This is a genomic window from Fibrobacter succinogenes, from assembly GCF_902779965.1.
GTDB lineage: Bacteria > Fibrobacterota > Fibrobacteria > Fibrobacterales > Fibrobacteraceae > Fibrobacter > Fibrobacter succinogenes_F.
Window position 1 is genome coordinate 1 of record NZ_CACZDK010000009.1, and the last position, 57671, is coordinate 57671.

The 57671-nt window shown below is 48.0% G+C and carries 54 protein-coding genes and 1 tRNA gene (1 of these 55 running past the window's edge); 17 read left to right on the forward strand and 38 right to left on the reverse strand.

Features of this window, described 5'->3' with window-relative positions:
• The first annotated feature begins 50 nt into the window (after positions 1–50).
• From HUF13_RS06045 to HUF13_RS06060, 3 genes are all read left to right on the forward strand, one after another.
• Positions 51–380, forward strand: coding sequence for an ORF6N domain-containing protein (locus HUF13_RS06045; protein ID WP_173474289.1), 330 nt, complete (start codon positions 51–53; stop codon positions 378–380).
• Positions 381–619: 239 nt separating this feature from the next.
• Positions 620–1177 (forward strand): pyridoxamine 5'-phosphate oxidase family protein, encoded by a 558-nt coding sequence (locus HUF13_RS06055; RefSeq protein ID WP_173474290.1) that lies wholly within the window; start codon positions 620–622, stop codon positions 1175–1177.
• Between the two features lie 55 nt (positions 1178–1232).
• Positions 1233–1973: a hypothetical protein gene (locus HUF13_RS06060; protein WP_173474291.1), complete on the forward strand. Its 741-nt coding sequence runs from the start codon at positions 1233–1235 to the stop codon at positions 1971–1973.
• Between the two features lie 42 nt (positions 1974–2015).
• Here the strand turns inward: HUF13_RS06060 and ribF are convergent, their stop codons facing one another.
• From ribF to HUF13_RS06100, 8 genes are all read right to left on the reverse strand, one after another.
• Positions 2016–2909: a riboflavin biosynthesis protein RibF gene (gene ribF / locus HUF13_RS06065; protein WP_074207971.1), complete on the reverse strand. Its 894-nt coding sequence runs from the start codon at positions 2907–2909 to the stop codon at positions 2016–2018.
• Positions 2910–2976: 67 nt separating this feature from the next.
• Positions 2977–3942, reverse strand: a complete 966-nt coding sequence (gene truB, locus HUF13_RS06070) for a tRNA pseudouridine(55) synthase TruB (RefSeq protein WP_173474292.1) — start codon at positions 3940–3942, stop codon at positions 2977–2979.
• The gene (gene rbfA, locus HUF13_RS06075; RefSeq protein ID WP_173387180.1) at positions 3943–4296 is read right to left on the reverse strand and encodes a 30S ribosome-binding factor RbfA; all 354 of its coding nucleotides are present in this window, start codon (positions 4294–4296) and stop codon (positions 3943–3945) included.
• A gap of 136 nt (positions 4297–4432) precedes the next feature.
• The gene (infB, locus tag HUF13_RS06080) at positions 4433–7552 is read right to left on the reverse strand and encodes a translation initiation factor IF-2 (RefSeq protein WP_304038872.1); all 3120 of its coding nucleotides are present in this window, start codon (positions 7550–7552) and stop codon (positions 4433–4435) included.
• Between the two features lie 81 nt (positions 7553–7633).
• A complete protein-coding gene (nusA, locus tag HUF13_RS06085) occupies positions 7634–8845 on the reverse strand; it encodes a transcription termination factor NusA (RefSeq protein ID WP_173474294.1) in 1212 nt (403 codons plus the stop codon).
• A 12-nt stretch (positions 8846–8857) separates the two neighbouring features.
• Positions 8858–9310, reverse strand: a complete 453-nt coding sequence (gene rimP / locus HUF13_RS06090) for a ribosome maturation factor RimP (RefSeq protein WP_074207968.1) — start codon at positions 9308–9310, stop codon at positions 8858–8860.
• Between the two features lie 193 nt (positions 9311–9503).
• A complete protein-coding gene (locus HUF13_RS06095) occupies positions 9504–11435 on the reverse strand; it encodes an FISUMP domain-containing protein (protein ID WP_173474295.1) in 1932 nt (643 codons plus the stop codon).
• 9 nt (positions 11436–11444) lie between these two features.
• Positions 11445–12374 (reverse strand): hypothetical protein, encoded by a 930-nt coding sequence (locus tag HUF13_RS06100; RefSeq protein WP_173474296.1) that lies wholly within the window; start codon positions 12372–12374, stop codon positions 11445–11447.
• A 198-nt stretch (positions 12375–12572) separates the two neighbouring features.
• Here HUF13_RS06100 and HUF13_RS06105 point away from each other — a divergent pair, with 198 nt between their 5' ends.
• Entirely contained in the window at positions 12573–12782 is a 210-nt protein-coding gene (locus tag HUF13_RS06105) for a hypothetical protein (RefSeq protein WP_173474297.1), read from the forward strand.
• A 113-nt stretch (positions 12783–12895) separates the two neighbouring features.
• On the opposite strand, the gene HUF13_RS06110 is transcribed toward HUF13_RS06105, so the two are convergent.
• From HUF13_RS06110 to HUF13_RS06130, 5 genes are read right to left on the reverse strand one after another with little or no spacing between them, the layout of a single operon-like run.
• Positions 12896–13609 carry an NUDIX domain-containing protein gene (locus tag HUF13_RS06110; protein WP_173474298.1) on the reverse strand — a complete coding sequence of 238 codons (714 nt, stop codon included), beginning with the start codon at positions 13607–13609 and terminating at the stop codon, positions 12896–12898.
• Positions 13606–14721, reverse strand: coding sequence for a hypothetical protein (locus tag HUF13_RS06115; RefSeq protein WP_173474299.1), 1116 nt, complete (start codon positions 14719–14721; stop codon positions 13606–13608). The genes HUF13_RS06110 and HUF13_RS06115 overlap by 4 nt, the downstream gene beginning before the upstream one ends.
• Before the next feature lie 10 nt (positions 14722–14731).
• A complete protein-coding gene (locus HUF13_RS06120; RefSeq protein ID WP_173474300.1) occupies positions 14732–15646 on the reverse strand; it encodes a peptidase M23 in 915 nt (304 codons plus the stop codon).
• On the reverse strand, positions 15646–16314 hold the full coding sequence (locus HUF13_RS06125; RefSeq protein ID WP_173474301.1) for an STAS domain-containing protein: 669 nt from the start codon (positions 16312–16314) through the stop codon (positions 15646–15648). The genes HUF13_RS06120 and HUF13_RS06125 overlap by 1 nt, the downstream gene beginning before the upstream one ends.
• 15 nt (positions 16315–16329) lie before the next feature.
• Positions 16330–17703 (reverse strand): hypothetical protein, encoded by a 1374-nt coding sequence (locus tag HUF13_RS06130; RefSeq protein WP_173474302.1) that lies wholly within the window; start codon positions 17701–17703, stop codon positions 16330–16332.
• A 51-nt stretch (positions 17704–17754) separates the two neighbouring features.
• Between HUF13_RS06130 and HUF13_RS06135 the strand changes: the two genes are divergently transcribed.
• Positions 17755–18684, forward strand: a complete 930-nt coding sequence (locus HUF13_RS06135) for a tyrosine-type recombinase/integrase (RefSeq protein WP_173474303.1) — start codon at positions 17755–17757, stop codon at positions 18682–18684.
• Between the two features lie 103 nt (positions 18685–18787).
• Here HUF13_RS06135 and HUF13_RS06140 read toward each other — a convergent pair whose 3' ends face one another.
• From HUF13_RS06140 to HUF13_RS06155, 4 genes are all read right to left on the reverse strand, one after another.
• A complete protein-coding gene (locus HUF13_RS06140) occupies positions 18788–19909 on the reverse strand; it encodes a hypothetical protein (protein ID WP_173474304.1) in 1122 nt (373 codons plus the stop codon).
• Positions 19910–19917: 8 nt separating this feature from the next.
• Positions 19918–21117: a hypothetical protein gene (locus HUF13_RS06145; protein WP_304038874.1), complete on the reverse strand. Its 1200-nt coding sequence runs from the start codon at positions 21115–21117 to the stop codon at positions 19918–19920.
• Positions 21118–21220: 103 nt separating this feature from the next.
• Positions 21221–21757 (reverse strand): DUF4416 family protein, encoded by a 537-nt coding sequence (locus HUF13_RS06150; RefSeq protein ID WP_173474306.1) that lies wholly within the window; start codon positions 21755–21757, stop codon positions 21221–21223.
• A gap of 3 nt (positions 21758–21760) precedes the next feature.
• Positions 21761–23050: a hypothetical protein gene (locus HUF13_RS06155; RefSeq protein ID WP_173474307.1), complete on the reverse strand. Its 1290-nt coding sequence runs from the start codon at positions 23048–23050 to the stop codon at positions 21761–21763.
• Between the two features lie 270 nt (positions 23051–23320).
• On the opposite strand from HUF13_RS06155, the gene HUF13_RS06160 reads away from it, so the two are divergent.
• A complete protein-coding gene (locus HUF13_RS06160; protein ID WP_304038876.1) occupies positions 23321–25576 on the forward strand; it encodes a DNA internalization-related competence protein ComEC/Rec2 in 2256 nt (751 codons plus the stop codon).
• Between the two features lie 274 nt (positions 25577–25850).
• On the opposite strand, the gene HUF13_RS06165 is transcribed toward HUF13_RS06160, so the two are convergent.
• From HUF13_RS06165 to hisC, 3 genes are read right to left on the reverse strand one after another with little or no spacing between them, the layout of a single operon-like run.
• Complete coding sequence (locus tag HUF13_RS06165) at positions 25851–26495, reverse strand: hypothetical protein (RefSeq protein WP_173474309.1); 645 nt, start codon at positions 26493–26495, stop codon at positions 25851–25853.
• A gap of 35 nt (positions 26496–26530) precedes the next feature.
• Positions 26531–27373: a histidinol-phosphatase gene (hisN, locus tag HUF13_RS06170; RefSeq protein ID WP_173474310.1), complete on the reverse strand. Its 843-nt coding sequence runs from the start codon at positions 27371–27373 to the stop codon at positions 26531–26533.
• A gap of 8 nt (positions 27374–27381) precedes the next feature.
• Complete coding sequence (hisC, locus tag HUF13_RS06175) at positions 27382–28479, reverse strand: histidinol-phosphate transaminase (RefSeq protein WP_304038878.1); 1098 nt, start codon at positions 28477–28479, stop codon at positions 27382–27384.
• A 54-nt stretch (positions 28480–28533) separates the two neighbouring features.
• Here hisC and HUF13_RS06180 point away from each other — a divergent pair, with 54 nt between their 5' ends.
• On the forward strand, positions 28534–29241 hold the full coding sequence (locus HUF13_RS06180; RefSeq protein ID WP_173474311.1) for a hypothetical protein: 708 nt from the start codon (positions 28534–28536) through the stop codon (positions 29239–29241).
• A 94-nt stretch (positions 29242–29335) separates the two neighbouring features.
• Here HUF13_RS06180 and HUF13_RS06185 read toward each other — a convergent pair whose 3' ends face one another.
• From HUF13_RS06185 to HUF13_RS06260, 16 genes are all read right to left on the reverse strand, one after another.
• A complete protein-coding gene (locus HUF13_RS06185; RefSeq protein WP_173474312.1) occupies positions 29336–31903 on the reverse strand; it encodes an ATP-dependent Clp protease ATP-binding subunit in 2568 nt (855 codons plus the stop codon).
• Between the two features lie 290 nt (positions 31904–32193).
• Positions 32194–33900 (reverse strand): ABC transporter ATP-binding protein, encoded by a 1707-nt coding sequence (locus HUF13_RS06190; RefSeq protein WP_173474313.1) that lies wholly within the window; start codon positions 33898–33900, stop codon positions 32194–32196.
• On the reverse strand, positions 33897–34166 hold the full coding sequence (locus HUF13_RS06195; protein WP_173474314.1) for a PqqD family protein: 270 nt from the start codon (positions 34164–34166) through the stop codon (positions 33897–33899). The genes HUF13_RS06190 and HUF13_RS06195 overlap by 4 nt, the downstream gene beginning before the upstream one ends.
• Complete coding sequence (locus HUF13_RS06200; protein WP_173474315.1) at positions 34163–34624, reverse strand: S24/S26 family peptidase; 462 nt, start codon at positions 34622–34624, stop codon at positions 34163–34165. The genes HUF13_RS06195 and HUF13_RS06200 overlap by 4 nt, the downstream gene beginning before the upstream one ends.
• The gene (locus HUF13_RS06205; RefSeq protein WP_173474316.1) at positions 34621–35544 is read right to left on the reverse strand and encodes a hypothetical protein; all 924 of its coding nucleotides are present in this window, start codon (positions 35542–35544) and stop codon (positions 34621–34623) included. Before HUF13_RS06205 ends, HUF13_RS06200 begins: the two co-directional genes overlap by 4 nt.
• The gene (locus HUF13_RS06210; RefSeq protein WP_173474317.1) at positions 35541–36701 is read right to left on the reverse strand and encodes a nucleotidyltransferase family protein; all 1161 of its coding nucleotides are present in this window, start codon (positions 36699–36701) and stop codon (positions 35541–35543) included. The genes HUF13_RS06205 and HUF13_RS06210 overlap by 4 nt, the downstream gene beginning before the upstream one ends.
• Before the next feature lie 73 nt (positions 36702–36774).
• Positions 36775–37875 carry a nucleotidyltransferase family protein gene (locus HUF13_RS06215; protein WP_173474318.1) on the reverse strand — a complete coding sequence of 367 codons (1101 nt, stop codon included), beginning with the start codon at positions 37873–37875 and terminating at the stop codon, positions 36775–36777.
• A gap of 3 nt (positions 37876–37878) precedes the next feature.
• Positions 37879–38016: a hypothetical protein gene (locus tag HUF13_RS06220; RefSeq protein ID WP_173474319.1), complete on the reverse strand. Its 138-nt coding sequence runs from the start codon at positions 38014–38016 to the stop codon at positions 37879–37881.
• Between the two features lie 18 nt (positions 38017–38034).
• The gene (locus tag HUF13_RS06225; RefSeq protein WP_173474320.1) at positions 38035–38916 is read right to left on the reverse strand and encodes a hypothetical protein; all 882 of its coding nucleotides are present in this window, start codon (positions 38914–38916) and stop codon (positions 38035–38037) included.
• 766 nt (positions 38917–39682) lie between these two features.
• Entirely contained in the window at positions 39683–41083 is a 1401-nt protein-coding gene (locus HUF13_RS06230) for a TldD/PmbA family protein (protein ID WP_173474321.1), read from the reverse strand.
• Position 41084: 1 nt separating this feature from the next.
• A complete protein-coding gene (hisF, locus tag HUF13_RS06235) occupies positions 41085–41876 on the reverse strand; it encodes an imidazole glycerol phosphate synthase subunit HisF (protein WP_173474322.1) in 792 nt (263 codons plus the stop codon).
• 90 nt (positions 41877–41966) lie between these two features.
• Positions 41967–42290, reverse strand: a complete 324-nt coding sequence (gene trxA / locus HUF13_RS06240) for a thioredoxin (RefSeq protein WP_173474323.1) — start codon at positions 42288–42290, stop codon at positions 41967–41969.
• A 150-nt stretch (positions 42291–42440) separates the two neighbouring features.
• Entirely contained in the window at positions 42441–43202 is a 762-nt protein-coding gene (locus tag HUF13_RS06245) for an RsmB/NOP family class I SAM-dependent RNA methyltransferase (protein WP_173474324.1), read from the reverse strand.
• A gap of 522 nt (positions 43203–43724) precedes the next feature.
• Positions 43725–43795 (reverse strand) — tRNA-Gln (locus tag HUF13_RS06250).
• A 57-nt stretch (positions 43796–43852) separates the two neighbouring features.
• Positions 43853–45319 (reverse strand): carboxypeptidase-like regulatory domain-containing protein, encoded by a 1467-nt coding sequence (locus HUF13_RS06255; protein ID WP_173474325.1) that lies wholly within the window; start codon positions 45317–45319, stop codon positions 43853–43855.
• Positions 45306–46175: a TIGR02147 family protein gene (locus tag HUF13_RS06260; protein WP_173474345.1), complete on the reverse strand. Its 870-nt coding sequence runs from the start codon at positions 46173–46175 to the stop codon at positions 45306–45308. The genes HUF13_RS06255 and HUF13_RS06260 overlap by 14 nt, the downstream gene beginning before the upstream one ends.
• Positions 46176–46788: 613 nt before the next feature.
• Here HUF13_RS06260 and HUF13_RS06265 point away from each other — a divergent pair.
• The 3 genes from HUF13_RS06265 (at position 46789) to HUF13_RS06275 (ending at position 48945) form a co-directional block, all read left to right on the forward strand.
• Positions 46789–47565, forward strand: coding sequence for an alpha/beta hydrolase (locus HUF13_RS06265; protein ID WP_173474326.1), 777 nt, complete (start codon positions 46789–46791; stop codon positions 47563–47565).
• Between the two features lie 183 nt (positions 47566–47748).
• Positions 47749–48486 (forward strand): hypothetical protein, encoded by a 738-nt coding sequence (locus HUF13_RS06270; RefSeq protein WP_173474327.1) that lies wholly within the window; start codon positions 47749–47751, stop codon positions 48484–48486.
• Between the two features lie 27 nt (positions 48487–48513).
• Complete coding sequence (locus HUF13_RS06275) at positions 48514–48945, forward strand: hypothetical protein (protein ID WP_173474328.1); 432 nt, start codon at positions 48514–48516, stop codon at positions 48943–48945.
• 15 nt (positions 48946–48960) lie between these two features.
• Here HUF13_RS06275 and HUF13_RS06280 read toward each other — a convergent pair whose 3' ends face one another.
• On the reverse strand, positions 48961–49680 hold the full coding sequence (locus HUF13_RS06280; RefSeq protein WP_173474329.1) for a UDP-2,3-diacylglucosamine diphosphatase: 720 nt from the start codon (positions 49678–49680) through the stop codon (positions 48961–48963).
• 118 nt (positions 49681–49798) lie between these two features.
• On the opposite strand from HUF13_RS06280, the gene HUF13_RS06285 reads away from it, so the two are divergent.
• The 3 genes from HUF13_RS06285 to lnt all read left to right on the forward strand — a co-directional run bounded on the left by HUF13_RS06285 (position 49799) and on the right by lnt (position 53392).
• The gene (locus tag HUF13_RS06285) at positions 49799–50305 is read left to right on the forward strand and encodes a hypothetical protein (RefSeq protein ID WP_304038880.1); all 507 of its coding nucleotides are present in this window, start codon (positions 49799–49801) and stop codon (positions 50303–50305) included.
• 203 nt (positions 50306–50508) lie between these two features.
• A complete protein-coding gene (gene rsmI / locus HUF13_RS06290) occupies positions 50509–51264 on the forward strand; it encodes a 16S rRNA (cytidine(1402)-2'-O)-methyltransferase (protein WP_304038882.1) in 756 nt (251 codons plus the stop codon).
• Positions 51265–51460: 196 nt separating this feature from the next.
• The gene (gene lnt, locus HUF13_RS06295; RefSeq protein WP_304038884.1) at positions 51461–53392 is read left to right on the forward strand and encodes an apolipoprotein N-acyltransferase; all 1932 of its coding nucleotides are present in this window, start codon (positions 51461–51463) and stop codon (positions 53390–53392) included.
• Between the two features lie 146 nt (positions 53393–53538).
• Here the strand turns inward: lnt and HUF13_RS06300 are convergent, their stop codons facing one another.
• A complete protein-coding gene (locus HUF13_RS06300; RefSeq protein ID WP_173474331.1) occupies positions 53539–54177 on the reverse strand; it encodes an alpha/beta fold hydrolase in 639 nt (212 codons plus the stop codon).
• Between the two features lie 224 nt (positions 54178–54401).
• Between HUF13_RS06300 and HUF13_RS06305 the strand changes: the two genes are divergently transcribed.
• The 4 genes from HUF13_RS06305 to HUF13_RS06320 all read left to right on the forward strand — a co-directional run.
• On the forward strand, positions 54402–55454 hold the full coding sequence (locus HUF13_RS06305) for a hypothetical protein (protein ID WP_173474332.1): 1053 nt from the start codon (positions 54402–54404) through the stop codon (positions 55452–55454).
• Between the two features lie 2 nt (positions 55455–55456).
• Complete coding sequence (locus tag HUF13_RS06310) at positions 55457–56671, forward strand: hypothetical protein (protein ID WP_173474333.1); 1215 nt, start codon at positions 55457–55459, stop codon at positions 56669–56671.
• Positions 56672–56769: 98 nt separating this feature from the next.
• Complete coding sequence (locus HUF13_RS06315) at positions 56770–57567, forward strand: YgcG family protein (RefSeq protein WP_173474334.1); 798 nt, start codon at positions 56770–56772, stop codon at positions 57565–57567.
• A gap of 15 nt (positions 57568–57582) precedes the next feature.
• On the forward strand, positions 57583–57671 hold the 5' portion of the coding sequence (locus HUF13_RS06320) for a hypothetical protein (RefSeq protein ID WP_173474335.1). The gene runs 598 nt beyond the window's last position; only the first 89 of its 687 coding nucleotides appear in the window; it begins with the start codon at positions 57583–57585; its stop codon lies beyond the right edge, outside the window.

The following is a 57671-nucleotide window of genomic DNA, read 5'->3' on the forward strand; positions in this document are numbered from 1 at the left end:
TCTTCTATTCGTAATGGCTTAAGCTCTAATCTCACCCGCATAGCGGGTGGTTGTTAAAGCCGATGCTACGCATCGGCTTCTTACCTAAAGGACTTAATTTGGTGAAGTCGCAAATTGCGACTTCACGGGCAGAGAGCTTCTTTTCTGGTCAAAATGGAGGACGAAGAAAAAAACCGTATGCATTTACAGAACAGGGAGTAGCAATGCTTTCTGCCGTTCTTCATAGCAAAACAGCTATAAAAATGAGTATCGCCATTATGGAAGCATTCATTGCAATGCGTCATTATTTGATTGACAATGCTGGGCTCATCAATCGACTTTCCAATGTAGAAGCAAAGGATTTAGAGCAAGACCAACGTTTACTCGCCCATACCCAGTGACAGCGTCCATGATCGATTTTTATTTATCGATGACACAGCCTATCATTTTGGAGCATCTCTAAAAGACTTGGGCAAAAACACATTCTTCTTTTCAAAAGAAGATTTTACGCTAGAAGAAGTTTTAAAGAAATGAAAGCTCACATTTTTGATTCTTTGAAAGAATCTCCACAATCTCAATAATTTAAACACCTTTGGATGATTATATTTAAACTCAAATATCGTAAAAAAGTTGAGGTAAAATGCGGCGCAAGGACAGAGAAGTTTTAGGCGATGAAAACATCGCAAAGATTATCGAACAGTGCACAACATGCCATGTCGCGATGGTGGATGACACAAACGCAGGCCTACCCTACGTAATTCCGTTGTCATTCGGATACAGCCTAAACAGCGGCGTTCTGGAACTGTATTTCCATTGTGCACATGTCGGCAAGAAACTCGACTGCATCCGCAAAAATCCGAATGTCGCATTCAGCATGTGCGTCGAGAACCGCATCGAAATTCACGAAGAAGCCTATTGCAAAAGCGGTCGTTTTTACGCAAGCGTCGTCGGGCAAGGCAAAGCCGAAATCGTCAATGACATCGCCGAAAAATGCCACGGTCTTTCACTCCTGATGGAACGGCAAGCAGCAAGTTCCGCGCAGTGTTCGCAATCCACAAGTTCCGCGCATTCCATGCAATCAGCGATCCCGCACAAGTTCGAATTCACACCCGAGCAAGCCGCCACAGTGACAGTCTTTAAAATAACCAGCACTAACTTTACCGGCAAAGCGAAAAACGATTATGCTCAAAAGTGTTAGAAAGATACTGGCGTTAGCCTTGGTATGTTCTGCCCTTTGCTAGGCGGAAGAACAAATGCTAAATCTATCCCTGCAAATCACGAAGAACTATATGGTCATCGGTGCATTCGGAGGTTTTTCAAAAAATTTTTATTACAGAGCCGCTCACGACTTATATGAGAGCCGCTACATTTCGCTTCACAAGGAATACGAAGATGATGCCGGACGTATCGTATGGGCAATTTACTCCGAAAAGAACGGCATGCTGGATAGCGTGATTGTCGATGAGAACAACGATATCTATTCAGCCGTTGGCCTCGGCGAAGGCGGGATATGGCCGCCCCATCTGAAGCACAAACTTACACCACACAGGGACGATAAAGTCGCCGTCGCCCCTTTATCCATATTCGATGAAGTTTTTAGGGACCTGCTTAAATACCGTCATGCACCAAGTTATGCACCGAAATATGACACAAATGATATTGTCATTGTTTTGGACCCAGATAAAATTGCAGAACCGAATGATAATAGAGAAAACTTCTTGAAGAAACTTCAATCCTATAAGCCGCTAATACAGATGATAAAAGATGCAGGGTTTACCTACATCGCCATCGCTATTACAACACATAACATTAAAGAAACTGGACTTGACTATGGTGATATCGCGATTTTGGTCCAGGATATGTACAAGACATTGGGACTGGAAACTCCACCAAAACGGGAAGGACAAGGCAAGCTTCTTCTACGCAAAATAGACAAGAAATACCTTGAGAAAAGCGAGAAAGCTTATCTAGAAATGAAAAAAGCAAAAAAATAATTCAGCCGCAATAGTTCTCGGAATTAGAATCTATTCCTTTCTCTACTCCGCCCAGTGATTTCCGTTATAATTTTTGGCAGTGTCGGCATCCATGCCAATCTGGCGGACCAAATCTTCGATGCTTGCGAACTTCTTTTCGGGGCGCAAGAAGGCGAGCAAGTCTAGCGCTAAATGCTGGCCGTAAATGTCTTCGTTAAAGTCAAGCAGATACGCTTCGACTGCAAGGTTATGCGTTCCTGGCGTTGTCGGTTGCGTTCCGATGTTCACGACAGAGCGGAAAATGCGACCGTCCGAGAGTCTAGCGCTTGCGACATACACACCGCCTTTCGGCAAGAACTTGTACTGTTCCATCTGCACATTCGCCGTCGGGAATCCTATAGTGTGACCAAGTCGTTTGCCGACCACGACTGTTCCAGACAAGCGGTACGGGCGACCCAAATACGTCTGGGCACGATCCACATCGCCGTTCAAAAGCGCATTGCGCACCGCAGAAGAGCTCACGCGTTCGCCCTTGTGCAGCACCATCGAAAGCATCTGCGTCGAGAGTTCCGGGAACGCAGCGGTAATCGTCTCGTAATTGCCCTTGCCGCCAGCACCAAAGCAATGGTCGTGTCCAAAGAACATCGAAACAACTTCGCGCTTTTCAATCAGTTCCGTGCGGACAAATTTATCGAACGGGAGTTTTGCCAATTCATGCGTGAACGGCAATACCAAAAATTCAATGCCGAGGCTCTCAACGAACTCGCGTTTTTCTTCGGTTGTCGTGAGGAGCAGCGGATCGCCCGGTCCACGCAAAACGTAATTGGAATGCGGTTCAAAGCTGATGACCGTCGGCTGCAAATGGTTCACTTCGGCAACCGCTTTCAATGTGCGGAAAAGCGCCTGGTGCCCCAAATGGCATCCGTCAAAATTACCCATTGTCACAGCGCGTTTCATTTTCACAATCCTTCAAATACCGTAGCAATCTAATATCAATGACAAGGTCCCTGAGCCTGCCGAAGGGCTATTCATCCTGGCCCAAATAAAATTTGGGGCAAATACGGCCCGGGTCATAGACGCCAAGCCCAATCACAGCGCCATCTTTATCGGCGGTAAAGACAAACTTTTCCGACCCAGGCGTCGTGCTTAAATTTTCAACAGGAGTGCGCCACGGCACCCAATTTCCTAAACGAATTGCTTTTACCTGGTCGTCATTCAAGCGGACTACCGGGAAATCAAGCACCTGGTCCACAGGGAGCAAATGTTCCGGCGTGAGAGCGTCCCCGCGAACAGCGCGATCCACAGTCACATTACCAATGCGATGGCGGCGGATCATAGAGACGCAGCCGTACGTTCCGAGCGCACGTGCCAAATCTCGACCGAGCGAACGGATGTACGTTCCCTTGCTACAGTTGCATTCCAAATCAAACGTGGCAAAGCACTTGCCGGTACAGCCTTCCGTCACAAGCCCCTCGCCCACAACTTTGAGCGATTCGATATGAATACGACGAGGCTTGAGTTCCACATCACGACCACGATTCGCCAAGTCACTAGCACGATGACCGTTAATTTTCACGGCACAGTAATTCGGCGGAACCTGGTCAATGTCGCCAATGAACTGCGGGAGAACGCATTCCAAGTCTTCACGAGAGATTCTGCTCGGCCCTTCGGCTGGCTCAGGGCTCTTACCAAGGTCGCTGAGCTTGTCGAAGCGCGCATCCTGTTCCACGACTTCCCCGTCCCACTCTAAAGTGTCGGTTTCATAGCCAAGGTGGAGCCTGAACGTATAGCACTTGTCCTTCGCCTCGATGTAGGGCAAAAGGCGCGTAGCACGCCCCGTAGCCGCAATAATGAGCCCGCTTGCACGCAAGTCGAGCGTACCCGCATGGCCCACGCGCTTAGTACAAAAGACCCTTTTCAGAGGGAAAAGGGCCTTAAAAGATGTTTCACCTGCAATTTTGTCCAAGAGGACGAAGCCGGAAGGGGTCAATTAAAGTTCCCCTTTCTGCTTCAGTTCTGCAAGGATTTCTTCGATGTGCATGGCATGTTCGAGATTTTCATCAAGAACGAACTTGAGTTCCGGAACCTTGAAAATTTTCAAGGACTTGCCCAAGACGCCACGAATAAAGCCGGCGGAATTGTTGAGCCCGACAAGCGTATCGCGCTTTTCTTTATCGGAACCCATCACCGAGACGAGAGCCTTTGCATAGCTCAGGTCTTCGGTAATATCCACACGGGTAATGCTCGCGAGAGAACTCACGCGCGGATCCTTCAAGCCCTTCTGGATGAGCTTTCCGATTTCCTCGCGGAATTGTTCGCCTAATCTATCGGTTCTTCTAGTCATTCGTATCAGTGGTTAGTAAACAGTGGTTAGTAAGCAGGAATGAATTTAGTGATTAGTAAACAGTGGTTAGTAAGCAGGAATATAAAAAAGAACTTTTAAATGCAATCCTAACCACTAACCACCAACCACTAATCACTTAAGTATTACTTTCCTTCGCGGCGGCAGCTTCTTCAGCGGCCTTCTTGGCCTTTTCTTCAGCTTCTTCGCGGGCAACGTCTTCCAACGTACGGGCGACCTTGACTTCCTTGAAGAAGATGAGGCTATCGCCTTCCTTGATATCGTCGTAACCCTTGAGGCCGATACCGCACTCGAAGCCACGAGCGACAGACTTGACGTCGTCCTTCATGCGCTTGAGAGACTGAACTGCGGTCGTACCGAGTTCCACACCATTGCGGTATACGCGAACGTGAGAGGTACGGTCGACTTCGCCGTCGGTAACCATACAGCCAGCGATGAGACCAACCTTCGGGACCTTGAACACCTGGCGGATTTCGGCTTCGCCAACGAGTTCTTCGCGCATGATCGGCTTGAGGAGGCCTTCCACGGCGTTCTTGATATCTTCAATGCAGTCGTAAATCACGCGGTAGTTGCGGATTTCGATGCCTTCCTTCTGGGCCATTTCGCGAACAGCGAGAGACGGCATAAGGTGGAAGGAGATGATGATTGCCTGTGCAGTCGTTGCAAACAGGATATCGGATTCCGTAATCGTACCCACACCCTTGCGGATGATGTTGACGCGGACTTCCTTGTTGGTAAGCTTTTCGAGGGAAGCGGCCAAAGCTTCTGCAGAACCACCCACGTCGGCCTTGACGATGAGGTTGAGTTCGGAGAGCGTACCTTCCTTCTTGGCGTTGAAGGAGTTTTCGAGAGACACAGTCTTACGAGCGCGGAGATCGCGTTCACGAGCAGCCATACGGCGCTTAGAAGCAATTTCACGTGCGGTTTTTTCGTCTTCCACCACGACAAGTTCATCACCAGCCTGCGGAGTACCGTCAAAGCCGAGCACCTGGCACGGAGCAGAAGGCGGAACTTCCTTCAACTGGACACCACGTTCATTGAACATGGCACGGACACGACCAGCGTAGATACCGCAAACAAACGGGTCACCCACATGGAGTGTACCGTTCTGCACGAGGATCGTTGCCATAGAACCCTTACCCACGTCAAGCTTGGATTCAACGACAGCGCCACGGGCGTGCGTATCCGGATTGGCCTTAAGTTCAAGAATTTCAGCTTCGAGAGCGAGCGTTTCGAGGAGGACATCCATGCCCTGACCCGTACGTGCAGAAACTTCGATACAGCTGGTCTGACCGCCCCACTGTTCGACTTCTACACCGCGTTCTGCGAGCTGGGCGCGAATCTTGTCCGGATTTGCAGTCGGCAAGTCCATCTTCGTAATGGCAACGACCATCGGGACGTTTTCGCGCTTTGCAAGTTCAATACATTCAACCGTCTGCGGCATGACCATGGAGTCTGCTGCCACGACGAGAACGATAACGTCGGTCACCTGTGAACCGCGAGCACGCATTGCACTGAACGCTTCGTGACCCGGGGTATCGAGGAAGGTAACCTTGCCCTGCTTGGTGGTGACTTCGTATGCACCGATGTGCTGCGTAATGCCACCCGATTCGCCAGACACCACGTGGGTCTTACGAATCCAGTCGAGGAGAGAAGTCTTACCGTGGTCAACGTGGCCCATAACAGTAACCACCGGATGACGCGGCTGGAGATTTTCCTGAGATTCTTCCTCGATGCCGAGAGCTTCTTCTTCGTATTCTTCCATCAGCTGAGCTTCGTAACCGAATTCATCAGCCAAAATCTGGATCGTTTCGAAATCAAGGCGAGCGTTGATGGTCACCATCATGCCCATTTCCATGCACTTCGCAATAACGCGTGCCGGCATCTGGTCCATGAGGCCAGCGAGTTCGCCCACGGTAATGAAGTCCGAAGTCTTGAGGATTTTCTTTTCTTCACCCGTATTGTTTTCGGAGTGATCCTTGTGATAAACTTTCTTGACCGGGTTCTTGGAGAGGGAGGCCATCACGCGGGAGACGTTCTGACGTACGGCTTCCTGCTGCTGTTCCTTCTGCATTTCCTGACGGTCTTTAGTATTGCTACGACGGTTCTTGTCGTTGTTATGGCGACCGTTCTGGCCCTTGCCATTGCCCTTGCCATTCTGGTTCTGACCAAGCGCCTGGTTGTTGCTGTTGGAAGCGTTGAAAGCTTCCTGCATGGAACCGCTGGAGAACCCGCCGTTGCGTCCGGTATAGCCGCGGCTACTGCTGCTAGCGTTACCGCCGTTCGGGCGACGATTATTGTTGTTATTGTTGCGGTTATCAGAACCGTTGTTGTTGCCGTTGTTCGAGAGACGGCCAAACGTACCCGTGTAACCCTGGCCGTTGCCGCCATTGCGGTTTCCGCCATTCGGACGATGGTTGTTGCGAGCGGCCTGAGCCTGCTGGCGAGACTTTTCGATACGAGCGAGAATAGCGGCATCGGGCTTGAACACCTGAGCCTTCATCGGCGGCTGCTTGAGTTCTGTAGAAGCAGACATCATAGTCGGCTGCGGAGCAGCGGGCTTTGCAGCGGCAGGAGCCGGTGCAGCAGGCTTCGGAGGAACCGGTGCGGCAGGTTTTGCCGGAGCCGATTGTGCAGGAGCCGGAGCAGGCGCGGGAGCCGCAGGCTTCGGTGCCGGAGCCGCTTGAGCCGGGGCTGGATTTGCAGCCGGAGCGGGAGCAGCGGGCTTAACAGCTGCAGGTGCAGGTGTTGCTGGAGCAGCCGGTTTTGCGACCGGTGCGGGAGCCGCCTGAACCGGAGCCGGAGCGGCTGGCTTCGGTGCCGGAGCAACCTGAGCTGGAGCTGGAGCAGCAGGCTTCACAAAAGCCGGAGCTGCGGGCTTTGCTATCGGGGACTTCGGATCCTGTTTTGCGACAGCCTTCGGGGCTTCCTTGCGGGCGCCCGGGCCTTTCTTAAGGCTCACCTTCAAGCCGAGCTTGTTCGTCGCAACCGACGTTTCCTTCTTCTTTGCAGGAGCGGAAGCGGAAGAATCAGCTTCAGAAGCAGTCGGCCTCTTCAGATTCTTGTTGCGGGCATCCTGCTTCTGTTTTTCGGCAGCGGCAGCCTCCTCAATCTTTTCAAAGTCTGCCATATCCAATTTGGACATATGGGTACGAACTGCAACGCCTGCATCGCGGAGCAGCTTCATCACCACATCAACCTTCAATCCATGAGCATCAGCCCAATCCTTAGGTTTCATTTGAGATTCATTCGTCATGAATAGCCTATTCAATTCCTTTTCTTATTCTTCCGTTAAACTATTTGCCCTGCGCAAAAGTTTTTAAGCGTTACCCTTGACAGCCTTTGCCTTTCTGTCTTCGTCCATGCGCTTCGCTCTCATTCTTCTTTCATCCTCATAGTTTGCGGCGAGGATGCTGTTCTTGGATTCTTCATCCATCTGAGACCATTCCTGTTCGCCGTGAACATCGAGCTTGCGATCTACGAGACGACCAGCGAGTTCCACGTTCTGGCCACCCTTACCGATAGCCTGAGCGAGGTTTTCGTCATCAACGATGATCACGATACGGTCTGTATCCGGAACCGGGAACATCTTGAGGACAGATGCCGGAGCCAAAGAACGTTGTACGAAAACGTCGAAGTTTTCGTCCCAGTGAACGATGTCGATGCGTTCGTTGCCAAGTTCGCGAACAATAGTCTGGACGCGAGCACCCTTCATGCCGACGCAAGCGCCAACCGGGTCAATCTTTTCGTCGCGAGAGTAAACAGCAATCTTTGCACGGCGATTCTTGGAGTCACGAGCCACAGCCTTGATTTCGACAGTGCCTTCGTAGATTTCCGGAACTTCCTGACGGAGCAAAGCCTTGAGGAAGTCAGCGTTAGATCTAGACAAAATAACTTGAGCACCGCTCTTTGTCGATTCTTCGACGCGGGCAATCACAGCCTTCACAGAAGCGCCCTGAGTCAAGCGTTCGTGCGGGATCTGTTCGCGAGCCGGGAGTTCAGCTTCAATCTTGTTGCCAAGGTCAACGATAACATTACGTTGTTCCAAACGAAGCACTGTACCGTTGATGATTGTACCGATGCGGCTGCGGTAGATATCCATGATGCGCTGGCATTCGGCGCTGCGGATGTGCTGCGTCAAAAGCTGCTTTGCAGTCTGGATAGCCTGACGACCAAAGGAGGAGGTCGGGAGTTCCATATAAAGACTGTCGCCTGCCTGAGCGTCTTCGTTAAAGTCGCGAGCTTCATCGACGAGCATGTAGCCTTCGTCCATTTCAGCCACTTCTTCAGCAGTCATGTTCGGATCGTAGTCCGGATAATCGTCCACAACTTCAACATTCAAGAACACATGGACTTCATTGGTTTCCATGTCGATATCAACGTTGATTTTCTTTTCGATGTGCAGATACTTGCGAGCCGCAGAAATAAGAGCCTTCTTGAGGGCATCCAAAATCACGGAATCATCGACACTCTTGTCTTCAACGACTTCCTTGAGCACGTCGAGCAAGCTAATTTTCGGTTCGTTCTTCATAAGTTGACCTTCCTATTTAATTTCTACTTCGACCTTGGCCGAAAGCACTTCGGACCGCGGTATGACGATTTCGCCGGCATTGCCCTTAAGCTTGAGCTTCAAATTTTCTTCGTCGGCATCTAAAAGTTCGCCCGTCACTGGCTTACCCGTCGAGCGGGTCACGCGGAGCAAACGGCCCTTGTTGCGGTTAAAGTCCGCCATAGACTTGAGGGGGCGGTCTATTCCCGGAGAAGAAACTTCAAGCGTGTAAGCGCCCTCGATCAACTCGGGATCCAGGTCCAGCGCATCCGAAAGGAAATGACTCACGTTCGTGCAGTCATCGATAGTAACACCTTCGGGCTTGTCGATAAAAATCCGCAATGTCTTGCGCTTGCCGGCACGGAACACATCAGCTTCTACAAGCGTCACAGATGCAGACTTGCAGGCGTCGGCAATGAGAGAATTCAGTTTTTCTTGGGCGACCAAATAAACCTCTTATATTAAAATAGACGTTCGCTTACGGACCTTCTCCAGAAACCTTTGGGACCAAAATCCGGGGTTTCAACGGAAAAAATCCACGAACAGTCTAAAAACCGATACAAATAGAGAAATTTTTTTGCACTCAGGCAACCGCTATTATAAAAATAGGGGCTAATTAGTGACAAGAGTATAAAATTTATCAATGCGTGAGGCAATAATTCCGATCGTATATAAGGCGAATGGGGAGACGAGCTTTTCGAACATCGTCCGTCATCTCAGACTTCGAAGATTCGCCATTTTCATAGAAGCAGTAAGCGGCCAATTTACTTGGATTACTCGGACTATTTAACCGTATCCAAAAACAAGTTTTAAGTCTTTTATTGCCCGTCAAACTCAAAAACACAGCTTCACGATCGTAGTAACCGGCTGGGAGAAGATTAAACTTAGATTCGTTGTCCCCACCCATTTCTTCAGAATAAAGTTTTGTTATATCATGACCAACGATACCTATCAGTTCCTTAACTTCTTGCGAATCCGGCAAGACCCAGCAATCATTCGGATCCGTAGACAGCCTATGGATGAAAAGAGCCTCCTCTGTATTATAATAGCGCCCATATTTTTTGCAAAGATCAACGCCATTATCTCGTTCATAAGCATAATAATCATCAAAGCACGTTTTTTCTGTTGACGTAAAGCTATCATCCCAATACTGCAAGTTTTCCGCCATCCATTTTTGATGAAGATTCATGTTCCCTTCCTCGGCATTAAAATCAACAACCGAGTAGGAATCGCCTAGAATCGTTGCGGACAGCTTCGAGACAGAGAATGACGAAGAGGACTGCACTGAGCTGCTTGACGACTTGGCAACCGTCTTTTTTTCGCCCTTAATGCAGCGAATAGAATACAAGGACGTTTTTGACCTTTTCTGCCACTTAGCCTCGTTTTCATCGGAAGAGAAACACAAAACAGCCGCATTTTCTCCATCTGTTTCACTACTAGTCCAGAAACATGATTCTGAGGCATCGTAACTCTGTTTCCAATCATCACTAACTTTGCCAGAGCCAGCAGGAAGAACTCCAAATCCGAATTCATCCGAACCCGCCCACTGTTCAGACTTGAGCTTTTTAGCAGATTTATTACCAACGACTTCAAGTAAAATTTTCCAGTCCGTCGTATCCGGCACATGCCATCCATCAGGGCAAGCATCCTCCGTCAGACTGAACGTATAAAGCCGACCATACATTTCACAATAATCTGTTCGGTTCTGGAAACAGTAAGGAGACATATATTGAGAATAAAGATTTTCTGCCATCCATGTCTGAGAACCAATCGTTACAATATCATATGATTCCGAATAATCATCCCAATAAAGCGAAACATCTTTTTGGACAACAGCGCCAGATGCCAATGTTATTATCGAAGAGCTACTTACTGAAGACGACGAAATAGCCGCAGCAGAAGAAGACTCTGCAGATGACGACGATGATTCTTCCTTCAATCCTTTTTCAACAACAAATTCTTTCGAGCTCGCACCCTTATTACTCTTGTTATACGGAATAACACGAATAATACCATTCGAAGTTGCATCTACACCATATTCAGCATCTAGTTTGACCTTAACAGAATAACAAGTTTTGCCATCAGCCGGGCCATTCAAATCGAAGGATTCGTCGAGCAAATCCACACCTGCATCGCTAGTATTTTTCCTAAAAACGATGCGATAGCTATCATCTACAGATGTACCAAACACAACATCAATCGTTTGCCCAACCTTGAATTTTTCGCCACCGGCAGGATAAACAACTTTCACGCCATCAGACACAGAACAATCGTAGTCTCCATCAGAGCCATTCGATTTTACACTAGACGATGAAACTGGTTCACTACTACTGGATTCAGCAACGCTAGACGAGGATTCATCCGATTCTATTTCTGAATGAGCCTTTTTCCAACCCTCAAAATCATCTTCCATTTGCGAGACATAATCCGTGCAAGCAGAAAAGAAAGACGCTACGGATAAAATAATTATAGATAGCTTCGCTACGCTCGCAATGACGTTTTTTCTCTCGTTTTTCATCAGTAAAGTTTCACCCGATCTCTCGTCTCTAGTCTTTCGTCTCTCGTCGAACATAAACCCCTCCTAGAACGCAAAGCTAAGTCCAATACCAACAGCACCGGCAATCGCAATACCGATACCTACACCACGCAAAGTCTGCCCAGATTTGGCATCATCGTGATTCTTTTTGTATTCCGCTTCAGTCGAATACTTTTTCTCGGAAGAATTCTTCGCCTTACTGTTTCCGACCACGGCAAGTACAACTCCGGTCACAGTTGCGGCAGCGCCGATACTCAGCGGCACCCAACGGATGCCTTTCTTTGCATACTTTTCCTTCGTCGGAGCATTCTGACCGACATTCGCAGGAATACTTTCACCAATCTTATTCTCGCCCACCGCTTCTGTTTTTGCGGCAAGCGGAGTTTCAACAACAGGAACATTAACGGGCGTCGGATCCGGCAACGGAGCAACAATTGAATCTGCAACAGTCGTTTCTTGAACTACAGAATTTCCAGCCTTGCCTCTTTTGAACATTTCCAATTCTTTAACGCTATGGAAAAATTCAGGCGACTTCGCTTCAATAACTGCCAGAAGTTCATTCACATCAGAACCACGCCCGTTGAAACTTGCAATGAGCTTGTTCCCTGCAGTTTCGTAGAGTTCCGCCGAGAGCGTAAGCGAATTTCCAAAGCGACCCACGCGAGCCTGGCAAACATAATCGGCCGCAATATTCTTGCCCGTTTCTACAAGGCAGCTCCCTTCGCACTCCTCAAGAGCCTTGCTCGGCGGCAACATCTGTTGGATGTTTTCACGAGTCATGATGGTGTAATTCTGCACCGCCGGGAGTTCCTTGACAGCCTGCTCTCGCAATACGTTAGTAAGGTACTGGCGGTCCAAAAACGGCACACTATCCTTGGCACTGCCATCTGCCGCCGTTTCAAGCACAGCAACAAAGGCTGCCGATGCATTTATGGAAAGAATAAAAATCAAAATAGCGAAAAATAAGCGATTCATACCCATAAAGTAACATTTTTGAAAACAACCGTCAAACCAAATTGCACTAAGGGTTGTTCTACATCACTTTTGTAAACCGCCACAATGAGCTTTGGAAAAAGCGAGAAGAACACGAACTATGGTCCAAAGCACTCAAAAATAAAACCTTCTCTAAGTTCTAAACTCAAAGTTCAAAGTTCTAATTACTATATTTAAACCATGGCATACGTACTTCTCATTCTTATCAGCATCGGCGGGCTTGCGCTCTGCGGTTTTTATCTCAAGAAAAACATTATCCGCATCAAGGATAAAAATAAGGATGAACCTCAAAAGTACAAGCGCATCCTGAACTACGTCCCGACGGGACTTTGGTACGGCTATTTGATTATTTTCTTCGCCGGCCTTACGATTAATAATTTGATTTTTTAGTATGCCGTGATTAGTGGCTAATGCGTCTTCCTCGAAGAGGATCCATACTATTTGCGAAATATGTATGGTTCCTCGCGAAGCGAGGATGACTGTGATACTGTTTCGAACCGCTTTTATTTTTTGGATGCCAACCAGCGTTCGTACAGGAACAGCGCGATAAAATTCTTTCCATCAATGAACTGATGCGCGGCTTCTTCGTAAGGCAACACTTCCGTACGGATCCATTCGTTCTCATCGGTGTAAGTCTGGTTCTTGCCATCCATCGCTTCAAGTTCAGCACGCGTCACATGGCGTTCGATGGCATAAAGTCGAATGCGCTCGTCCAAAAGCCCGCAGCTTCCGGCAAAGCCATCGCTTGCGCCCTTGTACCAAAAGTCCATCAAGTCGATAAGTTCTGAATCCTTCGCCTTGATTTGCGCTTCTTCTTCCAGTTCCGAAAGAGCCACCTTGCGGAAGTCGCCCGACCAGTCGAGAATTCCCGCCGGGATTTCGAGCGATGCAGTTTCTGAAATGGCAAATCGCGGTTGGCGCACCAAGAGCAAATAGCGTTTGCCCTCGCAATGGAGCACAACGAGCACGCCCACGGCATGGCCACGTACAAGCACAATCCCGTGCACCGGCTTACCATCCGGCAAAAACGCCGTCGCGTTCAACTTGATAAACAACGGCTCATGCTTTTTGTTAAAGTAATCGACCGAAGCAAAATGAACTTTCGTGATTTTGAATTTTTTCTCAGAAGCTTCAAGCCACTGCTTATAGATTTTGCTTTCAAGAATTATAGGTTTGTCTTCTTCGGGAATTTCAGCAGCAAAGGTATATTCAATCATTTCGACTCCGTCGAATCGGCGCGAAGCGTATCAGGAGCAACCGTCGCCGACTTCCAGACTTTGTACAAACTATCTATTTGCGTTTTGTTTTCGCCGTCATCGCTTTCCGTCAAGATGTTATTACTCTCTAAGCGATAGGCAATCCAATCTTTCTTTGTCGAAGGGCCGCAAGAACGTTCGCCTTCGCTTGGCACAAAGAGTTCTCGCACAAAGGTAGCCTTGCTGTTATAAGCAAAACCGCCATATGCAAAATTATTCATCATAGCGCACGAAGGAATGTTCTCGACATAATATGTGCTCATGTGCCAAATCGTATCCAATCGTTCATTTACTTTTCCAAGCGCAGTCGAATCATATTCCCACTTGGTATTCAAGCAGTAAACGGAATCCGCAGAAGCACAGGCGTAACGCACCGGCACAAGCGCTGTGTCGTTTACGTTCCAACTCGCAGGATAAACAGTATCGGCAACAACGTCACCGCACATATCGACGCGCATGGTGCAATTTGCACGGAGAGTCCGCCAGAAAAATTTTTGCGGCGTAATGGAATCAAGCACTCGCAAAATCGAGGGAGATTCTTTTGTACGTAACGGAAGCGAATCATGCACAGCAAAAGCGGAATCGATAAAGATACTGAACGTATCGCGTTCCAGTTTTCCACGGCGGAGCATGATGGAATCCAGCAAGGAATCCACATCGTTCTTGACAATCACATTCGTCACCTGCGAAGGCAAATCCTTCAGCACCATCTTGAAAGTCGTATCCGGGCGGTACATGGGAGCCGGGCAATCATCCGTATTCACCTTGATCTCGATTTTCGGAGCAATCACAAATACCGAATCGTTTACGCTTTCGTTCAAATCGATCGACGTGAGCGAGCAATTCGAGAAAGACCAAATCTGCGAAAGCGTCACATAAAGCGTATCCGAAATCAGGTGAAGCGTCTTTCCAGAATCAAGAGTTGCGCCCAAAAAGAACCCGTTACCTTCAAAGTTTTCCCCATTCGGCATCACATCGAGAGGGCCATCGCCATCCTGCGCGCACGAAGCGAAAAACGCCATCAACAAAGAAAGCAAATAAACCGGAAAAAATGCTGCGAACTTACGCTTCATACAGACTCACTCAAAAAGGCAGATTCTTTTTGAATATAGCAATTTGAGCAGAATCTACCGGATGCGTCGCCTTGTAAAAATCTTTCCAGCGCACGAACAAACCATTTTGGCGGACCGTCAAGAAAAAAGAAGCGCTATCTTGCGGCGAAAGGCGCCCCACAGCATCGTTAATGCCAAGCGTCTTACCTACGGTAGGCGCCATCTTCCAGGAGCCTATACCGAACATACGCGAAGTAATTCCATTGCCGTGGTCAAATTCCACAAACATACCTAGCGAATCGCGCCCCGCTTCAAGCACAATTCCCGGCAAAACCGGGTAAATCGGAGCTTCGCCAAGCCCCTTAAACAAATCCGCCGAAAGCAACTGTTCCAGGCCTTCAAAGTCAAAGTTATCGACAATCGCAAGAGCCGACCACCCCAGCGGAACATGCGGGCATGGCCCGGGGAAAAGGCAACCGGTCTTGCTCGAAATCCAGACCTTCGAAGAATCTTCACGTTTCATATGTAAAAAAACGTGACGGGTCGAATCTTCAAGCATGACAAGGAGCGCATCGCCAAAATCTCTCTTGGATGCCACCCAATGGATTTTCGCCCCATCGCTAGCCAAATTCCTGACATAGCGCAAAAAAGCATTCGGAAGTTCCAAAGAATCGTTCACAATCCACGAGCACTGCGCATAGCCTTTCTTGAGTTCAAACGGAGTGCCATCATACGATGTACAACCGGCAATCCATTCTTCAACGACCGGAGCAGGGATTTCTTCATTTCCGGGTAGCGGAAGCTTATCCACCAACTTGTGGAACCAGCCATTCGTATAGGCTACAACAATCAGGGAGAAAACTAAAACAATCCTTATCAACGGGAATTTACGACGAGCCCGCTTTTTTCTTTTTTTCCCTTGATACTCTGAAAATTCTACAGCCATTACTTCAAAACAAAATAAGAAACAACAGCGGCAGCGATGAGCAACAGCACGATTATAATAACGATAGGAGTCTTCGAGGACGGAGTTTCATCCACTAACGGATTCTTGTCCAAAAGTCTCGATTCAACCTCCAGAAGCCTTGATTCAACTTCCAAGAGTCTCGATTCGACCAACTGCGGCGTAGTAGGCGGAGTTGCCGTTTTATATTTTGGTTTAGGCACAGACGCTATAGGAGAAGCAGACGAAGCCACCTTCTTCCTTACCATCGGCACCTTTTTCACTGGTCGCACAGCCGGTACAGTCGGGATCTTGACCTTCGAAATATCGACAGGTGTGTAATCGGCCATTTCAGCTTCATTCTTGAAGATTCGAATAAAGCGTTCGAGCCCCACTTTTTTGAGACTCTTCGCAAGGGATTCCTTGTTTGCAATAACCGCAAACGTACCCTTTCTTTTCAAGAGTTCCTGATGGAACTGCATAAAGGCGTTGTATGCATCGCTATAAACAAAATCAATGCCCGATAAATCCACAGCAACAAACTTGGCTTTGGAACTCGAACTTATTACAGAATGGAAATTAGCCTTGAAAAGTTCGGCATCGAAAGCTCCAATCGGATTGAGTGGAGCCGGAAGCAAAATGAATATTCCGACTTTTTTTGGATCAGCCATATCTACTTCCTTGCGTTATTCCAATATTTCATCGTCCGTTTCAATAATCGGAGTGGTAGGTGCTGGGGCAACAGGTACCTGAACAGGCGCTTGAGGTGCCGTAGGCGTTACAGGAGTCGAAGCCGGCGCCTTCGCTTCAGAGTTCACCGGAGAAACCACAGGTGCGACCGTATCCGCTGGCGCTACAGAATCCGCAGGCGCTGTCGAAGTCGCTTTAGCCACAGAATCCACAGGAGCAGAAACCGGAACAACAGGTTCCACAACCGATTCCAGAACTGTTTCTTCCACAAGATTTTCAGCAGGCAATTCATCTTCTGTCACAAGTTTCTTTGCGGCAGCAGTCTTGCTCAAATGGCCCTCTTCCCTCGGTTTATGCCCAAAGAGGTACGGGCTAAAGCTTACGCTCACGCGATGCACCGGAGAGAACACCGGATGCGATTCAAACGCGTAATCCACGACAAGGAAATTGGCAATCGTAAGACCAGCACCCGCCGTTACACTTTTAAACGTCGTAAAGCTGCTGAGACCTACACGCAACTTGAGCCCAAAGTCAAATGCAAATTCGACACCACCACGACCGCCAGACAACCAGTCCAATGGATTTTCCCAAATGCGCTTGCCGTTAGTATCGGTCTCATAATCCAAATCCCTAGCTTCACGATGGAAAAGTCCAGCACTCTGCCAGTAGAAATTGAACTTGCCATAGAGGTATTGCACAGGCAAGCCATAGCTCAAAGCCAAGTAAAACTCAGGAGCCGAATATTCGAACTCGCCTGATTCCCAAGATGCAGCTGATGAAGTCCAACCTTTCAAAAGACCCGCAACGTAAAAATCATCCATGATTTGGTAACGCGCACTGGCATCGCCACGGAAGCCCCAACCGCTTTGGTCCATATCGCGGTAAAGCACATGAAACGCAAGTCCCAAGTCCAAGCGGTCAATAATGCGACGGCCCCATGCTACTGAGAATACCCAGTCCGCAATCGAAAGCGTGTTGTAGTCCGAACCTTCCGGCAGCGGATCGCCTTCGCGAATGTAGGGAATATCATCGGCACCAAATCTAGAGAACGAAACTCCGATACCTTGATTTTTCGGAAGCGGGATAACCATCGATGCATAATCGTACTTGGTATCTTCGTAGTACGCCGTATGCGAGAATGACGCCCACATATACTTGGCCTGCGTAAGCTGGTACGCATTCGTGCCAAGTCCCAGATAATCACCTTCAACCGCTAAAGTCGTTGAACCCAAGGCCGCAGAACGCGCACCCGGCTGAATATCAAGAGTTGCATTCGCACCCACCACGCGATCGGCAGCATAAGCCGACGAAACAAGCGCACAGGCAAGGAAACAAAACCGCAAAGAAATATTTTTTTTCAAAAAAGACATTTGGTGACATCTAAGATAGATTATTTTTTCTTTCGTAAACAATAAAAAAAAATGCTTTTAAACGAATACATCCAAAATTTTTTGATATACCTGCAAACGCAGCGAAGGTATTCCGAAAGAACGGTCGAAACATACCGAAAATCGCTAGAAAAATACCATTCGATGCTTGTTGGTAATGGGCGTTCCGGCCAAAGTGATATTGCTAACAATGTGACGCTAGACACATTTTCCGAAACAAACGTTAAAAATTTTGTGTGGGATTTAAAAATCAAGCAGAAACTGGCGCCGACCAGCATCTGCGAACATCTTGCCGCACTCAAAAGCTTTGGAAAATACCTCGTTCGCTCCAAAATTCTCAACAAGAATCCCGCCGAAGCAGTCCCCATGCCCAAGCGCCCCAAGCGGCTCGTATCGTTCCTCGGGCAAAAAGACCTCGCCGAAGAAAAATTCCCAGAGTTGCCTGAAAATCCAACGCTAAAGCAAATCCGCGCTCGGCTCTTGCTAGAACTCATTTACGGGTCTGGGCTCCGCATTTCAGAATGCCAGAGTCTCTGCTGGAATCAATTACAAATAAAAGAACGTTTAGTTCGCATTATCGGTAAGGGCAATAAGGAACGCATCGTTCCCATCACAGACACGCTAATTACTTGGTTGGAACAATTTCGGGCTGCCGAAATCGAAGCGGGGCACGCCCCAAGCATCAAGAGCCCCGTATTCTTAAACGAAAACGGAAAGCCTTACGATGTACGCACACTCCGAAGCGACATTCATGACTTGTTGCGCGAAATCGGCTGGGAAGGCAAAGCGAGCCCGCACGTGCTGCGCCACAGCTTCGCCACGCACCTGCTCGAAAACGGCGCCGAAATCATGAGTGTCAAGGAAATGCTAGGGCACTCGAACATCTCGACAACGCAAATCTACACGCACGTGAACGCCGAACGCCTCCGCGAGGCATTCAAGAAAACACACCCCAGGGCGTAGCCCTGAGAAGTAGGAAGTTAGAAGTAGGAAGTAGACAGTATAAGTCAGGCGGCGCGGCCGCGATTATAAAACTTCCTACCGACTACTTCCTACTGTCTACTAACTAAAAGAAACTTCCCTTCACGCCGACAGCAATCGTCCACTGCTGGCCGATATCGCTCCAGTCCGGTGCGTTCCACTTTTTCATGGGAGATTCGTCATATTCATTGTGAGCGTTTGCGCCACCCGCCTTGTCATGAATCGGGAGCGAGAACGCGAGGAACACCGGGAAGTCCGGATTCGAGAATTCCAAGCCATAAACAAGCGACATAGACCACGCCTGGTGATCCGGGTCCGGCCTCGGGTCATATTTCCCAACAGATTCAGAAGAAATCCATGCCACACCCAGCGGAATCGAGAAGTTCAGACCGAACGATTGCACGATACCGGAACGTCCACGATAACCATAAGCGATAGAACCGCCAATGGAGGGAGGTGTAAATGCACCAAGGTCATTCTCGCCATACGGCTTGAAGCGGTACTTGAAACGGTCCCCATGTTTATTGAGATTACTCCAGTAGCTGTCGTTAAATTCATTTTCGCCCGAGAACAAGTGCATCGCAAACGGGTGCGTGTAGCTCAAGCTATAGAGCCAAATTCCCTTGTCCGTATCGCGGCTGTAGTCCCAACCAAGCGTAAGCGAGTAAAGCCCGCTCCCTTTCTGGAAACTGCTCGGCAAGATTTCCTTTCCAGCATCCGTACCGCGCTTGATGTCGTACTGCCCTGTCGGGATCGTGAGCGATGCCGAAAGCGATGCCGCACCGCCACTGCCTATCGTCTTCGAAAAATCAAACGAGATATCGCCAAGCCCGCCCGTGCTACGGTCAGCCGGATTCTGGTTGCTGCGATACTGCACTTCCCCACGATGGCTCATGAAAGGAACCGTCACACCCACCTTTGTATCCCATGTCGGCTTGATGGAAAAATGCGGATTCACCGAAAGAGCCGAAAAGTTTTGCCCAACATTGTATTTCGTAAAGACTTCCGCTTCAAGGTATCCGCCCGAAACGCCTTGGCCAATCCACTTGATGCCATCGCCAGAACCGCCTCCGGAACCGCCGGCACCGCAACCGCCAATAGACTCCCACGGAGTCGCTGGAGCCACAGGAGAATTAAAGCCCGCATAAAAAGCAACCGCAACAAGTGCGACAAGAGAACAACCTTCAATCAAAAAATTCTTTTTCATGTCGAACCTCACGGAAGCTTAAGCAAATAAGCGTTGTCAGTACCAGTCGCCAGGAATTTTCCATCAGGAGAACGTCCACCCATCATTGGAATCGGAGCAATCTCCTTATTTTCCCCCACCCATTCCACAGCGAGGTCAGCCGGAGCCCCAGCCGTTAATCGAATTTCACGCATCACCGTGCGGCCTGCAGAACCATCTTGAGCAGAAGCCTCCATCAAATTAACTCTGTTCTGCATCCTTGAACCAGCCGGGAACTCGGTCCACAACACAAAGAGTCTCCCGTTAAACGCAAACCAATGCGGTTGTGCCGGCTCTGACATCATGTCTTTTGTGCGTTCAATCTTTACCGGCTTCGAATCCTTGGAAAGCTCCTGGACATAAGCCTCCCAAGTTTTTTCATCGGATTGCATCGTCATGTTGTAAACCACAAAATTTCCATCCGGCGAGATGAGCGGACTATCAATCCTCCAGTCACCACGATCCACAGGTTTGTTGAGCTTAATAGCCTTCTCTTTACCGCCATTCGCAAAATCGATAAACACGATATCCAGAGGATGATTCTCCGTTCCATCGACATAGGTTAAGCGCACTTCTTTCGTTCCAAAAAATCCCTCAACGGTAGAGGCGTCACCATCTTTTTCGGTTTCTGCCGAAGGTTTCACCCACACATGCGGAGTCGCTTCCGAAATAATATTTTTCTCGAAAAACCAAAACCTTTTCTTATCCGACATGCGAACAGCAAAAATCCCGAAATCCTTATTATGGCAAGCAGTGCTACCATCTATATCATACCCACGCAAGGCAACAATGAAATTCGCATGAGTACTCCATTCCGGATCCTGGAATTCGCATTCGCCCTTGGACCGCATAAAATACCACTTCACATTATTTGCAGTATCCACAACAGTCAAACGATCGTGTAGATCCAACCCATCAGCCTGATGCAATGTGTAAACACTATCCGGGGCATTTACATTCAACGTGCCACCAAAATTCAACCACAGCATCGAAGCAGGATAGTTCACCGTATCTTGCGAGACCGATGGATTGCAAACCTGCTGGTCTTTATTTATGGGATAGATTTTCCCAATCGCAGAAATTTTGTCGGACTCGGAAACTTCAGTAGTTTCCGCAACAAACGGATCAGGGCTATAGCACGCCAAAAGCGTAAGGGACAAGAGTCCCAGAAATAAGGAATTCTTTTTCATCAATATGCAATATAGTTATTAGTCACTAGTTAATAGTTGCTAGATAACTGCAAATAGAGGTAAATCTAGTTAGAATTCTGAATTCAAAGATCCAAATTCCCCATTAGCCGTTTTTTCTAGCTTTCTTGAACTTTTCGCGGATTAACTGCAAGTCGTGCTGGTACGGGTTCCGCATAAAATCGTCAAACGCCCACGCCGTCGGGTGGAAAACGCCCTTCGCATACGTCAAAAGCATATCGAGCCAAACGCCCTTACCCGCATAAAGTTTGAAAGGTCCACGTTTGTAGCTCGGCAGCACAACCTTGTCCATGTCCATATAGCCAATGTCAATATTCACATGGCGAAGTTCCGGCGCATCTGCCGAAGCCGTCGTGAGTTCCAGCGCATTGCTGCGATCCTTTTCTTCGGCAATCGTCTCCGGCGGGATTTCACGCTCGAACGAGACCACACCGCGATACAAGTCGTCACCCATCTCGGGCTTGTAATAATCCGTCTTGTCAAACGCAAAGAGGCGCCCTTTATGGCGAATTTTACCCCATGTTTTTTCAAGGAGTTCAATAACATTCGGGTCCCATTCGGAACCCTTTTGCAACACAAACGCAATCAACTGCGCATTTTCAGAAAATTGAGAAGCTTTCATTTTTTAATGCGGGAAAATCATCAACGACGAACGTATAATTTCCATCTGTTGTTTTGAAAAAGAAATCACGCCCACTTTGTCAAGCGTCACAGGAAACATTATGTTATATTTATCTGGGCACGAATGTAAGTCCAATTCAAGAGCATAATCATCGGCTCCTTCGCTGCTCTTATAAAGGGTATTTCTAGGACTAGAAAAAACATCACAAAACGGAGTATCCTTCAAACCGTCCTCGACATTCGACAAATCTTCAATAACGCCGTCGTCGTCTTCAACATCGTCAAGCAGTCCCAAGTCACGCTTTGTGGTCGAAGTATGCCTAAGTCCAAAGAAATGTCCTGTTTCGTGAAGCGCAGTTATAATAATATTATACGACGAAAGCAACTCATACCCATTACCCCTTTTAACATACTCACCAATCACAACTGAGCTCTGTTTGCCGGCCCCTAAAATTCCCGAAAATATACGAGAATACCCCATGACATCTTTATTTTTTATGCTATGGACAAGAACAATGTTCAGCGCATTGCGAAGTCCTTCTTCGGGCCAGCCAGCCAGTTCACTAACAAACATATCTTCAGAACTGATACCAGCCACCCACGGTTGATCACCCGGATAATACGGGCCCAAAGTTGGGTGATTGTGGGCATAGCGAACATAAAGGGTATCGATAGTTATGCCGTAATATTTTTCACGAAAAAGTTTTAGCATGTCGCTCGCCAGCTCATCAATATTTTTGCCGTCAAGCGTTTTATCCATAGAACCCACGACAATCAAATTAATCGAGATATGATCGCTATAAGAACCGAATCCCTGAAATCTGATGTTGTTTACTTTGCCCTTGTAATACTCTCCGTCCACGCCAAGCGAAGTAAGCCAAATCGACATTTTATTTTCTTCGCAAGTAAAAGAATATACATAGCGGTTCCCAACAACCGTAGGCGATAAAGTTCTAATCCTTGAAGACCCTACAAGATCTTTTGAATATGCCAAGTCATAAGTGCGGAACAACTGCAATTCTGGAGCCGGCTGAGTCGAATCAATATCAAAAGAAAGTGTATAGGACGCTCCCGGATGGACCACAAGCGCAATTCCCCGAGCCAGATTAACCGCTGCAGAGTCATTTTTGGCAATGTCGTTCGGATAAAGTTTATGAGCTATCGGGCGACTCGAATCAGGCGAAAGCACTGAACCACCATCAGCATCAACAGATTCTGAGCATGAAGTAAAAAAACTTGCACAAAAAATGCAAAGAAAAGCCCACAACAACTCTTTTTTACAAAACTTTTTCATAAACTCCTAATCCAAAAACTCCTCTAAAGCGTGTATAAAATACAGACTCATTTAAAATACAAAAGAAATAAGAAAATGAATAAAAATATCAAAGAAAAAATATTTAAAGCATTTCATGAGCTAATTGCACCTCTAGACGGGAAACCAGCCCTTGTGAGCGCGATCATTCTAACCGTCACTTTGGCTTCTCTGGATAGGCCCAATTTCGCCATATTCCTACTTGGAATGGTGTTTTTACTCACACATTCTTTCCGGCGACACCTGCAATGGGTGATTTTTATTTCAATGGCCGTCGGAATTGTCGTCCATGAGGGGATTCCGAGTTTTGGAACACTTTGGGGAAATGAAAAAGGCGCTCGGGAATACGCGGGGGAATGCGCAGAAAAAGGCGTGGGAGATTGTGACGGTAAATACGCGAAAATAAGCAATTTAGGCTGTGGAAAAATCGAAATGCGCCTGCCGCGCCCCAAGGGAACTGCATTTATCATCAACGTTTCGCAAGAAAAAATCAGAAATACCGCAAATTCATTCGAAGAGACTCGCGATATTCACTACAAAGTGCGATTGACCGAAAAGCGGGACATGCCGAACCTTCCTGAACCCGGCGATTCCATTTGCTACGAAGCTTCTTGGTACCCCGTTACACCGCCAACGGTTCCTGGAGCATTCGACACGCAAGGTTGGTTAAAGTCCCAGAATCTCGCCGCCTACGGAAAATTCAAGCACTGGGTATCGTACCCTGGCGATAGGACTTTCGAGAGGAGTTTCTTCAAGTTCCGACAATTTTTGCAAGCGCGATTTGCAAAATTCCTCGATCCTGCCGAAACAGGACTCTTGATGGGGCTTTTGGCGGGCGACCGCTCAGGCATTCCAGAGGTTTTGCGAAGCGATTTTCAGCGTTCGGGGCTTGTGCATGTGCTTGCCATCAGCGGTTTTCACGTTGTTTTGCTCGCTGGGATGCTCATGGTATTCCTCAAAGCGACAGGACTTCCGCATAAAATCGTCATTTTCATTGCCGTGGCGCTCCTCGCGGTTTACGTCCCCGTAACAGGCGGCTCGCCTGCCGTTCGTCGCGCCGTCATGATGTTTGCCATCCCGCAAATCGGAACGTTATTCGGAAAACCGGCCAACACGCTCAACAGCTTAGGCGTCGCGTTGCTCCTCATCATTTTGCCGGAACCCAGCGTCATCTGGAATCCAGGATTCCAGCTTTCTTTTGCAGCCACCGCAGGCATCATCATCGGAACGCCGCACAACCCGACAAAATATTTACCCGAAAGCCTTAGCCGCAACAAGCTTTGGCAAAAAATCCAAGCATTCGCGATTGACCCCACGTACGTTACGCTCTGCGCCACACTCGCCACGGCACCTTTTTTGATTCATCACTTCAAGACACTCTCGCCGTTCGCCTGGTTCGGAAACATCATCATCGTGCCCGCCATTTCGCTCGGCATGCAAGCGGGGCTTTTCGCGCAGCTCTCCCCCATTGACTTTATCAGCGGCACATTCTGCGCCGCCGCACGATTCTTTTTGCGGCTCGCCTCGCTCCTCACGCGCATACTCTCGGACAGCGCCGCCGCCTCGATGACCGTCGGGCCGTTTTCGCCACCGGTATTGCTCGCGCTCGGATTCTTGATTTTACTTTTGCCGATTTGCCGCAAGAATTACCTCGCCCGCAAATACGCTTTTTTATGCATGTTAGCCGGCGCCGCTTTGTTCTCATTCGAAAGCTACCGCGAAGTTCTGCACCCGTCGTGGACGCTTACGACCATCGATGTTGGGCAAGGCGATAGCCATCTTGTCAAGGCGCCATCCGGCAGGCATTTTCTCGTGGACGCCGGCGACAACAGCAGGCAAGATTCCGGCAAAGACATCATCGTTCCCTTTTTGCACCACATCGGCGTGCGAGAACTCGATGCTTTAATCATCACGCACCCCGACAAGGACCATTTCGGAGGCGCCCTTTCGCTATTAAAAATGTTCCCCGTCAAGGAAATATGGGCGAGCAAATGTTCGCTAAAAGAACGCAAACCCGACTGGCAACAAGTCCTCCGCGAAGCAAACAAACGCCACATCCCGATTCGCGACGTACACCGCGGCCTCCTTTGGAAAGAAAACTTCTTTGAAATTCGAACGCTCCACCCTGTCGAAAACGTCTGCACCGAAGCAAACGAAGGAAGCATAACGCTGCGACTCAAGGGACTTGGGCATTCAGCCATCCTCACCGGAGACCTAACCACCGCCGGAGAAAAAACTATTATGAAAACCGACGTTTATCTGAAAAGCGACGTGCTGAAACTCGGACACCACGGTTCCAAAACATCGAGCAGTCTACCGTTCCTGACCGCCGTTGCCCCCACGTACGCCATCATCCCAAGCGGTCGCAAGAACAGGTTCCGCCACCCGCACAAACAAGTGACCGACCGCCTCGATTCGCTAAACATTCCCTACATCAACACCGCCAAAAAAGGGACGATAACATTCACGTTCGTCCCTGATTCAGTAAGCTATACAACGATGTGGTAAATTGCGGCTTCGCCGCAGTTACTAGTTACTAGATACTAGTTACTAGCAAAACGTCATCCTGACACCGAAGGTGGAAGGATCCAGTAAAGTCAGTTGATAGAACTTAGTGATGTCATTCTGGAGAGAGCCTTATTCAAATGCGAAGCCATTAATGTCTTTAGCCCCGAATTAAGGTTGGTGAGCCTGTCGAACCACCGAGCCGGGAGACCGATAGGATCCAGTAAAGTTTAGTGTTTAAGAGTTAGGTTATAGGGACTAATCTTAGAAAGATAAGCTATTTACTTGTTCCAGCGCCCCCTATCTGGAAGAAAAATTTGCACTTAAAATCATCTGCAAAATTTTTCTCCAAACGAACGCCGGCTTCAAAATAACCTGTTCGCATTGGGGACCACCGCAAACCAATATCATTCACGTATGTAAAACTGCGCAAATGAAATCCTCGTTCATAAATAACATGAGTGATAATATGACTTTGATCCGTCAATCCCAACCATGATTTAGGAACTAAAGGGATATAAAGGTTTCCGCACCAGGCATATACAGGGACTCCTAGAAGTATATAGCCCAACACTTCTAGAACCTCATTTGAAGGAGAATATCCATCAAACGCCCATACAATCAAGCCCACCACTAAGGCTCCACCCAAGGAAAATAGAGCCTCGTCAGAAACTTTATTTGGATCAATGCTAACATGAAGCGGATCAAATCCAAAATAGACATCAAATAAATTGCCTATATGGAAAGCGTCCGCTTCAGTCCCTGAACGAATATCAAACAGAGATATTTCCGCAGTCGTCGGATACACATAAGAAGCATGAAAAGTCATTCCATAGGGCAAATAGCTTTCTTTGACCGGTTCTTTGCCCATGCCATTACAGCAAAGAAAAAGAACTAGCAAGCCTATAAGGATTCTTTTCATACAATCTACAAAAACAACTTTATATGCGACAAATCTTACTTCTTCAAGCAATCGAGTGCAGCGACGTGCAACAGTCCATTCGATGCGATACTCGTGAACCCTTCGTAAATGGGCGCCGTCGGCTTACCACTTGCATCAAAGAGTTCCATCTTGCCATCTATCGTGCTGAACTTGCCACCCGCTTCTTTCATCAAAAGCGGGAACGGTGCGATATCCCAAAGCGATACGATCGGATCCACCATGATTTCGGCACGGCCAGCCGCTACAAGATAATACCCATAGCAATCGCCCCAGCCGCGATGCAAGCGAGCGCTACGACGGAGCTTCGTAAAGCCTTCACCAAAGCCCTTGTCTTCCATCGTGTTAACAGTTCCCGAAAGCACAAGCGCATCGCTCAACTGCGACACCTTCGAAGCGTGGGCTTCGCGACCATCCAAGAATGCACCGCCTCCGTTGACCGCCCACACGGCGCTCTTCATCGCCGGCAAACGAATCACGCTTGCAATCGGAACGTTCTTGTGGTAAAGCGCAATCAGCGTTCCGAACAACGGCACACCATGAATAAACGACTTCGTACCGTCAATCGGGTCAATCACCCACTGGAATTCCGCATCAGGACTTTCAATGCCAAATTCTTCACCAATGACGCCAAAGCCGGGCGTTTCCTTGGCCCAGAATTTGCGCGCAAGTTCTTCGGTACCCTTGTCTGCAATTGTCACCGGAGTCTTGTCTGCTTTCCATTCAACGCCTACGTTGTTCTGGTAGTACTTGAGGATGTTTTCTTCGGCAAGTTCCGCCGTTTTGAGAGCAATCTTCAAGAGTTCCAGATTTTCAGGAGCAACTTCATCCCTTGCAATTCGATTTTCCGTTTCGAACATGCGATCTCCTAGCCGACCCACTTTTTAACAAGCGAAACAAGCAGTTCATTTTCTTCGGGCTTGCCTACTGTAATACGGATGTGTTCCGGCATGCCAAAGCTCGTAAGCCCGCGGACAATCATCCCGTTCTGTTCCAAGAACGAAACAAGTTCCTTGGCCTTATCGCCAATGTGAACGCAAATAAAGTTCGCCTGCGTCGGGAGCACCTTGAAACCAAGAGCCGTAAATTCGCGGTTCAAGTATTCAAACCCAATAGCGTTGTTCTTGCGCGTTGCTTCAACGTGGTCCGTATCAGCAAAAGCGGCAATCGCCGCCACCTGGGCAGCCTGGTTCACGTCAAACGGCGGCTTGATTTTCCACATGTGGCGCACAACTTCAGCATTCGCAATCGCATAACCCACGCGGAGTCCAGCCAATCCATAAATCTTACTGAAGGTGCGGTTGATGAACAAGTTCGGGAACTCGTCCAATGCAGACGCAAGCTTCGGGAAATCCGGAGCCGTTGCAAATTCCGCATAAGCCTCGTCCAAGAACACGAGAACGTTCTTCGGCACTTTAGCGAGGAACGCACGAATTTCAGTTTCGGTGTAATAGTGACCGGTCGGATTGTTCGGGTTACAAATGAACACCACGCGAGTCTTTTCGTTGATAGCCGCAGCAAGCTTATCAAGGCTTGCACGTTCTTCACCCTCGCCCACACCAATAAAATCAGCGCCGTTCGAAAGCGTCGTAAACTTGTAGACCGAGAACGTCGGCGTCACACCCACGCAATTATCACCCTGGCGGATAAATGCCTTACCCACCATGTCGATGATTTCATCAGAACCGTTGCCAATGACAATCTGGTTTTTGTTCACACCAAATTTTTTTGCAATATCGTCAATCAACTTCGGAGCATCGCCACGCGGGTACAAGTGCAAGGAATTCGCAATTTCATGGAACGCTTCCACCGCCTTCGGAGAAGCGCCAAGCGGGTTCTCGTTAGACGCAAGCTTTACAACATTCTTAAGACCATAACGTTCACGAATTTCGTCGATGGACTTGCCAGGGACATAATCGGAAAGTTTAGAAAGTTCTGGACGCGGATCGACCACAAATACCTCCATTTTAACGCGTGTAAATTTAGCTTTTACCAGAGGATTTATCTAACTTTGATAATCATGAAGCACATTCTTTGCCTACTATTTGTCTTTTTAGCGACCAACGCTTTTGCACTCGACCACATGTGGGACATGAGGTACACCTTCGGCCCCGAAAGCCGTCCATCCCCAAAGATCGGTCTCGGTATCGGCATCCGCAGTCCCTTCAACTCGAACGTCCTCTTCCCCATCAACTTTACAACCCGACTGAACAAGCAATTCGATGTCGGCGCAAAACTCGATATCAACACATACAACCAATTAAACGAAACTAGGACAGCCCTTGACCTTGGCGTTCGTTACCGCTACAAGCCAAGTTCTTTCCTCGCCTTCGATGGCTACCTGGACTTGAGCGACATCAGCGCAAGCGCAATCGTATTCACCATCGGAACACAACAGTTCATTGCAAAATGCTTCGCCAACTATTACGAACTCCGCGCGGGATTCCTCGACGGAGCAACAATGTATAACGGCGAAGAAGGTTACGTCAAGTTTTCTGGCGCCATGATTCCGACACTTGTTTTCGGACAAATGTTCCGCATTTTCCTTGAAATCAACACGTCGGCAAGTATAGGAAATCTCCGCGACGACTTTATGCTAGACATTATTCCGAAGTTCGAACTGACATTCGGCGGCACGCACATCCGCATTGACTTCGGCGTCGGCGTAATGCAAGAAAAGAACAATGATGTAAAAACCATTGCTCTTTACGTTATGACAGCATTGTAGTAGGAAGTGGTTAGTAGACAGTATGCAGTAAACAGGAATGCAAAAAGAAACGTTCTTGTCGCAATCCTAACCACCAACCACTAACCACTAATCACTACTTCACCACAAACATTCCGTTCTTGTAATCGACTACAGCAGGCTTTGCCGCACTCACGGTTCCCGAGAGGATTGCATGGCTCAACGGACGTTCTATGTTGCGTTCGATGTAACGCTGGATCGGGCGAGCACCGAATTCCGGCTGGTAAGCACCTTCCGCAATCGCATCAAGCGCCGCATCCGAAAGCGTAAGCACCAAGTCCTGACGGGCAGCGCGGTTCGCCAAATCTGCAAATTTGAGTTTCACGATTTCGCGAATCTGCTTTTTCGAGAGGCTCTGGAACACAAGCACTTCGTCCAAGCGGTTCAAGAATTCCGGGCGGAAGAACGCGTGCAAGTCACCTTCGACATCAGCAAGCGCAACCTGCGGCGGTTCACCGTTCTTTGCACTAGCCGCACTCAAGCGGAACTTTTCGGCACCCAAGTTCGAGGTCATCAAAATCAAGGTGTTCTTGAAGTTCACCGTACGACCCTTGCCGTCCGTCAAACGACCATCGTCCAACACCTGCAACAGCGTATTAAACACGTCCGGGTGCGCCTTCTCGATTTCATCGAGCAAAATCACGCAGTACGGATGCGTACGCACAGCTTCGGTCAGCTGGCCGCCTTCTTCGTAACCCACGTATCCCGGAGGAGCACCGATCAAACGACTAACGCTATGCTTTTCCATGTATTCGCTCATGTCGATACGGACAAGCGCATTTTCGCTATCGAAAAGTTCCACAGCCAAAGCCTTTGCAAGTTCCGTCTTACCCACGCCCGTCGGGCCCAAGAAGAGGAAACTTCCAATCGGCGCATTTTCACGGCTTAAACCGCTACGGTTACGCAAAATCGCTTCGGACACGGCTTCAACAGCTTCGTCCTGGCCAATCACGCGGGCATGCAAACGTTCATCCAAGTGCAACAACTTTGCCTTTTCGCCTTCGCAAAGCTTTGTCACCGGAATACCCGTCCAACGGCTCACCACAAGCGCAATCGTCTCTTCCGTGACTTCTTCGCTCAAGCCGCCTTCTTCGGCACTCTTGCGGAGCGCTTCGGTCTTTTCGGCAAGTTCCTTCTCGATGTTCACAATCTTGTTGTACTTGAGTTCCGCGGCACGATTCAAGTCGTAACGGGCTTCCGCCTGTTCCATCTCGTCCTTCGCAGCCTTCAATGATTTCTTCAAGTCCTGCACTTCGGCAAATGCGGCACGGCGGTCTTGCCAGCGTTCCTGCATTTTCTTAACCTCGGCATCAGTACCCGCAAGTTCTTCACGGAGCTCTTTCAAGCGCTTTACGCTGTTTGCGTCCGTTTCTTTTGCCAAGGCCTGCTCCTCGATTTTCATCTGGAGTTCCTTACGCTGCAAGGTATCGAGCGCTTCCGGGACCGTGTCCATCTGCGTTTTCACAAGGCTTGCCGCCTCGTCAATCAAGTCAATAGCCTTGTCCGGCAAGAATCGATCACTGATGTAACGATTCGAAAGTTTCACTGCAGCCACGAGCGCGTTGTCGTGCAGACGTACGCCATGGTGCGCGTCAAAGCCTTCCTTAATGCCACGCAAGATGGAAATGGCTTCGTCTTCGCTCGGTTCCGAAACCTGCACCGGCTGGAATCGACGTTCCAAAGCAGAATCCTTTTCGATGTACTTGCGGTATTCCTGAGTCGTCGTCGCACCAATGCAATGGAGTTCACCACGAGCAAGCTTCGGCTTTAACATATTGCCAAGGTCCATCGAGCCTTCGGTCTTGCCGGCCCCCACAATGTTGTGGAGTTCATCGATGAACATAAGCGTGTTGCCATCTTCTTCAATAGCGTCAATAACCGCCTTGAGCCTTTCTTCAAAGTCGCCACGGTATTTTGCACCCGCCATCAACGCAGACAAATCAAGCGCAAAGACCTTCTTGCCCTTCAACGCATCCGGCACGTCACCGCGGTAAATACGTTCGGCAAGGCCTTCGACAATAGCAGTCTTACCCACACCCGGTTCACCGACCAAGCACGGATTGTTCTTTGTCTTACGGCTCAAAATCAAAATCACACGACGGATTTCTTCTTCACGGCCAATCACCGGCGAAAGCTTTCCGTCAGCCGCCATTTCGACAAGTTCACGACCGTAGAGTTTCAGCGGAGACTGTTCTTCGGCATTCGCGGCACCCGCAAACGGGTCCGAAAGCCAAGTTTCCACCACTTCTGTAGAACCAAGCGCATCGGCAAATACCTTCGAAAGCGCACGGTCGCCCGAGAACTTCATGAGCGCCACCAGCAAATCACCCGGCGTGACCATTCGGCTGACCTGACGCGCCGCCTGCACAGCCGCACGCAAAATACGGTTCAAGTCGCTATCCGGTTCCACATCCGGGTTCACGCCTTCCATGCGCGGGATTTTCTGGACAAACGGTTCCAAACGGCCACGGAGTTCGTTCGTCTTGACGCCCTTGGATTTATAGAGTTTCTTCAAGGTCGCATCGGGACCTTCCACAAGGCCAACGGCCAAATGCGCCGCACCCAAGTAGGAATGCGAGCAACGGTCGCGCAAACTCTGCGCTTTTGCCAAAACCTTTTCTGCATCGTTAGTAAAATCGGACATTTTATCCTCGCTTTTCTTTTTTCCCCATCCCTATTGCAAACCGCGTGCCAAAAGTCCCCAAACATTCCAAAATCGCAAATTTCAACGAAAAAGTGGCAATTTCAGCCGTTCCAGGCCCCCCACCTATTCAAAAAATAACACGGTAGCGTTTCAAAAGCAACGATTCAGAGGATTTTTTTGAAACAGCCCCAAAGCGGCATTCCCAAAAGCCGCGTAGTTCGACGAGCTCACCAACCGAGTTCACCAACCTTAGCAGGAACCACCTCACTCATTTATCACAACGTGCTAGCCTACAGTCTCACCGTTTCATCGCACATTTCGCAAACCGCAGTACGGTGCGTCACGAAAATCATCGTCTTTTCCGGAAAAGCCTCAAATAAATGGCGGTAAAGTTCCGCTTCGGTTTCCTCATCCAGCGAAGAACTAATTTCGTCGAACAGCAAAATGTTGCCTGGGCGCAAAAGCCCACGGGCAATTGCAATACGCTGCGCCTGGCCTTCGCTAAGCCCATGCCCGCGTTCGCCAATTTCGCAATCCAGGCCATTCGGCAAATCATTCACAAATTCAGCACAAGCAATATGCAATACACGACGCATTTCTTCTTCAGTCGCATCGGTTTTTGCCAACTGCAAATTGTAGCGCACAGAGCCGTTCATCAGCGTGTTGCCTTGCGGCACATACACAAAATTCGAACGAGTCTCTTCCGAAACATCCACAACGGATCCATTCGAATAAATTACCATGCGACCGCTATCCGGCTTTACAAAACCGAGCAAAAGCCTGAACAAAGTCGTCTTGCCTTTACCAGTCTCGCCCATAATTGCAGCCTTGCTCCCGGGCATAAAATCGTGCGAAAAATTACGGACTATTTCGCAATCCCCACCGGCATACCCAAAGCGCACATTCTCAAACCGCAAGCCAAGGCGCCCGCGCAGTTCCTTTAACATTTTATCGGGCCGTTCTGAATGCGATTCCAAAGACATTTCAGAGGGAATTTTTCCGCACTCGTCCCCATGCGTTTCATCCGCGCACTCCCCTGCATCATCCGTGGCCTTTTTCTCCAGTTCATCCAATCGATCAATGCTAGCGGTCGAATGCACCAATTGCGGCACCATCCCAAGCAACGTCAAAATCGGGTGCTGGATTTGCCCAACCAACTGCAAAAAAGAAGTCATCACACCAAACGTAATCGTCCCATCGCGCAGCCCAAGCCCGCCCCAAATAAAAGCTAGCAAATAGCCAAGTCCAAACGCAGAACCAATCGCAAAACGCGCGACCGTCGTAAAACGAGTCCGCCGCAGCACATCGCGTTCAAGCTTATTTTGTTTTAAACCAAGCCGTTCCATCACCCAGCTTTCGCTTTCGAGCGAACGCAACACGGCATTGTATTCCACGCCTTCTTGCACCTGCATCTGGATGCGGCTTTCGCCCTCGCGGATGTCCAACGTCATCTTGCGCAGCTTGCGCGAAATCAGCTTACCCACCACGACCATCACAGGCGTAAGCAACAGCAGCGCCCAAGCCAGCCGCGCATCAAACCAACGCATCAAAAGGAACGCACCCACAAGCTGGATTCCCGTCACCGCCATCTGCGGGAGCGTATCAATCACCGAAGTCGATACCGTTTCGATATCCTTCGAAAGCCTCGACGACACATCGCCCGAATGCAATTCATGCCCATCAAAAAGCGGTCGCTTAAACAACGTGCCAAAATAGAACAGCCTTAGCGCATTAGTCATTTTCACCGTAGCCGATGCGGTCATGTAATAATACAAGAGCCTAAGGACAATCGTCCCCACCACAGTAAAAACAAGGAACGCAATCATACGCACAATATCATCTTGCGATCCAGTGCGTATCGTTTCGTCAATAAACCGCTTGCTGAGCCATATCATCAAAAGACCGCATGCCACGCGTGCGATCCCCGCGAAAATGCGAGCGACAATATTTACGCGAAAGCCCTTTGTTCCGCGCCACAGCCAAGCGATATATTTCATTCGAGCACGTTCACCTTTTGCCATTCGGCGACAATCGCAGCCACATCGGCCTTAGCCTGTTCTGCGCTAACGTCGTATTCGCCGCAAAGCGCTTCAGCAAGGGAATCCACCGCAAAATCACCCATTTCTTCAGCTTTTTTCCAAAGCCAAGCCGCCGTTTCGTTCAAGCAAAGGAGGCGTCCAAAATCGAGAGCACCAATACCTTCACCCATAATCACCTGTTCACCGCACACATCGCGCAGCACAAAACCTTTCTTGATTTTCATTTTTTTATCTTCCTATAAATCCATAGTAAATAACGTCTAACCGGTAACAGAATATACCATATTTTTGCAGCGATTCGGTATTGCCAAGCCGCCATAGCGTATTTTTTCCCATTCGGTTTTACAACGCAAATCACCTTGGCACAAACATCCGATACTTCACAATGTTCCCGCAAAGCAAGATTTCCATCACCCATGAGCACCACATGCTCGCCATCCAGTGCAACAATTCGATGTACAACGTAATGTTTTTCGGGTCCATTCGTTTTAACAAGAGCAAGCACCACATCGCCACGCTGTAAAGATTTCGGTTTTTCCAGAATGACGCTATCGCGCCCGCCCACGATAAACGGCAACATGCTCCGCCCGTTTACCGGAAACGTGACGCTTACGCCACTCTTGACCAGGCGAATCGCCTCGGCAAGAATCAGCGAGTCATCTTTTTTTCCCGAACCGTTCATGGCGCGGAATCCCCATTTTTGCGAACGACGGTTTTACAACACAACTTTGCAGCCGCTTCATCCGGTAGGCATTCTAAATACCACGACGGAACACTAGCCACAAGAGCGTTTTGCGTTTTATGCAATCCATCGGCCATTTCTTTATTCCATCGCATTCCTGAAATACACGGCAAAATGGCAGCGTATGCCGCCACACCTTTCAACGGCGAAATCCTATTGAACGGAGCTTGCGCAAGCAACACAAATCCGCCCATTTCCATTTCGACATTTTTGTAGCAAGGCGTCTTACCGCTCCACGGCGAGCCGAAAACTTTAGCAATCGGTTTTCCATCCGAATTTTTGAACAAACGCACTACAGGATTATCGTCATTAAACAGCTCGGAGCCCTCGTTGTACTTGAGCCAGAGCCTTGCATGGGTGCTTTTACCCGTTCCGCTCTTGCCCAAGAATAAATAGCCAAGGCCATTGTAACGGATTCCCGCCGCATGGAACAACGCCGTATCCAATTCAGACGTTGCAAGCGCAAACAAAACCATCAACGAATTGTTCAAAGCAAAAACATGCTTTCGCTGGACATCATCAACCGACATCGCCAAAACATCTCTCGGAGTCAAATATAAAGCGGACTGTTTTAGCGTACTATCGCAAACCAAAACACCCGTAGATATGCCGAACAATAAAAATTCAAAAACGAGCAATCCATCAGCAGTACGCCCGCAAATAATAGATTGACCTTCTTCATCCTGACGGATTTCTTCGGTGTATCTGGGCGCGGTAGCTTCTTGCACGGCAACCGAAAATACAGGATTTTCACACAAATCAACCGCAAATGGAGCGTAATTACTCATTTGCGATAAAATTTCATCGCCGGTTTCTACCGCAAAAAAATGTTCTGCAACTTTAAAAAACTTCTTAATCATCGAGCTTCTTTTTTTACAAATTTAGAGTGAGACAAATCCCAAAGCGACAATCGCCGCAATTTAATCCTAACAGAAATAGATCTAGCAAAACGTTTCCAGTATTCCAATTCGCACATTAAAACATCAACAGGAGCAAACCAAAACACATGCAGATTACGCCAACGATGCTTCAAAAAGCGAACAACAAAGTTCCTTGAAAATTCATTCAACGAATCCGTTGCATAAATGCCAAAATTACCGCCTTTTTGTATTAAGGATAGCATTTTTCGGCCAAGTTTTTCATCAGGTTTGCAAAGCATCATGTGTTCATCGAGTTCAAACACGTAGCCCATAATCCACATGAGCGCCTTGCAAACTTTCAAAAGTCCAAAATTCGAAAGTTCCTTTGCAATTTCGCACCGATCATCCTCGGAAGAATGTTTCAGCAACATGCAGTAATCCAGAATTTGTTTTAGCCCTACACCATCCCTAATAAAATGAACATGAATGTGGGCCAACTGCATCGCAAGCGCAAACTTGATTGACGGAACATAAAAACCTTCGCAACTCCGTTCTACATTCCGGATTTCTTTTTCCAAAAAACACAAGAGACGCGAACTCGCAAACGGATTCCACGTGCCAAAAGACGGCCTGTAATGAACCTCTACGGGAATACCATTTTCTTCTGGATCCAAGTGAACATGGTGCGGTGCGTTTAAATCCCATTCATGAATTTTATACCCCAATTTTTTCAATATCGCAAAAACATGGTCGCGCCCGCCATCAACCCACAAGTCAATATCCCCGACCTGTCGCATATAGGGGTCCGGGTAAAGCAAAGCATTGGCAGGCCCCTTGAGCACCGCTGTTTTGCACCCTTGTACCGCAAACAATTCCGTAAGCCTAGCAGCTTCCGCATTCAAAAGCTTATTCTGCCCCTTGATGGTTTCCGCTTCGAGAGCCCAACGCAATACAATTTTATGAGGCGGCTGTAAATCATGAGGCAAACGGCAAATAGCCCTATAAACAACCCCTGTAACAAGTTGCTTGGCACATTCCGTATGTAGATTATCCCAAGATTCTGCGATCAGCTTATGCGAAAAAGAGCACGGCGAGCGTTCGTCATCTAGCGCTATCCGCAAAAGTTCATACAAAGCATCTTTTTCAAAGCGTTCCATCAATTCACAAATTAGTAAAAAAATGTGTAAAATAAAAAAAGAGGACTCCGCCATGGCGAAGTTTCAATTTTAGTTAAAGTGCAATTTTCCGACGTCGAACACGCTCGGGAATAAGCGAAATTGTTTTTACCCAGTAATTAGATTCCTTATAAATGTAATACCGGGGAGCTATCGGGAATATGCGCAAATTCTGAACACGGTCGTCGAACCAGCGCTTAAGCACATTACGACGATAAGCTTTTTTCGCCCCAAAATCGCCCTCTGCAAATGTAGACTTGTATAGGACTCTGCTATAAAATCTGCTAGGCTTGCAAAGCATTTTATCTTGAGGTAACTTGAAAACACGCCCAAGAACACCCATGATGGCGGCACAACCGCTTTTCATACCAATTTTTTTTGCAAACTCCCACGCATATTGGCGATCGGCCTCAGTTGAACGAGTCAGCAGTATATAATAATCCATATAATGCCTCAGGCTCACTCCAGAAAGCAACGCGTGTTTGAACAAATGAACTAATTGCATCAGCAAAGCAAATCGGATACTCGGGCTATAAAATCCTTCAGGCGTAAGCGTTACATTCTCAAGTTCAGGTTCAAGAACTTTTAGGACTTCGTCATAGGTTTTATTTAACCGAATCGCGTATGTTGCAGAAGTAGGCTTGTGATGAACCTCTACAAGAACACCTTTCTCGTTTATAAATTCAATGTCGTGATAATCAGGAGTTAAATGTTCAAGGTTTTGAATCCCCAGACTATGCAATAACTCCTGAACTTTGTCGTAACCGCCGGGAACATAGATGTCGATATCGCCGGGTTGCCTTGAAAACGGATCAGGATACAAGCGAGCGTTAGCTTGACCTTTCAAAATAGCACTGCGGAACCCGCGTTCGGCAAACAGTTGTGTGTAACGGGCCGATTCCTGATTCATAAGGCGGTTCTTGCCGCGGATAGCTTCGGCATCCCTCGCCCAAAGCAACATTAACAAATGCGGAGGCAGCGATTCCTTGGGCAAATGGGCAAAGGCATTATAAACAACCCCTAAAAGCGTTTGGCGGTGCGCCATTGTATAGAGCGACTGCCATTCTTCAGAAGTCGGAATATACGGAAAAACCTGCGAGAGCCCGAGAGACACTCGCAGGAGTTCACAAAACATTTCGTCAAGAGAATTTTTCAAGGCTTAAGCCTTGGGATTTGTAACATCGTCATTATTCATGCCAAAGATAACATTTTCCCTAGCAGAACCGGCCAAAAGGGTTGTCTTGTATTCGAAATCAATTGTATCCATCTTAGGAGTTTCGTATTCTTTTTTCTTCATAATTTTTGCTCCTTTTGACTAGTGCTTAATGACTTTCTTGTTGACGTACATGATTTTGTTCTGGGGCTTGCCGTTCAGCTTGCGGCCCTTGAGGTCATAGTAACGGTCCTGCATCTGGATGTCGCCGGTTCTGGTGTTCATCTTGCCGATGGACAATGTCCCGCCGTCCTTATCCAAGAAACGAACTTTGATGACATCCGGGAGAGTTTCCTCGGCTGCAACTTTACCCAAACCATACACAGGGCTAGCATTTTTACAGGTCAAGTAAGCACGCATTGGATAAATTGTCGCGCTGAGAGCTTTAACAAAAACACCATCAGCAGCATCGAAACCATAAAGGTTTTCCGCAGATCCCCAACTATTTTGCACATATGAACCAGTGAATTGCCAGCAAGTACTATTCAACGTAGTAGCATGTTCGTTATCGCCGGTAGACACAATTGTATAAGAACCTGAAGTTTTTTCGAAATCAAATCTTTGAGGAGTACCCGAGACCTCAACAATGTATGGAGTGTTCGCTTTAATTTCATCGGTACTTTTCATGTCAAGCGTGAACGTCTCCGGATTATAGCTCTCCGGGTAATAAGCAGCTTCCACCTTTCCTTCGCCCATCGTAAATTCCTTAGCTTCGTTTACCTTAACGGCCACCGGAAGCATAAGAGTGGAGTACGTTTTTGCAGCTGCATCACGAAAAACGACAATTTTATTAATCCCAGATAAATTAGAGGAAATATCATCATCTCCAATCAAGACTTTATTCGTAGTCCCCCTCGAAAACAGCTGCAATTCAGTATTAGCAACAGTAGACCAACCAGTCCCATCCGCTCCCCACGCAGCGGTTGTCCCCATCAGAGCGACTGTCGCCACGGCGGCAAAACGTGTCAGATGTAATTTTTTCATTGTTTTTCATCCTTCTTTTAAATTTCTAACAGAAAAATAGTTTAACGCGCTTGAACTTGCAATAGAAAATTCATAATTTCGTATATTTTTTGTAAGTTTTCATCTTTTCACCTTTCACAAAACGGAACAAAAAGTTCCAGTAGCGTAAAATTTTCACGTGAAAAAGCGTTGTAAAACTTTACATCGGAAAAGTACCAAAAACGACCATGAATATTCCAAAATAAACTATTTTAAGAATACAAAACCAAACATCCCATACACCAAAACAACGGCACCTCTCACGAGATGCCGTTGTTTCTTTTTTACATAGTTTTCTTGTTTTATTCGAAATCGTTTTGTACTTTACCTCGCGATGACAACCCATAATACTCAAAAGCCCTCTTACGAGGGCTTTTTCCTTTATAGGATTTTCAAAATTTTAGCTGATGGTCGCATCCCCGTCGTCCTGAGTGTAACGAAGGACCCAGTCAAATCTTGTACAGCAAAGCCCTCTTACGAGGGCTTCTTCGCATCGGATAATCGGCTACCGCCCTCCAACTGTTTTTGATGAACCTTCGATACTCAAAAGCCCTCTCACGAGGGCTTCTTCGTATCGGATAATCGGCTACCGCCCTCCGACTGATTTTGATGAACCTTCGATACTCAAAAGCCCTCTCACGAGGGCTTCTTCGTATCGGATAATCGGCTACCGCCCTCCGACTGTTTTTGATGAACCTTCGATACTCAAAAGCCCTCTCACGAGGGCTTCTTCGCATCGGATAATCGGCTACCGCCCTCCGACTAAGATTTGATCGACTTTAATAGACGGTTGCCCAACGGTTACTGGCACATGTCCCGACGAAGCGCCACAAACGCCAGCGGCTTGCTCAAAGTCCGACCCCACCATGCTGATTCTCGGCATGATTTCGTGGCCTTTGCCAATAAGAGTTGCACCTCGCACCGGTTCGCAAATTTTTCCATTACGGATAACATATCCTTCATCCACGGCAAAGTTAAACTCGCCCGTCGCCGGATTTACAGAACCGCCAGCCATGCGGGCAGCGTAAAGTCCGTTATCCACGCTAGCAACCATGGAATCGAGCGAATCCTTGCCCGGAGCGATAAACGTATTGCGCATGCGGCTTACAGGAGCATACTTGTAGCTTTCGCGGCGAGCACTTCCCGTGCGGGCAATGCCCACTTCCATAGCGCCCACGCGGTCGCTCATGTAAGTCTTCAAGATTCCGTTTTCAATCAGCACCGTGCGCTGCGTCGGAGTGCCTTCGTCGTCATACTTGAGGCTGCCCCATACGCCATCCATCGTGCCATCGTCAATGGCGGTAAGGCATGGCTGGCCAATTGCTTCGCCAAGCTTTCCGCAGAACGGACTTGCATTACGACGCACCGATTCCGTTTCAAGCGGATGTCCGCAAGCTTCATGGAAAATCACACCGCCAAAGCCATTCCCCATCACCACCGGCATCTGGCCACCAGCAATATAACCGGCATCCAACATGCGCAGCACGCGCTCGCCGCATACCGTGGCCAACGCTTCTGGAGAATAGTTTGTTAAAAGTTCGTAGCCGCCGAGAGCGCCCGGTGCTTCGTGCGTTGTCAATCGTTCCGTTCCGTCCGTTGCCGTCACGTTCACATTCACGCGCAAGCGACCGCGCGTCATTTCGAGGTGCAAGCCTTCGCTGTTCATAAGCGAAATCGAAGTGCAGCTATCTGTCACGCTCGCGCCCACTTGCGCAATCTTGGACGAAAGTGCACGAGCCGCTTTATCTGCACGGAACAAAAAATCCTGCTTCATGGACTGACCCAGCACACGCGGATCCTTATAGGCAGCAGCGTTAAAATCGCAAACGCGCTTTTCAGGTGCAAATTCAAAAGGCCTTGCGGCCGAGCCTTCCGCCCCCGCCGCTGCGGCAATGCGCCCGAACGCGAGCGTTTTCACTAGCTTTACCAGCGCCTCTTCGCTGTCGTCGCTCGTAAAGCCGTACAGGACTTCCGTCCCGTACAAAAGGCGAACGCCGATACCGTACTCGGTACCCGCGGTCGCGGTTTCAATCTGGCGATCTTTCAAGCCGAGGCTTGAACTGCGGGTTTCCTCTTCGAAAATTTCAACAAAGTCAGCCCCGGCACTTTTGCCAGCTTCAAAAATCTTTACGGCAACTTCTGGATTCAACTTATACCTCGCCGTTCATCTTCTTGCGCACAGGGATTCCGGCGGCAAGCATTTCGCTCTTGATTCCCGGCACAGTATAATCGCCAAAATGCACCATAGACGCGACCAGCGCAGCATCTGCACTCGTCTTGCGGAACAAATCTACAATGTGGTCCGGCGTTCCGGCACCACCGCTTGCAATCACCGGCACCTGCACCGCTTTTGCAATCATGTCGGTAATCGTGAGTTCGTAACCGTTCTTAACGCCATCCGTATCGATGGAGTTCAAACAAATTTCGCCCACACCAAGCTCTTCGGCTCGCTTTGCCCACTGCAAAGCATCGATGCCCATCGCCTGGCGACCGCCGCGAATAAACACTTCGTAACCGCTCGGAATCTTGTCCGATACGCCCACGAACTTCGCATCCATGCCAAGCACAATGCACTGGCGTCCAAAAGCCTTGGCACCTTCGGCAATGATTTCCGGGTGCAACACGGCAAGGCTGTTCACGCTCACCTTCTCGGCACCAGCCAAAAGCGCTTCGTGCATATCGTCCAGGTTGCGGATACCACCGCCAACAGCAAACGGAATAAACACGCGCTTTGCAATCTGGCGAATCATTTCCATGTCGCACGGACGATTCTCGGCACTCGCGGTGATATCGTAAAAGACGAGTTCATCGACACCATCATCACTGTAATGCGCTCCCATTTCTACGGGATCGCCAATGTCGATATTGCCCTTAAACTTTACACCCTTCGTGACCTTGCGGTTACGCACATCCAAGCAGACAATTAAACGTTTTGTGAGCATGTTATAAATGGATATTAGTCGTTAGTTGTTGGTCATTAGTTATTAGTCATTAGAGTTTATATCCGGCAACCAATGACCCTAGACCAAATTTTACAGGTTCTTCTCGATGGCACTCTTGAGCGTTGCCTTAGGCACAGCACCGACAACGTTACCCACTTCGACGCCATTCCTGAACAGCTTCATATTCGGGATGTTCGTGATGCCAAAGCGGCCGCAAATGTCCGAAACGCCTTCGTCATCAACGTTAATCTTCGCCACAACGACGCGACCATCAAATTCGTTAGCAAGATCTTCAACGATTGGTCCCATCATCATGCACGGACGGCACCAAGTAGCCCAAAAGTCAACAAGCACAAGTTGACCACTAGAAATAACCTGATCAAAGGATTCTGCAGTAAGATTTAAAGCAGCCATAAAAAATCTCCTATTTACCGATAGCAATATAGCAATTATTAGTATTTAGTGATTTGTGGTTAGTGATTAGTAGGCAGAACTTAGCCCGCTTCGCTCTTAGAATTTAGTTATTTTCTTTTAGAGCAAAAGGAGTGTTCTAAGTTCTAAGCTCTAACACACCTTCCGCATCTTCGCGCAATAGATAGGCCCGCAGCCATGGGCCTTGTCCGGCAAAATATGCACCCCAAGTTCAGTGCGGTCAGCGCCCTCCGGCAAGTCTTCAATACGAACAAATTCCATCATCTTGCGTTTTTTCAAGATCTTTGCCACCACGGCATCGTTTTCCAACGGCGAAAGAGCGCAAGTTCCGTAAATCAGCTCTCCACCCGGCCGAAGTGCATCTACCGCTGATGCCAAAAGCGAGCCCTGCTCCACCGAAAGGCGTTTCACACGCTTCACCGACCAAACTTCCAAATGCGCAGGAGCATTGAGCACATGCCTGTCCGACGAGCAAGGAGCATCAAGCAAAATACGGTCGTAACATTCTTTTTTGTGCATGCCGAACTTCACGCCATCGTAGCCCGTCACGTTAATAATCGAACGCCAAGACTGCGGCAAGGAATTTTCAAGAACATGCTGCAAGCGAAGCCTTCTGTCCGGCGAACGGTCGTTGCATTGAAGAGAGCCCTCACCCTTGAGCATCGATGCAATCACAAGCGACTTCCCACCCGGAGCCGCACACATATCGAGCACATCCATTCCAGGCTCAACGCCAAGCGCTTTAGCAGCAAAGACCGAAGCCTCGTCCAAAAAGTACGGTTCAAGCGATTCCCCAAACTGGAGCTTTGTCGCGCATCCTTCGCCCTTCAGCGATTCTAGCAATGCAGGCCAGCGCTCGCCATAAACCTCTTCAAAGTAGTCAAAAAATTCCATGGTTCAAATATAGGAATTAGGTTGTAGGTCACAAGTTATAAGAATATCATCACGCGCTCCGCACGTCCATAATAATCGGCGTAGCCGCCCCCCCCCCTAACACCTAATAAAAGCCGACAAAGCAATCGAGCAAGAACAAACTAAATAATCTGTAATAATTCAAATTTCTAAAAAACGCCCTAATTTACGTAAAAACAACCCAATATCATCCATTTCTTACGTAAATTTTTAACTTTATCTGTAATATTTTTTGATTTTTTTACGTTTTCAGCTACCTTTCAAGGCTATTTTTCGAGCCAAAAAGCAACAAAACACCCCAAAAAGCGCCAACTTCACCCTAATTTTGTTTAATTTGTACGCAAAATTACGTAAACATCCCCGCATTTTCCAACTTTTTTACGTAAAAAACGCAATTTTTTCAAATTTTCAATTCTTTAAGCACTAATTATCTGAAATTACGCAACATGAGCAATCACAATTGTCCCAATAACAAAAAAGCCCCTCGGAGTAGAGGGACTTTAGTTGAGCTACCAGGATTCGAACCTAGACAAACAGAGTCAGAATCTGTTGTGCTACCGTTACACCATAGCTCATCAGTGCGCACCAATTTTAGAAAATAATTTTCATTTTTGCAAGGGGTATTTTGAAAATTATTTATCAGTCTTTAAAGTTGGAGGCTCAAAAGTCATCCACTGCTGGTCAAGCGTATCACCTTTAGGCAACTGCACGTGCGTAATCGTCACGATAGAGTCCAAAGAAAGCCCAACTTCCTTAAGCGTCTTGACCACCTTGGGGTCGCCCGAGTAAAGCACGAGGTCATGTCCGCCGGCAGGGAGGTTGCTGATCTTAAACATATTGCAAGTCACGTCTCTTACAAAATGAGAAGTTCCCTTGAGGCCAACAACCACGCTATTCAAGCTATTCACCTTACAATTATCCGACTGGATCGAATTATCATCGGGCTGTTTTTGCGCTTGTTCATCTACGGCTTTAGCAGAATCCGCAGCAACATTGATAGCCAGCATCACACCGCTCACGAGAACAGAAGTCTTGGTAAGTTCCGTAGAATCCACCAAAAGAGTATCCTTCAAGTCCTTGATTTCCGAGGCGCGCACATAGCGGCTAAGCCCAGCCAGAGTCACATTGCCTTCGTTGTCCAGCAAACGATATTCCATGCGAAGGCTATCATACGGAACAGATTTCGGCACCTGCAAGAACCAGCGCCCAGAATCATCCGTCTCGGTCTGCATCACAAAGCGAGTGGAATCACCTTCGACAAAATCAAAGCCATAAAGGTCCGTAATCATCTGCACCTGGACTTTCGAACAAACGCTATCCTTATTGCATTTCACGACACCCGACAAATATGCAGGCTTCTTTTCTTTCTTTTTCTTTTCTTCAAGCTTTATCAACGAATCGACATCCATCGTCGGGCTCCAAATGAACGGGCCCTTCGAAATCGTATCCCCAGACTTGACATCGCCATCAATGTTCCATGTACGATAAATTAACGAATCTGCAACTCCGGAATCCGCAAGTCGAGCCACAATCTGCGGATCACCTGGGCAGAAGCCGAACCACGACGAACCTTCAGGAATCAAGATCGAGAAGGAATCACCGGCAAATACGCTCTGCGAGAACGGAGTTCCAGGCACATAGACCTTGAAGTGAGAGCCAACCGCCATAGAAGGTTCAACCATATCTTCGTAATAAAGCACACTGCTGAACACGGCTGCCTTTTTAAGCTTGATGCTATCCTGCTTTCCGGAATTCTTTGTAGCACGCGGCTCATACGAAATTTCTTGATATTCCGCATCGACAACGGCAAGCTGGAAGGTATCGGCAAATACAGAATCGAACGAGAACACGCCCTGCGAGTCCGTAAGCGTTTCGATATATTCAGCTTCAACAAGAGAATCACCGGCATCTGGTTCACGAGCAACGCGGACCAAGGCTGCTACAGCAGGCGAACCATTGGTACGAGTCACCACGCCCCCGAGAGCAATTGTATTACCCGTATCCGTAACAGTGCCAGCGACATCATGGTCGCTTGAGCAAGCGAGCATGCCGGCACAAACTGCAGCAAACAGTCCTATGTACGATTTAATCAACTTCATCAACACCCTCCTCTACGTCCGCTTCCGGAGGCAGAGCCACCTTTTCCTTGCTCAGCGGGAAGAACTGGATGTTCAATTCGCAAACCATGGATTCGCCTTCATCAGAACGAACAATATCCACAATCTCCTTTCGGAACAAATCAATCTTGCTGATGATCCTTTCCAATCCCTGCGCCGAGACGCTCATCGTCATACAAGATACATTTCTACGTTCGGTACTGTAGTGATCCAGCGCATCTTTACCCAAATCAATCATCTGCTTTTGGAACTGATGAACGAAAAGCGGGGCGATTTCACTGCCATTCGTAATCGCCTTATTTACGGAATGGTAGAATCCATCTTCGCCGAGCTCTATAAGTCCCAAATTAAGAAGGAGCTGGATAGTTTGCTTAGCCTGCGGGAGAGAAATTTTCGGATTCAAGAAAAGCGCAAGTTCCTGAATATTCTTGTCGTTGATTTTCAAGACGGCAAGAGCTTCGCGCGCTACAACATAATACCACTTACTATAGTATTCCTGCTGGTTCTTGGTCAAGTTCTTGATCGTGCGCGGTAAAAGAGCCGACATCTGGTCAAAGATTTGCTGCTTCGAAGATGCCGTCGTAGCATGCGTGAAATCCACCATCAAAGCAAAGTAACGGCCTTCCCTTTCATTAAGTCCGAGAGCTTCGATAAACTTCGGAATCATTTGTTGGGTAAGCGACTTTCGACCACGAATCAAATCCAGATACAAACCGGACGAAGAATACCCAGCCTTCTTTGCGAAAGACCGGTACGAGAAATATCTTTGGACGGACTTACGGTACTCGTAATAGTCCTGAAGATACTTTCGATAATTATAATAGGCGTATACGTTCATCAATAGAAAATCTAATTTTTTTTGACTTTTTTGGGAACACCTATTTTTCGAAAATACCCCTTAAAAGCCGTCTGTTCCTTATAGAACTTGTGAAAAAGAACACCTTGGGAACACTTTTTATTTTCGAAGTGATACGTTTTCAAAAAAAATAGCGTAATTTAAAGGAACACCCAATCCCATCCCTCGGACTCCCGGTTGTACTCCACCGGGAGTCCTTTTGCGTTATAGGCCCTTCGGGCCATAACGCCAAATGCTGGTCTCGGTCATACCCAAGCCAGCTTGGGTGCGACGCTCGCCTTACGCATTTGCACTTCGTGCAACACCTTACGGCTCGGATATAGGATTGCAAGCAATCCTGCATCACTCGCCTTTCAGGTGTTTGTGCTATTTTCACTTCTATTGGCTTACGCATGTGTGAATTCTTATACTGCATTGTCACCCCGGCACCATGTCGGGGCACCTTACGACGTCATCCAGAAGCCCGCAGGGCTGAAGGATCCAGTTACAGTTCCCCTCTTACAACGTGTGACCAAGTCACAACTCCTTTATTAAAGAAATACTAGATTTACAAATGAACTCGCTAGTAACCAATGACTATTGACCAATAACTACTATGAAAATAAAAGAACTCGCTTTGGGAACAATCGGCCGGATTCTCAGATTCACGGGAATCCTCCTCCTTATATATATTAGTATGGTCTTTTATTTAGCCTTGACCGAACGAAGGAACGCCTTCCCACGTGCCATCACCCACAACGAAGCCCGCGACGCCATTGCAGATAAGGCCCAAAGCATCTCCTGCACCCTCGACGACAACACTATTCTTGAAGGTTTTGTTATCGGAAACAAACATGATAACGTTCTTCTCTACTATCCCGACGCCGAAGAAGATGCCGCCCAGTTCCTCGCCGAGCTCGACAGCCTCCCCGACTACGCTGCCGTCACGTTCAACTATCGCGGTAGCGGGAACAATAAAGGAACACCTTCACAAGAAACATTCGAACCCGACGCCCAAATGATCTATGAATGCGCCTCACAAATAAACGGCAAAGCCCCAAAAATCGTGGCAGGACGCGGCACAGGTGCAATTTTGGCCACCAAACAAGTGAAAAAGGACAACATAGCCCTTTTAATCGACCCTGTTTTTAGTATAGCCGACGCAATTTCAGACAAGTATCGACTCTTATACCCCAAATTTCTTATTCGCGCTGACGTAAAAATCAATGTAAACGACATCTCTGAAACACAAAACGTAATAATTCTCTCGGATAGAGCGCGTTTTAAAGACCGCACACAAGCTGTCAAAAGCCAATTTCAAGACGTAAAAGTGTCCAATCGAGCCTCTGAAACCCTTTCAGAATGCATTTCTAGCGTGATATCAGGCAAATAAAGAAAATTTTTTTTCATTTGTTGCAACATTTTACATTTTTATTATTATTTTTTATACAACAAATGTTATTGGTTACGAAAAAGCTATTTTTATCCTTTGTACATGCTTTTTTTGTGAAAATCTTTGACATTTGGACAATAAATTGTTATTTTATCGACAATCAAACAAACAAAAGAGGTGTAAATGGAAAACGTAATCGTAAAAATGGATGTCCGTGGCTTCATCAGATTCCCGGAAGAAGCCGTCAAGGCACTCAAGCTCGACAAGCTTGCCACTCAGACAAAGACTGATGATGGTAGAACCGTCGATGTGGGTCCTTATGTAGACGTCGAAGTCGACCCGGTTGGCAAGCGCGTGGCTATCACGCCTATTAAGACACCGAAGTCCACTTCCTTCCGCTTTATTAACGGAATCATCGGCTCCAAGTCCAAATTCCTTTATTTCAAGGGCGCATTCAATGCTATCGGTCTTCCGGTTGCAACTGGCGCTTACACGCTCGTCAAGGAAGGCAACAAGTATGTCTTCACCGCTAAGGGCGCAAAGAAGAAGGGCGAATGGACGACTCTCGCATGCCGTAATGCCGTGGGCAACAAGACCATGCTCTCTATTGATACCCGTGGAACCATCATTTTTGACCACAACACCAAAAATGCTCTGAACACCAAGGAAAACAAGACCATGGTTGCCGAATACGATGCGGCCAAGAAGACCTTCAAGCTGACCTTCAGCAAGAACAAGGGCTTCATCAACGTCCGTACCATTGCAAGCCATGCAAACGCCTCCTTCATGGGCACACTTTCTTCTCACGGCATCGCTCTCCCGCTCAAGAGCTTCCGTACCGAAAGCCAGGTCGATAAGAACGTTCTTACGTTCAGCGTCGCAGCTCTCGTTGCACAGCAGAAGGCAGCCAAGAAGAAGTAATCTTCAATTTTTTAGAGGACAGATAAAATGATTGAAGTATTCAAAGTATTTTATCCGACTCACTATAACTTCGCAGCAGTCAGTTTATTATTGGTTCTACTAGTAATATATCTGCTGACGAAGAAAAACTTCAAGTGGAGCCTAATTTTCCTAGCAATTTTGTTGGTATTCAATATCGCTATTTACAAGCGTACAGCCGACAAAGTTTGGACAATCACCATTGAACCGGAAAAAACGTCCGATCCCTACTTTACCCCGCAAGTTCAGACAATGAGCTTCTCGGCAAAGCATAATTGGACAATCACCGATGAAAAAGGCGAAGTCCACCACTGGTGCTGGGTAGAAGAATATTGGCAATCATTTGCAGGCACGGACATTATTGCAAAACTTTGGGGATCTGAATCAAAGAAAAAGATGATCAAATCCACCGAAGATCGTGCTAGCGATATTAGCGAATAATCTTCATCGATCCGCTTAAAGCGAAACCAATTTCAACCCGCCATTCTCCAAGCTGAGGATGGTGGGCTTTTTTATAAACTCCCCTGGGGAGGCCACCACGCCATTGGGCATATTCCAAATTCCTGAAATGTGATGATGACCGTGAATGCAAAAATCGCAATGTTCCTTCTTAAGCATGCGGTCGCCCCATTCCAAGTATTCTTCGATCTTTACCTTGCGGCTTTCGCCATACTTACGACTGTTACGACCGACAAAACGAGCAAGTCCCATCCCCCAATCTGGATGTATTTGCTTAAAGAGGAACCGGTTGAGCGGAAAATCCAGCACTTTGCGTAAAAAACGGTAACCGCAATCGGACTTGGGAACGCCATCGCCGTGAGTCACAAAAATGCGTTTGCCCTGTATTTCTAGGATTACAGACTTGTGGACCTGCACCCCAAGCTTCTTCGGGAAAAAATCGCCATAAGCAAAATCATGGTTGCCTTGCAAAAGATGCACCTCGACTCCAGACTCCACAAGCTCAGCAAAGGCACGGTACAAATCGAAATGCGCTGACGCTATATAATAGTTGTACTCGTACCAGAATTCAAATAGGTCGCCAATCACGACAACATGGCTAGCCTTGCCTTTCCACGAAGAAAGGAGTTCTATTAATTTTTTTTCCCTATTGGGAACTGCCCCGGGAGGTTCAATACCCAAATGGGCGTCACTAATAAAATAAGCAGGCAAATCCATACTCACAATCTTAATAAAATCGATGGCGTTCGTTTTTTTATATCTTTAGTACATGCGCTCCATCGTTAAATTTTTGAGCCCTGCACTTGTTTTTTCAACCATCCTTTCTGGATGCTCCATGAAACTCACGCAGGGCGACCTCGAAGGGATCTCCCTAACCGACGAAAAGTACAGCTTTTTCGGGAATATTCCCTTTTTGTACGGAAACGATTCTTTGGAGCTTTCGCAAGACCTGTTGCGCGCTTACACCAAAGCGGTGAGCGAAACAGAGTTCCCGCGAGAGGCCTGCCGCGGCGAAGCGACTATCAAGGCGACAGTCCAGCAAAACGAAACGACTTCCGCATGGTATCTCGGGGTGTTAATACCCCTGTGGCCAATACTTCCCGTCAACGAATCGTGGACTTATGCACTTTCCGCACGTGTGTTCTGCAACGGCACCCTAGTCCGCCATGTAGAATTCATTGAGCAGCAAGACATCAACGCTATTCTCTATGGGCGGTTACGTACCGACCTCGTGAACAAGGCTTCTAACGAAATGCACCGCAAGCTCGTGCAGCGATTGACATTCGAACTCAACTCGAACAGACTCACCGACCTGAACAGCGCAAGCGATTGGGCGGAGTGAGACGAAAGAACGGACCTACGGTCCTACAGACGAAAGACGAAAGAGAAGTTGCAGTGGGCAGGAATAGTTAGGCGGCAAGGCCGCGATCATTAAAACTTCCTACTGACTACATCCTACTAACCACTAATCACTAACCACCAACCACTTTCATTTACTATCTTTGGACTTTCGCTTAGCTCAAGTCCCAACTGCTGGGCTCAATCATGCCAAAAACATGTTTTTGGCGCGATATTCGCCCTACGCAGTTGTCGTCTAAAATCTATTTTTACATCATGCCATTTACCTTATACATTGTTGCAACTCCTATCGGGAACATGGAAGACATCACGTACCGCGCTGTGCGCATCCTCAAGGAAGTCCCCCTCGTCCTTGCCGAAGACACCCGTCATTCGAGAGTTCTCTTTGACAACTACGGCATCACGACCCCCATGGAAGCCTATCACGACTTCAACAAAGAAAAAGTCACGCCGAAGTACGTCGAATTTCTAAAGAATACCGGCGACATTGCTCTCATAAGCGATGCGGGAACGCCCGGCGTCGCAGACCCGGCATTCAATCTCGTCCGCGAATGCGTGCGCGAAGGCATTGACGTGCGCGCCATCCCAGGCCCATGTGCCATGATTACTGCACTCGTTTCGTGCGGCATGCCGACCGACCATTTTACGTTCCAGTATTTCTCGCCCAAGAAAAGCGCCCAGCGCATCCACCTCTTGGAAAAACTGAAAGACGAAGAAGCGACGCAAATCTTTTACGCAAGCCCGCACAACATCGACAAGTTCGTCGAAGAAATCAAGCAAGTCTTTGGCGACATCAAGATAGCGCTCATGCGCGAACTCACCAAGAAGTTCGAGGAACACCTCATCGGAACGCCCACGGAAATTTCGGCGCACTTCAAGGTGCACCCGCCCAAAGGCGAATTCGTACTCGTGTTCAATCCCCAAGACAAAAGCGGACTGTAAAATTAGGGTATGAGGTCGAGCTACGCTCTCTGAGCACGCTACGCTTTGAGCAATGAGTTAAACATAATGCGTCATCCTGAGCGAAATGCCCAAGGCATGAAGTCGAAGGATCCAGTGAATTATCACAGAAATGCCCTGGATTCTTCCACCTACGGTGTCAGAATGACGATGTAAGCATTTACACAATCTAAGAAAAATGACCCCAAACGATTTTCTAACTAAACTTAAAGCTCTTCCGAAGGCGTACAAGATTTACGCCTCTGTACTTGCGGCTATAGAACTTGTGCTGTTCTTTGTGCGTCCGGAAACGCCGGGGCTTTACATACAACTTCCGCAGTTGTTGCCAATCATTGCAGCACTCCCGTTCTTATTCATGAAGAATGTTCGCCATCCGTTTTCGCGATACATGAACACATACGGGATTATCGTCTTTGCATTCCTCGCCATAGATTATCTCACGCGTAGCCATGCCGGGCTTTTCCAGATTGTCGCGACATTCATCCCGATGATGCTTTATTGGTTATCGCTTTTCGCACGTTGGAACGCCAAACTATTCAAGCAAAAAGAAGCCCGCATCGCCCTTGCGCTTGCAACGCTTTCTTGGGGTTTTGTCGCATTCGCTTTCCCGCCTCTCCCACTCGGCCCCGCAATGCTTATTCTGCTTGTGCCGTGGTTCATCGTCTTGAACAAATACAATCGCGAGACCGCAGTCTTTGCGACATTCTGGGCAAGCATGGTCTACAACACCGTGAACTATTACTGGATCCGCAATGTGATGAACGTGGAAACAGCGCCCTCCGGCCTCATTTTTCTCGGACTCATTCTCCTCATCGCCTACCTCAGTTTGTTCAACGTTCTCGCTTCATTCGTTTATTCTACCGCCAAGAATTTAAATATTAAAGGCAAGGCTTATCTGCTTGTCCTCTTCCCCATTTTCTATGCCTCCATCGAAGTGCACCGCACTACTGGCGATTTCGCTTTCCCATGGAACCACTTGGGATACACATTCGGAAACCATCTTGAATTACTCCAAGCACTTTCAATTATCGGCGTTTTCGGCTATACGATTCTCATCGTCGCCTCAAACCAAATTGTCGCTTACGCCTTCTTGCTAAAGAGCCGCAAAAGATTCGCACTCTTTGCACTTCCGTTCGTCATTTTTGCAGCCCTCTTGATTCACGGAAGCTGCGTTCTTTCAGCACCGGAGGCAGCCCCGTTCTACAACGCACAAGCACAAGAGAATCCGGCCATCGCGATGGTGCAACCCAGCATTGCCCAAGGAGCCAAGTGGAGCAAGGAGCGCTTTGATTCCATAGTCAACAAAACATTCAAAATGGCAATGGACAGCACAACCCCCGACATAGACCTCATTCTCCTTGCCGAGACCGCAGTTCCCGATCACATCCGCAGACAGCACGAAGTCATAAAACGATTGCACCAGATGGCTGACATGAGAAACGCAAGCATTCTGACCGGCGCACTCGACTATAAGCACGTTTCCTTCGACAAAAATAATCCTCGCCAATACGAAATCTACAACGCATCGTTTCTCTTTACGCCAGGCAACCACAGCTTTCCGCAGCGCTACATCAAAAAGCACCTTGTACCGTTTAGCGAACGCATTCCCTTCGATGACGTGTTCCCCATCTTGAACTATGTGGATCTTGGCGAAGGCGACTTTGTTCCTGGAAAAGAAACACCCGTTTACGGCCCTTACAATTGGACGCCCTACATTTGCTACGACGCCATTTTTGGAGACCTCGTCCGCGAAGCAATCAACGCAGGTTCACGCCTGATGGTGAACATCACGAACGACGGTTGGTTCGGACGGAGCACGGCCCCGTTCCAGCACTTGAACATCGTACGCCACCTCGCCATCTCTTACGGTTACCCGGTTGCACGCCTAGCAAACAGCGGCGTGTCCGCATTCATCGACCAATACGGGCACTACGACCAAAACACCAAGATTTTTGAAACACGCGTCATACAAAGAAAAATGCCCCTTAAGACAAGGAGCACATTCTATACATCTATAGGCAACACTTTCGAAAAAACATTACTATGGTTCTTTGCGATTTACCTAGTAGCACTGATTGTGATTGCAAAGCTCAAAAAGTTTAAGAAGTGATTAGTGGTTAGTGATTAGGGAATAGTAGGAAGTAGTCGGTAGGAAGTAGAAAGTTTTTATAATCGCGGCATGGTTCGGCAAGCTCACCAACCTAGTCAGGTCCCTGAGCCTGTCGAAGGGCTGCCTACTAACCACTGTCTACTTGCTTAAAGCAACAACATCGGTGGCCAATGGCCAGCCTTGGGGCGTTCCTTAAATTCCGCCTTGGGCAAAAATTCCTTGAGCTTTAACGTCCATTCAGGTTGAACGGTCGCATCCAGTCGCCCGTAAATCACTTGAATATTTTCACTGTTCGGAACTATGGAATCCACGCGATGTTCGGCTAAATACATAAGCCCTTTAGCGAGCGCCTCTGCGTTGTACTTTTTAGCCTCGGCCAACCAGTCATCCTGCCAATCGCCAAAATCATCTTCAAAGAGTTCCATGAAGGCCTTGAGTGCAGGTTCCGTGGTCGTTTCGAGCTGGTGTGCCATAAAATGCAAGTTCGGTACAGTCCAATTGCCTATTTCATCACAGAAATCGGCATACGGCGAAAGTAAAATCCACTTTTGCCCCTTTTGCGGCCCCGCCCCCGAACACATGAGTGACAAGGCGCCAAGCCCCCAGGCAACAACCGTAGAAGCCGTCTTGAATTCCAGGATATCCTCCGGCTTTTCCAAAAAATCAGCTAATTGACTATACGGCACATAAACGTGGCTTGCAGAAGGAGCCACATCCGCCAAATCATCTTCCCAAATGCCAAGATTTGAGGCCCAATCAGGCAGCCAGATCCATTTTTCACTCATTTTCAACCTCCCTCAAGAGAAGTTTAAACCTAACACACTCCAAACTACAATTCTTTATTGTAAAAAAAAGTAGCCTCAAGGATATATATATCCAATTTTCTCTTTGATAGCAACTGATAAAAAAAGTATTTTACAATTCGTATTATTTGTTTACTTCCGAACACAAAACATTGTATATTATCTGTATAAAAAATGTACGAAACCTTTTAAGAGATATCTGTAATATGAGACACTTGATTCCATCTCTCTGCTTAGCCCTTCTTCTGGCCGAAACCGCTTGTTCCGCGCCGCACGCTGTAAAGCGCAATGATTCCGACAATCGTCAAAAGGCCGCCGCCACTCGTCAAAGAGCTGAAAGCGCCTACAACGAACTAGATGGTTTCGGCACGTCAGCAACTAATTCTACCGCCAATACACCTACGGCCTTCAATACGGGCGCAACAACCGCCTCTCAGAAAATAGCCGCAGCAAATGACGCTGTTACAGAGACTTACGCAAACGCCAGTGCAGTCCAAGATATCGGCCAACCGGTCATCATGGTCTCCCCGAACTTGAGCACCAAGGACGGAGTCCCGGACCTCTCTAGCGAAAGCCCGTACTCCCGCACCACGGCAGAAGCCATTAACGGTTACCTCACCAAGAAAAACTACGAAGTCAAGTCTGTCGATGGTCAGGCCGAACTGAACGGCATCCTCCAGATGCAGAGCGATATCGCCAACACCGAAGACGACTTGTCTTACCTGGCTAGCGTTGCCTTGGACGCCGATATCTATATCAAGTACACTCCGGAAGTCACAAACGACGAAGTGTCCGTTGAAGTATCCGCTTACGAGACTTCGACAGCTCGTCTCCTCGGCTCGCAGACCGCAGTAGTCCGCAACAACGGCCATACCTCCAAGATCAATATCAATTCGAACATCGGTGCTGCCGTCCGCAAAGCCATGCCCGGACTCGAACAGAAGATTCTCGGTTACTGGAAGACGGACCTCGCCAAGGGCACCCAGTACAAGGTTGTCGCCAACATCAAGGGCGAATACTCCGACAGCCAGACCGAAGACTTGCACGATGCCATCATGAAGGGACTCAAGAGCAACTTCAATTCCGTGAAGGTGAACGTCATGACGGCAAAGACTTTGGACTTCGTCATTTACGCCAATCCCTTGAAGTACAAGGATTCTCAGGAAGTTTATGCGAAAATCCGCCAGATTTTCAAGCCGATTGCGGAAACGAAGAAGAACAACATCACTCGTAAGCTGATTTTGATGGAGCTGAACTAGTAATGAATATCAAAAGCCTTATCCTTTGCGCTTGCCTTGCGGTAGTCCCAGCGTTGGCCGGGAAAATCGTCACCTACACCGCCACTTCCAAAGTTTCGCAGGAAGAAGCAAACAATTCCGCAATGGCCGGTGTCGCTAAGCAGATTAAGTCCCAAGTTTCCGCAACTCAAACACTTACCAAATACGAAGACATCAACGATGGTAAGAGCGTTCTTGGCGAAACATACAGGGCAAAAAGCAATGTGAAGAGCAACGTCGTCCTCAAGGGCGTTAAGGTTGTTCCTATAAAAGTGGATAAAGGCTTCAAGGCAACGGCAACTCTCGACATGGACGAGTTCACCGCAAGCCTCCAGTTCCGTTTGAAAACTTTGCAGCAAGATATTGCAAAACTTGAAAAGTCTGCCCGCAAAGCTCTGGATAACCGCACCTACGCCAACGCAGCCTCCGACTTGGAGATTGCCGAAGACAAGGTCAACGAATACAATTTCTACTTGCAGCAGCTTGCCGATGTCTATCCGCTTAACGACAGCCATCGCTTGCAACATACGCTCCCGGAAATCGAGAAGCTTTTGGTCGAAAGACTTTCAAGCATTACTATTACAACGACTGCCGAACCGAACTTTGAACTGACCAAGGCCGAAATGCCTTCTTGGAATGTCATCGTCAAGGATTCCATCGGTCCGGTGCCGAACTTCCCGCTTATTGCTCGCCAGAGCAAGACGCTTTCGGAACGCCGCACACAGAAGAACGGCATTGCAACGTTCAAGCTGCGCAATGTGAACTTCGAAAAGGGCCCGTACGAAATTATCGTCGAACCGAATCTTTCGCTTGAACTCTTGAAAAAGACAGGCTTGAGAAACGCTCTCGAAGTTCCATATCGCGTAAAGATTTCCCGTTGCCAGATCAAGCTTTATTGTGAAATGGAAGCGAATGTTTGCAGCGCTCTTGAAAACGCTCTTTCCAAGAAATCCATCTTTGCAATAGATGACGAAGAATCGACTGCACCGGAACTCAGCGTGGAAATAGAAAACACGTTTAGAGGCAGACTCGGGTTCATTTCGTCCTTCGATTTCACTATTGCAATCAAAGGTGAAGGAGTCAATTTCTTTACAACGGGTAAAGGCGTCGGAAAGACTGAAGCCGCAGCTACTATTAGTGCAATCAAAAAGACTGATTTTGCTCCGCTCCAGAAGCAGCTAACACCGTTGTGCAAGTAGGCGCCGGAAGCGCAGTTGGTAGAACTTAGACCGCTGCGCTCTTAGAACTTAGATAACTTTATTATCTTTACGAAGCCGCGGCAAAGCGGCTTTTTTCTATGCCAAAAAGAATTTTATCGATACTGTTCATCCTGATGCTCGCAATCCCTGTTGCGGCTGGATTCAAGGTAAACAAGGCGGGGCTCCCCAAGCGCCCGCAAAACAGCTACGTGTACGACGAAGACCGTTTGCTTTCGAAGCAAGAAGTGCAATTCATCAATACGCTTTCTGAAGAGCTTTACAAGAAGGCTAAAGTCGGGCTTGCCGTTGCGCTTGTGCATGATATCGGTTACGCCGACTTTAGAGATTACGCCGTAAACATCGCCCAAAACTGGGGCGTTGGCGGCAAGACGGATGAAGGCATCTTGATTTTTGCCGCGATGAAGCAACGTCGCAGAAGCGTTGAAGTCGGCTATGGCGCCGAAGGCTACCTGCCCGATGTGCTTGTAGAACGGCTCCAGCAAAAGACGATTGTGCCGGCATTCAAGGTTGAAAAGTATGGCCAAGGAGTCATCACGCTTGCTTGGGAAATCGCTCAAGTTGTCGCAAAAGAAAAAGGTATTACGCTACAGGTCAATACCGACCAACTCCCGCAAGAAGAAGACGATCCGCTTTGGCTCCCGCTCGTCATTTTCGTGATTTTATTCTTGCTGGTCTCGAAAAACGGCGGCGGACGCGGAAACGGTTGCCTTTGGTTCTTGCTCGGAAACGCGCTCAGCAATAGCAGCCGTGGCCACCACCGCGGCGGTTTCGGCGGGGGCTTTGGCGGTTTTGGCGGAGGCGGCTTTGGTGGCGGTTTCGGCGGTGGATTTGGTGGAGGCCACTTTGGCGGTGGCGGCTCCGGCGGAAGTTGGTAATTTAGAGGTTCCCTTATGAAGAAGAATTTAAGCGTAGCGGAATTACAGAACTCGGAATGGCCGAAGCTTTTTGAAGAAGCGCTCGGCGACAATCTCGTATCGGC

Bases quoted from the DNA above. Each gene is read 5' to 3' on its own strand.
- HUF13_RS06055 (WP_173474290.1), top strand. From the start codon at position 620: ATGCGGCGCAAGGACAGAGAAGTTTTAGGCGATGAAAACATCGCAAAG.
- HUF13_RS06060 (WP_173474291.1), top strand. From the start codon at position 1,233: ATGCTAAATCTATCCCTGCAAATCACGAAGAACTATATGGTCATCGGT.
- ribF (WP_074207971.1), bottom strand. From the start codon at position 2,909: ATGAAACGCGCTGTGACAATGGGTAATTTTGACGGATGCCATTTGGGG.
- rbfA (WP_173387180.1), bottom strand. From the start codon at position 4,296: ATGACTAGAAGAACCGATAGATTAGGCGAACAATTCCGCGAGGAAATC.
- infB (WP_304038872.1), bottom strand. From the start codon at position 7,552: ATGAAACCTAAGGATTGGGCTGATGCTCATGGATTGAAGGTTGATGTG.
- nusA (WP_173474294.1), bottom strand. From the start codon at position 8,845: ATGAAGAACGAACCGAAAATTAGCTTGCTCGACGTGCTCAAGGAAGTC.
- HUF13_RS06095 (WP_173474295.1), bottom strand. From the start codon at position 11,435: ATGTTCGACGAGAGACGAAAGACTAGAGACGAGAGATCGGGTGAAACT.
- HUF13_RS06100 (WP_173474296.1), bottom strand. From the start codon at position 12,374: ATGAATCGCTTATTTTTCGCTATTTTGATTTTTATTCTTTCCATAAAT.
- HUF13_RS06105 (WP_173474297.1), top strand. From the start codon at position 12,573: ATGGCATACGTACTTCTCATTCTTATCAGCATCGGCGGGCTTGCGCTC.
- HUF13_RS06110 (WP_173474298.1), bottom strand. From the start codon at position 13,609: ATGATTGAATATACCTTTGCTGCTGAAATTCCCGAAGAAGACAAACCT.
- HUF13_RS06115 (WP_173474299.1), bottom strand. From the start codon at position 14,721: ATGAAGCGTAAGTTCGCAGCATTTTTTCCGGTTTATTTGCTTTCTTTG.
- HUF13_RS06120 (WP_173474300.1), bottom strand. From the start codon at position 15,646: ATGGCTGTAGAATTTTCAGAGTATCAAGGGAAAAAAAGAAAAAAGCGG.
- HUF13_RS06125 (WP_173474301.1), bottom strand. From the start codon at position 16,314: ATGGCTGATCCAAAAAAAGTCGGAATATTCATTTTGCTTCCGGCTCCA.
- HUF13_RS06130 (WP_173474302.1), bottom strand. From the start codon at position 17,703: ATGTCTTTTTTGAAAAAAAATATTTCTTTGCGGTTTTGTTTCCTTGCC.
- HUF13_RS06135 (WP_173474303.1), top strand. From the start codon at position 17,755: ATGCTTTTAAACGAATACATCCAAAATTTTTTGATATACCTGCAAACG.
- HUF13_RS06140 (WP_173474304.1), bottom strand. From the start codon at position 19,909: ATGAAAAAGAATTTTTTGATTGAAGGTTGTTCTCTTGTCGCACTTGTT.
- HUF13_RS06145 (WP_304038874.1), bottom strand. From the start codon at position 21,117: ATGAAAAAGAATTCCTTATTTCTGGGACTCTTGTCCCTTACGCTTTTG.
- HUF13_RS06150 (WP_173474306.1), bottom strand. From the start codon at position 21,757: ATGAAAGCTTCTCAATTTTCTGAAAATGCGCAGTTGATTGCGTTTGTG.
- HUF13_RS06155 (WP_173474307.1), bottom strand. From the start codon at position 23,050: ATGAAAAAGTTTTGTAAAAAAGAGTTGTTGTGGGCTTTTCTTTGCATT.
- HUF13_RS06165 (WP_173474309.1), bottom strand. From the start codon at position 26,495: ATGAAAAGAATCCTTATAGGCTTGCTAGTTCTTTTTCTTTGCTGTAAT.
- hisN (WP_173474310.1), bottom strand. From the start codon at position 27,373: ATGTTCGAAACGGAAAATCGAATTGCAAGGGATGAAGTTGCTCCTGAA.
- hisC (WP_304038878.1), bottom strand. From the start codon at position 28,479: ATGGAGGTATTTGTGGTCGATCCGCGTCCAGAACTTTCTAAACTTTCC.
- HUF13_RS06180 (WP_173474311.1), top strand. From the start codon at position 28,534: ATGAAGCACATTCTTTGCCTACTATTTGTCTTTTTAGCGACCAACGCT.
- HUF13_RS06185 (WP_173474312.1), bottom strand. From the start codon at position 31,903: ATGTCCGATTTTACTAACGATGCAGAAAAGGTTTTGGCAAAAGCGCAG.
- HUF13_RS06190 (WP_173474313.1), bottom strand. From the start codon at position 33,900: ATGAAATATATCGCTTGGCTGTGGCGCGGAACAAAGGGCTTTCGCGTA.
- HUF13_RS06195 (WP_173474314.1), bottom strand. From the start codon at position 34,166: ATGAAAATCAAGAAAGGTTTTGTGCTGCGCGATGTGTGCGGTGAACAG.
- HUF13_RS06200 (WP_173474315.1), bottom strand. From the start codon at position 34,624: ATGAACGGTTCGGGAAAAAAAGATGACTCGCTGATTCTTGCCGAGGCG.
- HUF13_RS06205 (WP_173474316.1), bottom strand. From the start codon at position 35,544: ATGATTAAGAAGTTTTTTAAAGTTGCAGAACATTTTTTTGCGGTAGAA.
- HUF13_RS06210 (WP_173474317.1), bottom strand. From the start codon at position 36,701: ATGGAACGCTTTGAAAAAGATGCTTTGTATGAACTTTTGCGGATAGCG.
- HUF13_RS06220 (WP_173474319.1), bottom strand. From the start codon at position 38,016: ATGAAGAAAAAAGAATACGAAACTCCTAAGATGGATACAATTGATTTC.
- HUF13_RS06225 (WP_173474320.1), bottom strand. From the start codon at position 38,916: ATGAAAAAATTACATCTGACACGTTTTGCCGCCGTGGCGACAGTCGCT.
- hisF (WP_173474322.1), bottom strand. From the start codon at position 41,876: ATGCTCACAAAACGTTTAATTGTCTGCTTGGATGTGCGTAACCGCAAG.
- trxA (WP_173474323.1), bottom strand. From the start codon at position 42,290: ATGGCTGCTTTAAATCTTACTGCAGAATCCTTTGATCAGGTTATTTCT.
- HUF13_RS06245 (WP_173474324.1), bottom strand. From the start codon at position 43,202: ATGGAATTTTTTGACTACTTTGAAGAGGTTTATGGCGAGCGCTGGCCT.
- HUF13_RS06255 (WP_173474325.1), bottom strand. From the start codon at position 45,319: ATGAAGTTGATTAAATCGTACATAGGACTGTTTGCTGCAGTTTGTGCC.
- HUF13_RS06260 (WP_173474345.1), bottom strand. From the start codon at position 46,175: ATGAACGTATACGCCTATTATAATTATCGAAAGTATCTTCAGGACTAT.
- HUF13_RS06265 (WP_173474326.1), top strand. From the start codon at position 46,789: ATGAAAATAAAAGAACTCGCTTTGGGAACAATCGGCCGGATTCTCAGA.
- HUF13_RS06270 (WP_173474327.1), top strand. From the start codon at position 47,749: ATGGAAAACGTAATCGTAAAAATGGATGTCCGTGGCTTCATCAGATTC.
- HUF13_RS06275 (WP_173474328.1), top strand. From the start codon at position 48,514: ATGATTGAAGTATTCAAAGTATTTTATCCGACTCACTATAACTTCGCA.
- HUF13_RS06280 (WP_173474329.1), bottom strand. From the start codon at position 49,680: ATGGATTTGCCTGCTTATTTTATTAGTGACGCCCATTTGGGTATTGAA.
- HUF13_RS06285 (WP_304038880.1), top strand. From the start codon at position 49,799: ATGAAACTCACGCAGGGCGACCTCGAAGGGATCTCCCTAACCGACGAA.
- rsmI (WP_304038882.1), top strand. From the start codon at position 50,509: ATGCCAAAAACATGTTTTTGGCGCGATATTCGCCCTACGCAGTTGTCG.
- lnt (WP_304038884.1), top strand. From the start codon at position 51,461: ATGACCCCAAACGATTTTCTAACTAAACTTAAAGCTCTTCCGAAGGCG.
- HUF13_RS06300 (WP_173474331.1), bottom strand. From the start codon at position 54,177: ATGAGTGAAAAATGGATCTGGCTGCCTGATTGGGCCTCAAATCTTGGC.
- HUF13_RS06305 (WP_173474332.1), top strand. From the start codon at position 54,402: ATGAGACACTTGATTCCATCTCTCTGCTTAGCCCTTCTTCTGGCCGAA.
- HUF13_RS06310 (WP_173474333.1), top strand. From the start codon at position 55,457: ATGAATATCAAAAGCCTTATCCTTTGCGCTTGCCTTGCGGTAGTCCCA.
- HUF13_RS06315 (WP_173474334.1), top strand. From the start codon at position 56,770: ATGCCAAAAAGAATTTTATCGATACTGTTCATCCTGATGCTCGCAATC.